The 56,445-nt window shown below is 74.0% G+C and carries 49 protein-coding genes and 7 tRNA genes (1 of these 56 running past the window's edge); 14 read left to right on the top strand and 42 right to left on the bottom strand.

The features are described from left to right. From ACH4B3_RS09545 to ACH4B3_RS09530, 4 genes are all read right to left on the bottom strand, one after another. Positions 1 to 1,069 carry the 5' portion of a replication-associated recombination protein A gene (locus tag ACH4B3_RS09545; RefSeq protein ID WP_398462171.1) on the bottom strand. It extends 302 nt beyond the left edge of the window, so the window shows 1,069 of its 1,371 coding nt (coding positions 1-1,069); it begins with the start codon at positions 1,067 to 1,069; its stop codon lies beyond the left edge, outside the window. Positions 1,070 to 1,119: 50 nt separating this feature from the next. Continuing rightward, a complete protein-coding gene (locus ACH4B3_RS09540) occupies positions 1,120 to 1,776 on the bottom strand; it encodes a vitamin K epoxide reductase family protein (RefSeq protein WP_398462170.1) in 657 nt (218 codons plus the stop codon). Positions 1,777 to 2,162: 386 nt separating this feature from the next. Further along, on the bottom strand, positions 2,163 to 3,425 hold the full coding sequence (hisS, locus tag ACH4B3_RS09535) for a histidine--tRNA ligase (protein WP_398462169.1): 1,263 nt from the start codon (positions 3,423 to 3,425) through the stop codon (positions 2,163 to 2,165). Between the two features lie 11 nt (positions 3,426 to 3,436). Beyond that, positions 3,437 to 4,153, bottom strand: a complete 717-nt coding sequence (locus ACH4B3_RS09530) for an MBL fold metallo-hydrolase (RefSeq protein WP_398462168.1) — start codon at positions 4,151 to 4,153, stop codon at positions 3,437 to 3,439. A 144-nt stretch (positions 4,154 to 4,297) separates the two neighbouring features. Here ACH4B3_RS09530 and ACH4B3_RS09525 point away from each other — a divergent pair, with 144 nt between their 5' ends. Both ACH4B3_RS09525 and ACH4B3_RS09520 read left to right on the top strand, forming a co-directional pair. Next, a complete protein-coding gene (locus ACH4B3_RS09525) occupies positions 4,298 to 5,068 on the top strand; it encodes a peptidylprolyl isomerase (protein ID WP_398462167.1) in 771 nt (256 codons plus the stop codon). Positions 5,069 to 5,295: 227 nt separating this feature from the next. Beyond that, complete coding sequence (locus ACH4B3_RS09520) at positions 5,296 to 6,525, top strand: DUF349 domain-containing protein (RefSeq protein WP_398462166.1); 1,230 nt, start codon at positions 5,296 to 5,298, stop codon at positions 6,523 to 6,525. Here ACH4B3_RS09520 and ACH4B3_RS09515 read toward each other — a convergent pair. The 18 genes from ACH4B3_RS09515 to pgsA all read right to left on the bottom strand — a co-directional run bounded on the left by ACH4B3_RS09515 (position 6,497) and on the right by pgsA (position 25,722). Then, positions 6,497 to 7,741, bottom strand: coding sequence for a caspase family protein (locus ACH4B3_RS09515; RefSeq protein WP_398462165.1), 1,245 nt, complete (start codon positions 7,739 to 7,741; stop codon positions 6,497 to 6,499). The two genes, ACH4B3_RS09520 and ACH4B3_RS09515, sit on opposite strands and share 29 nt — an antisense overlap. After that, positions 7,725 to 8,186 (bottom strand): hypothetical protein, encoded by a 462-nt coding sequence (locus ACH4B3_RS09510; protein ID WP_398462164.1) that lies wholly within the window; start codon positions 8,184 to 8,186, stop codon positions 7,725 to 7,727. Before ACH4B3_RS09510 ends, ACH4B3_RS09515 begins: the two co-directional genes overlap by 17 nt. Next, complete coding sequence (locus tag ACH4B3_RS09505; protein WP_398462163.1) at positions 8,179 to 9,486, bottom strand: serine/threonine-protein kinase; 1,308 nt, start codon at positions 9,484 to 9,486, stop codon at positions 8,179 to 8,181. The genes ACH4B3_RS09510 and ACH4B3_RS09505 overlap by 8 nt, the downstream gene beginning before the upstream one ends. 23 nt (positions 9,487 to 9,509) lie before the next feature. Then, positions 9,510 to 12,035, bottom strand: a complete 2,526-nt coding sequence (locus ACH4B3_RS09500) for a RelA/SpoT family protein (protein WP_398462162.1) — start codon at positions 12,033 to 12,035, stop codon at positions 9,510 to 9,512. 190 nt (positions 12,036 to 12,225) lie between these two features. Continuing rightward, positions 12,226 to 12,786: an adenine phosphoribosyltransferase gene (locus ACH4B3_RS09495; RefSeq protein ID WP_398462161.1), complete on the bottom strand. Its 561-nt coding sequence runs from the start codon at positions 12,784 to 12,786 to the stop codon at positions 12,226 to 12,228. Continuing rightward, positions 12,783 to 13,928: a protein translocase subunit SecF gene (gene secF, locus ACH4B3_RS09490; RefSeq protein WP_398462160.1), complete on the bottom strand. Its 1,146-nt coding sequence runs from the start codon at positions 13,926 to 13,928 to the stop codon at positions 12,783 to 12,785. The genes ACH4B3_RS09495 and secF overlap by 4 nt, the downstream gene beginning before the upstream one ends. A gap of 3 nt (positions 13,929 to 13,931) precedes the next feature. Continuing rightward, positions 13,932 to 15,746: a protein translocase subunit SecD gene (gene secD / locus ACH4B3_RS09485; RefSeq protein ID WP_398462159.1), complete on the bottom strand. Its 1,815-nt coding sequence runs from the start codon at positions 15,744 to 15,746 to the stop codon at positions 13,932 to 13,934. A 151-nt stretch (positions 15,747 to 15,897) separates the two neighbouring features. Beyond that, positions 15,898 to 16,344, bottom strand: a complete 447-nt coding sequence (gene yajC, locus ACH4B3_RS09480) for a preprotein translocase subunit YajC (RefSeq protein ID WP_398462158.1) — start codon at positions 16,342 to 16,344, stop codon at positions 15,898 to 15,900. A gap of 175 nt (positions 16,345 to 16,519) precedes the next feature. Next, entirely contained in the window at positions 16,520 to 17,581 is a 1,062-nt protein-coding gene (gene ruvB, locus ACH4B3_RS09475) for a Holliday junction branch migration DNA helicase RuvB (RefSeq protein ID WP_398462157.1), read from the bottom strand. An 82-nt stretch (positions 17,582 to 17,663) separates the two neighbouring features. Continuing rightward, positions 17,664 to 18,290 carry a Holliday junction branch migration protein RuvA gene (gene ruvA / locus ACH4B3_RS09470; RefSeq protein ID WP_398462156.1) on the bottom strand — a complete coding sequence of 209 codons (627 nt, stop codon included), beginning with the start codon at positions 18,288 to 18,290 and terminating at the stop codon, positions 17,664 to 17,666. Next, positions 18,287 to 18,859 carry a crossover junction endodeoxyribonuclease RuvC gene (gene ruvC, locus ACH4B3_RS09465; RefSeq protein ID WP_398462155.1) on the bottom strand — a complete coding sequence of 191 codons (573 nt, stop codon included), beginning with the start codon at positions 18,857 to 18,859 and terminating at the stop codon, positions 18,287 to 18,289. Before ruvC ends, ruvA begins: the two co-directional genes overlap by 4 nt. A gap of 105 nt (positions 18,860 to 18,964) precedes the next feature. Then, positions 18,965 to 19,714, bottom strand: coding sequence for a YebC/PmpR family DNA-binding transcriptional regulator (locus tag ACH4B3_RS09460; RefSeq protein WP_398462154.1), 750 nt, complete (start codon positions 19,712 to 19,714; stop codon positions 18,965 to 18,967). A 131-nt stretch (positions 19,715 to 19,845) separates the two neighbouring features. Beyond that, positions 19,846 to 20,457 (bottom strand): pyridoxal 5'-phosphate synthase glutaminase subunit PdxT, encoded by a 612-nt coding sequence (gene pdxT / locus ACH4B3_RS09455; protein WP_398462153.1) that lies wholly within the window; start codon positions 20,455 to 20,457, stop codon positions 19,846 to 19,848. Positions 20,458 to 20,645: 188 nt separating this feature from the next. Further along, positions 20,646 to 21,569: a pyridoxal 5'-phosphate synthase lyase subunit PdxS gene (gene pdxS / locus ACH4B3_RS09450; RefSeq protein ID WP_398462152.1), complete on the bottom strand. Its 924-nt coding sequence runs from the start codon at positions 21,567 to 21,569 to the stop codon at positions 20,646 to 20,648. A 619-nt stretch (positions 21,570 to 22,188) separates the two neighbouring features. Next, positions 22,189 to 22,728 (bottom strand): hypothetical protein, encoded by a 540-nt coding sequence (locus ACH4B3_RS09445; RefSeq protein WP_398462151.1) that lies wholly within the window; start codon positions 22,726 to 22,728, stop codon positions 22,189 to 22,191. Positions 22,729 to 22,916: 188 nt separating this feature from the next. Further along, positions 22,917 to 24,131: a glycosyltransferase family 4 protein gene (locus tag ACH4B3_RS09440; protein ID WP_398462150.1), complete on the bottom strand. Its 1,215-nt coding sequence runs from the start codon at positions 24,129 to 24,131 to the stop codon at positions 22,917 to 22,919. Then, complete coding sequence (locus ACH4B3_RS09435; protein ID WP_398462149.1) at positions 24,128 to 25,060, bottom strand: phosphatidylinositol mannoside acyltransferase; 933 nt, start codon at positions 25,058 to 25,060, stop codon at positions 24,128 to 24,130. Before ACH4B3_RS09435 ends, ACH4B3_RS09440 begins: the two co-directional genes overlap by 4 nt. Then, entirely contained in the window at positions 25,057 to 25,722 is a 666-nt protein-coding gene (gene pgsA, locus ACH4B3_RS09430) for a phosphatidylinositol phosphate synthase (RefSeq protein ID WP_398462148.1), read from the bottom strand. Before pgsA ends, ACH4B3_RS09435 begins: the two co-directional genes overlap by 4 nt. A 183-nt stretch (positions 25,723 to 25,905) precedes the next feature. On the opposite strand from pgsA, the gene ACH4B3_RS09425 reads away from it, so the two are divergent. Then, positions 25,906 to 28,113, top strand: a complete 2,208-nt coding sequence (locus ACH4B3_RS09425; RefSeq protein ID WP_398462147.1) for an elongation factor G-like protein EF-G2 — start codon at positions 25,906 to 25,908, stop codon at positions 28,111 to 28,113. Positions 28,114 to 28,228: 115 nt separating this feature from the next. Next, positions 28,229 to 29,881, top strand: a complete 1,653-nt coding sequence (locus ACH4B3_RS09420) for a hypothetical protein (RefSeq protein ID WP_398462146.1) — start codon at positions 28,229 to 28,231, stop codon at positions 29,879 to 29,881. An 88-nt stretch (positions 29,882 to 29,969) separates the two neighbouring features. Here the strand turns inward: ACH4B3_RS09420 and ACH4B3_RS09415 are convergent, their stop codons facing one another. The 4 genes from ACH4B3_RS09415 to ACH4B3_RS09400 all read right to left on the bottom strand — a co-directional run bounded on the left by ACH4B3_RS09415 (position 29,970) and on the right by ACH4B3_RS09400 (position 34,557). Beyond that, on the bottom strand, positions 29,970 to 30,530 hold the full coding sequence (locus ACH4B3_RS09415; RefSeq protein ID WP_398462145.1) for an HIT family protein: 561 nt from the start codon (positions 30,528 to 30,530) through the stop codon (positions 29,970 to 29,972). Positions 30,531 to 30,635: 105 nt separating this feature from the next. Continuing rightward, a complete protein-coding gene (thrS, locus tag ACH4B3_RS09410) occupies positions 30,636 to 32,615 on the bottom strand; it encodes a threonine--tRNA ligase (protein WP_398462144.1) in 1,980 nt (659 codons plus the stop codon). A gap of 119 nt (positions 32,616 to 32,734) precedes the next feature. Beyond that, the gene (locus ACH4B3_RS09405) at positions 32,735 to 33,988 is read right to left on the bottom strand and encodes a hypothetical protein (protein WP_398462143.1); all 1,254 of its coding nucleotides are present in this window, start codon (positions 33,986 to 33,988) and stop codon (positions 32,735 to 32,737) included. Further along, complete coding sequence (locus ACH4B3_RS09400) at positions 33,988 to 34,557, bottom strand: DUF4365 domain-containing protein (protein ID WP_398462142.1); 570 nt, start codon at positions 34,555 to 34,557, stop codon at positions 33,988 to 33,990. Before ACH4B3_RS09400 ends, ACH4B3_RS09405 begins: the two co-directional genes overlap by 1 nt. 206 nt (positions 34,558 to 34,763) lie before the next feature. Between ACH4B3_RS09400 and ACH4B3_RS09395 the strand changes: the two genes are divergently transcribed. Next, a complete protein-coding gene (locus ACH4B3_RS09395; RefSeq protein ID WP_398462141.1) occupies positions 34,764 to 35,489 on the top strand; it encodes a 3'-5' exonuclease in 726 nt (241 codons plus the stop codon). 99 nt (positions 35,490 to 35,588) lie between these two features. Here ACH4B3_RS09395 and ACH4B3_RS09390 read toward each other — a convergent pair. The 4 genes from ACH4B3_RS09390 to ACH4B3_RS09375 form a co-directional block, all read right to left on the bottom strand. Beyond that, a tRNA-Val gene (locus ACH4B3_RS09390) sits at positions 35,589 to 35,660 on the bottom strand. A 64-nt stretch (positions 35,661 to 35,724) separates the two neighbouring features. After that, positions 35,725 to 36,192: an SRPBCC family protein gene (locus ACH4B3_RS09385; protein WP_398462140.1), complete on the bottom strand. Its 468-nt coding sequence runs from the start codon at positions 36,190 to 36,192 to the stop codon at positions 35,725 to 35,727. A gap of 79 nt (positions 36,193 to 36,271) precedes the next feature. Further along, positions 36,272 to 36,343, bottom strand: a tRNA-Val gene (locus ACH4B3_RS09380). 63 nt (positions 36,344 to 36,406) lie between these two features. Beyond that, complete coding sequence (locus tag ACH4B3_RS09375) at positions 36,407 to 36,862, bottom strand: TIGR02611 family protein (RefSeq protein ID WP_398462139.1); 456 nt, start codon at positions 36,860 to 36,862, stop codon at positions 36,407 to 36,409. A gap of 189 nt (positions 36,863 to 37,051) precedes the next feature. On the opposite strand from ACH4B3_RS09375, the gene ACH4B3_RS09370 reads away from it, so the two are divergent. After that, positions 37,052 to 37,465, top strand: coding sequence for an SsgA family sporulation/cell division regulator (locus ACH4B3_RS09370; protein ID WP_003959770.1), 414 nt, complete (start codon positions 37,052 to 37,054; stop codon positions 37,463 to 37,465). A gap of 207 nt (positions 37,466 to 37,672) precedes the next feature. Further along, positions 37,673 to 38,230 carry a CGNR zinc finger domain-containing protein gene (locus tag ACH4B3_RS09365; RefSeq protein ID WP_398462138.1) on the top strand — a complete coding sequence of 186 codons (558 nt, stop codon included), beginning with the start codon at positions 37,673 to 37,675 and terminating at the stop codon, positions 38,228 to 38,230. Positions 38,231 to 38,324: 94 nt separating this feature from the next. On the opposite strand, the gene ACH4B3_RS09360 is transcribed toward ACH4B3_RS09365, so the two are convergent. Both ACH4B3_RS09360 and ACH4B3_RS09355 read right to left on the bottom strand, forming a co-directional pair. Continuing rightward, complete coding sequence (locus tag ACH4B3_RS09360; RefSeq protein WP_398462137.1) at positions 38,325 to 38,495, bottom strand: hypothetical protein; 171 nt, start codon at positions 38,493 to 38,495, stop codon at positions 38,325 to 38,327. A gap of 81 nt (positions 38,496 to 38,576) precedes the next feature. After that, positions 38,577 to 39,029, bottom strand: a complete 453-nt coding sequence (locus ACH4B3_RS09355; protein WP_398462136.1) for a hypothetical protein — start codon at positions 39,027 to 39,029, stop codon at positions 38,577 to 38,579. 221 nt (positions 39,030 to 39,250) lie between these two features. Here ACH4B3_RS09355 and ACH4B3_RS09350 point away from each other — a divergent pair, with 221 nt between their 5' ends. Continuing rightward, positions 39,251 to 39,778: a DsbA family protein gene (locus ACH4B3_RS09350; RefSeq protein WP_398462135.1), complete on the top strand. Its 528-nt coding sequence runs from the start codon at positions 39,251 to 39,253 to the stop codon at positions 39,776 to 39,778. 86 nt (positions 39,779 to 39,864) lie between these two features. Here ACH4B3_RS09350 and ACH4B3_RS09345 read toward each other — a convergent pair whose 3' ends face one another. The 3 genes from ACH4B3_RS09345 to ACH4B3_RS09335 all read right to left on the bottom strand — a co-directional run bounded on the left by ACH4B3_RS09345 (position 39,865) and on the right by ACH4B3_RS09335 (position 42,834). After that, entirely contained in the window at positions 39,865 to 40,701 is an 837-nt protein-coding gene (locus tag ACH4B3_RS09345) for a GNAT family N-acetyltransferase (protein ID WP_398462134.1), read from the bottom strand. A gap of 178 nt (positions 40,702 to 40,879) precedes the next feature. Then, a complete protein-coding gene (locus ACH4B3_RS09340; protein ID WP_398462133.1) occupies positions 40,880 to 41,704 on the bottom strand; it encodes an aminotransferase class IV in 825 nt (274 codons plus the stop codon). Then, positions 41,701 to 42,834, bottom strand: a complete 1,134-nt coding sequence (locus ACH4B3_RS09335; RefSeq protein WP_398462132.1) for a chorismate-binding protein — start codon at positions 42,832 to 42,834, stop codon at positions 41,701 to 41,703. The genes ACH4B3_RS09340 and ACH4B3_RS09335 overlap by 4 nt, the downstream gene beginning before the upstream one ends. Before the next feature lie 206 nt (positions 42,835 to 43,040). Between ACH4B3_RS09335 and ACH4B3_RS09330 the strand changes: the two genes are divergently transcribed. From ACH4B3_RS09330 to ACH4B3_RS09310, 5 genes are all read left to right on the top strand, one after another. Beyond that, positions 43,041 to 43,113: transfer RNA gene (locus tag ACH4B3_RS09330), tRNA-Gly, on the top strand. Positions 43,114 to 43,143: 30 nt separating this feature from the next. Next, positions 43,144 to 43,214, top strand: a tRNA-Cys gene (locus ACH4B3_RS09325). 5 nt (positions 43,215 to 43,219) lie between these two features. Next, positions 43,220 to 43,291, top strand: a tRNA-Val gene (locus tag ACH4B3_RS09320). Positions 43,292 to 43,335: 44 nt separating this feature from the next. After that, a tRNA-Val gene (locus ACH4B3_RS09315) sits at positions 43,336 to 43,407 on the top strand. A gap of 39 nt (positions 43,408 to 43,446) precedes the next feature. Further along, positions 43,447 to 43,518: transfer RNA gene (locus tag ACH4B3_RS09310), tRNA-Val, on the top strand. Between the two features lie 58 nt (positions 43,519 to 43,576). Here the strand turns inward: ACH4B3_RS09310 and ACH4B3_RS09305 are convergent. The 3 genes from ACH4B3_RS09305 to ACH4B3_RS09295 all read right to left on the bottom strand — a co-directional run bounded on the left by ACH4B3_RS09305 (position 43,577) and on the right by ACH4B3_RS09295 (position 46,031). Next, positions 43,577 to 43,870, bottom strand: coding sequence for a zf-TFIIB domain-containing protein (locus ACH4B3_RS09305; protein ID WP_398462131.1), 294 nt, complete (start codon positions 43,868 to 43,870; stop codon positions 43,577 to 43,579). Positions 43,871 to 43,938: 68 nt separating this feature from the next. Then, the gene (locus tag ACH4B3_RS09300; RefSeq protein WP_398462341.1) at positions 43,939 to 45,072 is read right to left on the bottom strand and encodes a phosphotransferase; all 1,134 of its coding nucleotides are present in this window, start codon (positions 45,070 to 45,072) and stop codon (positions 43,939 to 43,941) included. A gap of 725 nt (positions 45,073 to 45,797) precedes the next feature. Next, positions 45,798 to 46,031 (bottom strand): hypothetical protein, encoded by a 234-nt coding sequence (locus ACH4B3_RS09295; RefSeq protein WP_398462130.1) that lies wholly within the window; start codon positions 46,029 to 46,031, stop codon positions 45,798 to 45,800. Positions 46,032 to 46,658: 627 nt separating this feature from the next. On the opposite strand from ACH4B3_RS09295, the gene ACH4B3_RS09290 reads away from it, so the two are divergent. After that, positions 46,659 to 47,963 (top strand): protein kinase, encoded by a 1,305-nt coding sequence (locus ACH4B3_RS09290; protein ID WP_398462129.1) that lies wholly within the window; start codon positions 46,659 to 46,661, stop codon positions 47,961 to 47,963. A 74-nt stretch (positions 47,964 to 48,037) separates the two neighbouring features. On the opposite strand, the gene ACH4B3_RS09285 is transcribed toward ACH4B3_RS09290, so the two are convergent. The 4 genes from ACH4B3_RS09285 to cbiE all read right to left on the bottom strand — a co-directional run bounded on the left by ACH4B3_RS09285 (position 48,038) and on the right by cbiE (position 56,368). Then, positions 48,038 to 48,856 (bottom strand): TrmH family RNA methyltransferase, encoded by an 819-nt coding sequence (locus ACH4B3_RS09285; protein WP_398462128.1) that lies wholly within the window; start codon positions 48,854 to 48,856, stop codon positions 48,038 to 48,040. Positions 48,857 to 48,906: 50 nt separating this feature from the next. After that, entirely contained in the window at positions 48,907 to 50,130 is a 1,224-nt protein-coding gene (gene cobA, locus ACH4B3_RS09280) for a uroporphyrinogen-III C-methyltransferase (RefSeq protein ID WP_398462127.1), read from the bottom strand. Positions 50,131 to 50,487: 357 nt separating this feature from the next. After that, entirely contained in the window at positions 50,488 to 54,912 is a 4,425-nt protein-coding gene (gene cobT / locus ACH4B3_RS09275; protein ID WP_398462126.1) for a nicotinate-nucleotide--dimethylbenzimidazole phosphoribosyltransferase, read from the bottom strand. Between the two features lie 220 nt (positions 54,913 to 55,132). Next, on the bottom strand, positions 55,133 to 56,368 hold the full coding sequence (gene cbiE / locus ACH4B3_RS09270; RefSeq protein WP_398462125.1) for a precorrin-6y C5,15-methyltransferase (decarboxylating) subunit CbiE: 1,236 nt from the start codon (positions 56,366 to 56,368) through the stop codon (positions 55,133 to 55,135). Positions 56,369 to 56,445: the final 77 nt, after the last annotated feature.

Here is a 56,445-nt window from a genome sequence, read left to right as displayed (position 1 = left end):
CGGCGTTCGACTTGGGCGCCAGGGCCAGGGCGATGGTGGCGTGGCTGAGGGTCAGCGCCGCCTCCGGGAACCCGATGAGCGCGACCGCCTGGGCCGCCGCCACCGCGGTGGGCAGGGCGGTGGGGTCGGCCAGCCCGATGTCCTCGCTCGCCGAGATCATCAGCCGGCGGGCGATGAACCGGGGGTCCTCCCCCGCCTCGATCATGCGGGCCAGGTAGTGCAGCGCCGCGTCCACGTCCGAGCCGCGGATCGACTTGATGAGCGCGCTGGCCACGTCGTAGTGCTGGTCGCCGTCCCGGTCGTACTTCACCGCGGCCCGGTCGACGGCCTCCTCCAGCGTGGTCAGGGTGATCTCCGCCTCGCCCTTGGCCAGCGCCGACCCGGCCCCGGCCTCCAGTGCGGTCAGCGCCCGCCGGGCGTCCCCGCCGGCGATCCGCAGCAGGTGTTCCTCCGCGTCCCCGGGGAGGGTCACCGCACCGCCCAGCCCCCGCTCCTCGATGAGCGCACGGCGCAGCAGCCCGCGCAGGTCGTCGTCGGTGAGCGGCTCCAGGGTGAGCAGCAGCGAACGGGAGAGCAGCGGCGAGATCACCGAGAAGTAGGGGTTCTCCGTGGTGGCCGCTATGAGGGTGACCCAGCGGTTCTCCACGGCCGGCAGCAGCGAGTCCTGCTGCGCCTTGCTGAACCGGTGGATCTCGTCGAGGAAGAGCACGGTGTCCCGGCCGTAGGCCCCGGAGGACCGTCGGGCGCCGTCGATGACCGCGCGCACCTCCTTGACCCCCGCGGTGATCGCGGACAGCTCCACGAACCGCTTGTCGGTGGCCTGGCTGACCACGTACGCCAGGGTCGTCTTGCCGATGCCGGGCGGGCCCCAGAGGATCACCGAGGACGGCCCGGCCGGTCCCTCCGTCCCTCCGACGAGCCGGCGCAGCGGGGACCCGGGCCGCAGCAGGTGCTGCTGGCCCACGACCTCGTCGAGGGTGCGCGGCCGCATCCGGACGGCGAGCGGACTGCCCGCCGGGTCCTTCTCCTGGCGGGCCTCCGCGGCGGCGGTGAACAGATCTGGCTCCACGCGGGAAGCCTATGTCACGGCACCGACAGCGCCGCCGCGGACGGAACCGATCAGGCCTGGCCGCCGGTCCAGAAGTCCCACCACCTGGTGAGGATCAGCATGCCGATGGTGGCCATCCACAGGAACGGCACCACCCAGTGGAACTCCAGCAGCGCCCGCTTCGGGCCCTCCGGCAGCGGGATGTGGCCGTGCTTGATGTTGTACCCGGTGACGTAGCAGAAGAGCACGATGGTCGCGGCCCAGGCCAGGCAGCACCACAGGCACAGCGAGCCGATGACGTACAGCGACTGGTACTGCAGCCAGGCGCAGAACGCCACGCCGAACAGGCAGCCCGCGTTGAAGGTCAGCCAGTACCAGCGCGGGAACCGGGCCCCGGCCAGCAGCGACATGCCCACGCAGATCACGATGCCGTAGGCGACCAGCCCCATCATCGGGTTGGGGAAGCCGAACGCCTGCGCCTGATCGCTCTCCATGATGTTGCCGCAGGAGACGATCGGGTTGAGGCTGCAGCCGGGCGTGAAGATCTCGCCCTTGGCCTCGGCCTCCAGGATCTTGTTCTTGTCGATGGTGATGACCCAGGACGCGAGGAGCCCCAGCGCACCGGTGATCACGAGCAGCAGCGCCATGGCGCGACCGCTCCCGACCGCGCGCGGTGCGCCGTCCTGTGCCTGGTCCGTGTCCACGCCTTCCACCAGTGTCGTCGCCATATCCCGTTCCGTCGCTCCCGCAGCCAGGCGGCGGAGCCGCACGTCGTTTGCCGTAGCCCTGACGGGCACGGTCATTGTGCCCCACGTGCGGGGCGTGTGGACCGCCTCGGTGCGCGGCCTTCGCCATGGTGCCCCGCCGGGCGTTCGGTCGGCATAAGGGCGTGCCCCGGCCCTCCCGGGTGCGCGGGCGGAGAACCGGCCATGGTCCACCGGGCCGCGGCGCGGGCCGGTGGCCGGATGCGGACGGCGGGTGAACCGCCGCCCGCCGGGTTGACGGCGGGCCGGCGATCCACGCCTGATGCCGGCCGGCATGCGACGGGGCCCGGACCGCCGTGGCGGTCCGGGCCCCGTCACCGTGCACCGACGCCGGGCGGCGTCCGCGGGTGTCAGCCCAGCCTGCTGCGGAGCTCCTCGACCAGACCGGCGAGCGGCACCGGGCCCTGCTCGCCGGACTCCAGGTCCTTCAGCTGCACCACGCCCTCGGCCAGGTCGCGCTCGCCCGCGATCACCGCGAACCGCGCACCCGACCGGTTGGCGCCCTTCATGGCGCCCTTCAGGCCCCGGCCGCCGAATGCGAAGTCGGTCGCGATCCCGGCCCGGCGCAACGCGGTGACCTGGCCGAACAGCACCCGCCTGGCCTCCTCGCCGAGCGGCACCGCGTACACGCTGGTGGCGTCCGGCAGGTCCAGCTCGACCCCTTCGGCGCGCAGCGCCAGCACGGTGCGGTCCACGCCGAGGGCCCATCCCACCGACGGCAGCGCCGGGCCGCCGATCATCTCGGAGAGGCCGTCGTAGCGGCCCCCGCCGCCGACCGCCGACTGGGAGCCCAGCCCGTCGTGGACGAACTCGAAGGTGGTGCGGGTGTAGTAGTCCAGGCCGCGTACCAGCCTGGGGTCGTCCTCGAAGGCGACGCCGGCCTCGGTCAGCAGCCCGCGCACCTGCTCGTGGTACGCCGTGCAGTCCGCGCACAGGTGGTCGCGGAGCAGCGGGGCGCCGGTCAGCTGCTTCTGCACCGACTCCCGCTTGTCGTCCAGGACGCGCAGCGGGTTGATCTCGACCCGGCGCCGGGTGTCCTCGTCCAGGTCCAGCTCGCGCAGGAACTCCTGCAGGGCCGCCCGGTAGGCCGGCCGGCACTGCTGGTCGCCCAGCGAGTTCAGCAGCAGCCGGAAGTTCCGCAGCCCCAGCGAACGGTAGGCGTCCACCGCGAGGATGATCAGCTCGGCGTCCAGGGCCGGGTCCTCGGCGCCGATGGCCTCCGCGCCCACCTGCGAGAAGTGGCGGTAGCGGCCCTTCTGCGGCCGCTCGTAGCGGTAGTACGAGCCGGAGTACCAGAGCTTGACCGGCAGGTTCCCGGCCTTGTGGAGGTTGGCCTCCAGCGCCGCGCGCAGCACCGAGGCGGTGCCCTCGGGGCGCAGCGCCAGTTCGTCGCCGCCCCGCGTGGTGAAGGTGTACATCTCCTTGGTCACGATGTCGGTGGACTCGCCGACACCGCGGGCGAACAGCTCGACGTTCTCGAAGCCGGGCGTCTCGACGTAGCCGTAGCCGGAGCGCTTCAGCGGCGCCGCGATGGCCTCCCGGACCGCCAGGAAGGTGGCGGAATCCGGCGGCAGCAGGTCATAGGTGCCCTTGGGGGCCTGGAAGGTACTCACGAAAGGTCTTGTCACATTCCTCGTCGCGGGGCGGTCGCCGGGGCGCCGCCGCCGAGGCCGGCGGCCACTTCCCGCAGATACGGGTTGGTGGCGCGCTCGCGGCCGATGCTGGTCTGGGGGCCGTGGCCGGACAGCACCACGGTCGAGTCGTCGAGCGGCAGGCACACGCGCGCCAGCGATTCGAGCATCTCGGCCATGTCACCGCCGGGCAGGTCGGTGCGTCCGATGGAGCCGGCGAACAGCAGGTCGCCCGAGAAGAAGACGGACGGGATGTCCGCCCGCTCGGGCATCCGGAAGGTCACCGACCCCTTGGTATGGCCGGGCGCGTGCGCGACGGTCAGCTCCAGACCGGCGAGTTCCAGCCGGCTGCCGTCGGCCAGCTCGTGCACGTCGTCCGGCTCGCCGATGGTCAGCTCGCCCAGCAGCGGCATACCGATGGACCGGCCTATGGCCTTCTCCGGGTCGCTCATCATGTACCGGTCGGCCGGGTGGATGTAGGCCGGTACGTCGTGCGCACCGCACACCGGCACCACCGAGGCCACATGGTCGATGTGACCATGGGTGAGGACGACGGCGACGGGCTTGAGCCGATGCTTGGCGATCGTCTCCTCGACTCCCTGGGCCGCCTGGTGGCCCGGGTCGATGATCACGCACTCCTCACCCGCGGCGGGGGCGACCAGGTAGCAGTTGGTGCCCCAGGCTCCGGCGGGGAACCCGGCAATCAGCACGATCGTCCTCTCACAGTCACGTCATCTCACGACGGAAGACTTCCAGCAGTGTCCAGAGCCTACCGGCGCCGGTCCGCCCGCAGCGAACCCGTATACGGTACGGCCAGGTGAACGGCGTACGGCGCCAAGCGGAGGAGCGATCCGGTGGTCAGTAACGAGCAGCGACGGCGGCGGCTCGCGCGGGAGAAGTTCGAACGGCAGGAGCAGCGGCGGGAGGCGGCCCGCCGCAAGGTCCGCCGCCGCAACGTGGTGATCGCGTCCGCCCTCGCCGTGGCGCTGGCGGCCGGCGCGGCGGTGGCCGCGGCCGGGGCGCTGGGCGGCGACGACAGCACCGACGCCCGGAACACCCCGCAGAGCACCACCCCCAGCCCGAAGCCGGAGCCGTCGATGGCGGTGGACCGGAAGGCGAAGTACACGATGGCCGTGAAGACGGACCAGGGGGACATCACCGTCTCCATGGACGCCGCGAAGACGCCGCACACCGTCAACTCCTTCAAGCACCTCGCGGACCAGGGCTACTTCGACCGGACCACCTGCCACCGGCTCACCACCAAGAACATCCATGTCCTGCAGTGCGGGGACCCGGAGGGCACCGGCATGGGCAACCCGGGCTACACCCTCCCGGACGAGAACCTCGGCGGGCTGGGGAAGGCCGGCGAGGACGGCAAGGTCACCTTCCCCGCCGGGACCGTGGCCATGGCCAACACCAGCAGGCCGGACAGCGGCGGCAGCCAGTTCTTCCTGGTCTACAAGGACAGCCGGCTGACGCCCACCTTCACCCCCTTCGGCACCATGGACGCCGCCGGGCTGGAGGCCGTGCGGAAGGTCGGCGCCGCGGGCGTCAAGGGCGGTGGCGGCGACGGCGCCCCGAAGAAGGCCGTCGCCGTCCAGAAGGTCTCCGTCCAGAAGGACTGATTTGGGTCGCGCTGGATGCGGACAGCCGGGCCACCGGTCGCCTATGTTGGCGTTGTGCAGAGTGCCTGCTCACGACGGCTGCCGCCCTGCACGACACAGACCACACCCGCCACCGGCGGTGTGACAGCAGCTCGTCGGACCGGTCAGGGCCGCGGCCCGGCCGGAAGAAACTGTGGACGATGCCCGCGGGCCGAGCGCCCGCCCCGGCATCATGTGGAGGAGGCGCTGTGAGCAGCGACCCATGGGGCCGCGTCGACGAGACGGGGACCGTGTACGTGCGTACGGCGGACGGCGAGCAGGTCGTCGGGTCGTGGCAGGCGGGCACTCCCGAGGAAGCCCTCGCCTACTTCGAGCGCAAGTACGAGGGCCTGGTCGTCGAGATCGGCCTCCTGGAGCGCCGGGTCAAGACCACCGACCTGTCGACCAAGGACGCGATGACCGCCATCGAGCACCTGCGCGAGCAGGTGGTCGAGCACCACGCGGTCGGCGACCTGGCCGCGCTGGGCGAGCGGCTCGACAAGCTGGTGGCCGAGGTCGAGTCGCGCCGTGAGGAGCGCAAGGCCGCGAAGGCCCGGCAGTCGGAGGAGGCGCGCAAGGCCAAGGAGGCCCTGGTCGCCGAGGCCGAGGAGCTGGCGGCCAGCGACCAGTGGCGGGTGGCCGGGGAGCGGCTGCGGGCCCTGGTGGACACCTGGAAGGGCCTGCCGCGGCTGGACCGCAAGTCCGACGACGAACTGTGGCACCGCTTCTCGCACGCCCGGTCGGCGTTCTCCAAGCGGCGCAAGGCGCACTTCGCGTCGCTCGACGCGCAGCGCGAGGAGGCCCGGAAGACCAAGGAGCGGCTGGTCGCCGAGGCGGAGGCGCTGTCCGGCTCGACCGACTGGGGGCCGACCGCGGCCCGCTACCGGGAGCTGATGGCGGACTGGAAGGCCGCCGGCCGGGCGCAGCGGGAGGCCGAGGACGACCTGTGGAACCGGTTCCGCGGGGCCCAGGACGTGTTCTTCCAGGCGCGCAGCGGGGTGTTCGCCGAGCGCGACGCCGAGCAGCGGGAGAACCTGACGCGCAAGGAGGAGCTGGCCGCGGAGGCCGAGAAGCTGCTGCCGGTGTCGGACCTCAAGGCGGCCCGGGCGGCGTTCCGCTCCGTCAACGAGCGCTGGGAGGCCATCGGCCATGTGCCGCGGGACGCCCGGCCGAAGATCGAGGGCCGGATGCACGCCGTGGAGCGCGCCATCCAGGACGCCGAGGACGCCGAGTGGCGGCGCACCAACCCCGAGGCGCGGGCCCGTGCCCAGGGGCTGACCGGTCAGCTGCAGGACGCGGTGGACAAGCTGCGTGCGCAGGTCGACGCGGCGCGCGCCGCGGGCAACAACGCCAAGGCCGACAAGCTCACCAAGGAGCTGGAGGGCCGGCAGGCGCTGCTGGAGCAGGCGCTCAAGGGCCTGCAGGAGTTCGGGGGCTGATCACCGGCTCCCCGCCGCCGGCCGGCGGCCCGCTCCGGAGCGGCTTCGGTACCGCACGCACCTCGGGTGCGTCGCGTACCGGGGCCGCTCCGGCGTTCTCGGCGAGGTCCAGGGCGTGCTTGAGCACCTCGCAGGCCTGGATGTGGTTGCCGGACTCCTGGAGCAGTTCGGCCAGGCGCCGGCAGACCTGCAGCGCCTCCGGTCCGGAGCCGGAGCGGGTCTGCCGGAACGCCTGCTCCAGGACCTCGATCGCCTCCCGGCTCTGCCCGGTGTCGGCGAGCAGCTCGGACAGCTCCAGCTGCACCGCGAAGGTGCCGGTGTCGCTCGTCGGCGGCCGCTCGGCCAGTGCCAGCCGCAGCACCGGCAGCGCGTCCCGGTTGCGGCCCGCGGCGCGCAGCATCCGGGCCAGGCCGAGTCCGGTGGCGACCATGGCGGCGCGCACCTCGGACTCCAGCACCGGGCCCGCCGGGGCCCGGGTGCCGGCGCGGGCGCGGTTGCGCACCAGCGGGAGGCGGCCGACGTCGTTCTCCTGGCTGCGCTGGGGCCGCGGCCGGTTCTTCGCCCCCAGCCGCTCGCCGAGGACCCGGTAGAGGGTGTCCAGGTCGATCAGCTCCGGGCCGTCGGTGACGCCCCGCCGGAGGATGCCGAGCAGTTCGCCGGTGAAGGCGGTGTGCGGTTCGCCGTCCGGTGCCAGCGCCACCCGGTCGCGGGGGGAGGCGGTGAGCACATACGCGCCGTCGACCGCCAGCTGGGCCGCGAGGGTCTCCGCGGAGCCGCCCAGTGCCCGGGCGGCCCGGCCGCTGAAGCAGCAGTCGAGCACCACCACCCGCCGCCGGGCCCGGGCGGCGCGCACCGCGGAACGCAGGTGCTCGTAGGCCACCGCGGTGTAGCCGGCGTTCTCCCGGGACCCGCTGAGTCCCAGGTAGAGGTCGGCGGAGTCGGGGTCCCGCAGCCCGTGGCCGGCGAAGTAGACCAGCAGGGTGTCCGACGCCGCCTCGCCGGCCCGGTGGACGGGGTCGAGCATGGCCGCGGCGTCGGCCGGGTCGGGGACCAGTGCGCAGTGTTCCCGGGGCAGCCCCCACAGCATGGCGTCGCCCAGGGTGTCGGCGAGGTCGCGGATGTTCGCGGCGACCGCCGGGAGCTGGTCCAGGTGCTGGTATGCGGCGGTGCCGATGAGCACGGCCCGGGACGCTGCCGGGTCAGGCAGCCGGATCATCGCCGCCCTGTCCCCCGCCGGTCCCGCCGGTCTGCGGGCCGGCGCCGCCCGCCGGGCCCGGGTGGCCGCCGGCCGCGGTCGCCGGGGCCTCCTGAAGCAGGGCGACGACGCGCCGTACCGTCTCGGCGTCGGCCGACCCGTCGGCGGGCAGCCGCACCTCCAGCGCGCCGCGGCGCAGGGTGAGCACCGGCCGGGTGCGCCGGGCGTCCCGCCACTGGAGGATGGACACCGCGAGCGCGCCGGCGGACAGTCCGGAGCCGAGCACCAGCTGGAGGACGTCGAACCCGGTGCCCATCGCGCCCGGCACCGGCGCCCCCTCGCCGGCCACCCGGCCGTGCACCAGACGGTCCAGCGACTCGTCCTGGCGCAGCCAGCGCAGCAAGGACCTCAGTTCGTCCTCGGGCTCGGCTCCCGGGCCGCCCACCCGTACCGACAGCTCAGCCATCCTCGACGTTCCTCCCCGTGTCCAGATACATACCGACCTGCGCGAACAGCGCCAGTGCCTCGCCGCCGGCGCCCAGCCGGGCCAGGCAGACGGCCTGCCAGTACCGGCTCGCCAGGGTGGTCGGGTGGGCATCGCCGAGCGCCGAGGCGCAGACCCGCGACACCGCGCTGAGCACCCGTACCGCTTCCTGCAGCTCTCCGCGCTGGACGAGGTTGACCGCCTCCCGCAGCCGGGACGCCGCGCTGTCCACCGTCATGCTGCCCATGACCATCCGGCGGGTGGCGTCGCTGAGCGAGAGCGGCGCGGGGTGCCCGGCGGCAGCCGGGCGGGCCTCCGGCTCCAGGTACTCGGGGAGGTCCTCCTCGGCCGGCGGGCCGGCCGCGGCGATCCCGTCCAGCAGCCCCAGGGCCTGGTCCCGCACGCAGCCCTGGACCAGTTCGGCGACGCGCGCCGCCATGTCGGTGGAGGCGGCCAGGGTGGTCTGGAGCTCGGCCGCGTTCTCCGGGCGGGCCTGCGGATCCGCGGCGCACAACACGTCCACCAGGTAGGCCAGCCGGTCCGGGATGCGCCGGCTGCCGGCCAGCTGGTTGCCGTAGAGCTGCGGCACCTCGTGGTCGATGGCCCGCTCCACCAGCGCGCCGACGTCCTCCAGCCCGCCGCGCGGGGACTCCCCGGTGAGCATCAGGTACATGCACAGGCCCAGCCCGTAGAGGTCCGAGCGCGGGCCGGGGGGTTCGCCGCGGATCACCTCCGGGGCCATGTACCGGGGGGTGCCGACGAGGAAGCCGATGTGGGTGATCGCCGACTCCTCGACGAGCCGGGCGAGGCCGAAGTCCTGGAGGACCACCCGTCCGGAGCGGGTGATGCGCACGTTCGACGGCTTGACGTCGCGGTGCAGCACGCCGGCCGCGTGCGCCGCGGCCAGTGCCGAACTCATCCCGGAGGCGATCCAGGACACCACGTCCGGTTCCAGCGGGCCGTACTTCTCCACGAGCCGTTGCAGCTCGACCCCGTCCAGCAGCTCCATCACCAGGAACGGCGGCCCGGCCGGGTGCACTCCGGAGTCGTACACCGCGACCACGTTGGGGTGGCGGATGCGGGCCAGCGCCTGGGTCTCCCGGCGGAAGCGCTCCAGCCGCTGGCCGGCCTCGTCGGCCTCCGCCGCCATGGAGAGGATCTTGACGGCCACCCGCCGGTCCAGCGCCGAGTCGGCCGCCTCGTGGACCACGCCCATGCCGCCCAGGCCGATCCTGCGCAGTAATCGGTATCTGCCGCCCAGCAGCGCGTCCCGGTCCGACATCCCCGCCCCCGAGTCGTCCGCCGCTAGCGCTGCCGCGCCGAGGTCACCCGGTAGACGTCGTAGACGCCCTCCACCCCGCGCACCGCCTTGAGAACGTGCCCCAGGTGTTTGGGATCGCCCATCTCGAAGGTGAACCGTGAGGTGGCCACCCGGTCGCGGGAGGTCTGCACGGCGGCGGACAGGATGTTGACGTGCTGGTCGGACAGGACCCGGGTGACGTCCGACAGCAGCCGGGACCGGTCCAGCGCCTCGACCTGGATGGCGACCAGGAAGACCGAGGACTGGGTGGGCGCCCAGTCGACGTCCAGGATGCGTTCCGGCTGCTGGGAGAGCGAGTCGACGTTGACGCAGTCCGCCCGGTGCACCGACACGCCGCTGCCGCGGGTGACGAAGCCGATGATCGGATCGCCGGGCACCGGGGTGCAGCACCGGGCCAGCTTCACCCACACGTCCTCGACGCCCTTGACCACCACACCGGGGTCGGCGCTGGAGCGCCGCTTGGTGCGGCTGCGGATCGGCGGCGCGCTCTCCGCGATGTCCTCGTTGGCGGCCTCCTCACCGCCGAGCGCCTGGACGAGCTTCTGCACCACGCTCTGCGCGGAGACGTGTCCCTCGCCGATCGCCGCGTACAGCGAGGAGATGTCCGGGTAGCGCATCTCATGGGCGAGGGTGACCAGCGAGTCGCCGGTCAGGATGCGCTGGATCGGCAGGTTCTGCTTGCGCATGGCCCGCACGATCGCGTCCTTGCCCTGCTCGATCGCCTCGTCCCGGCGCTCCTTGGAGAACCAGGCGCGGATCTTGTTGCGGGCGCGCGGGGACTTGACGAAGCCCAGCCAGTCGCGGGAGGGGCCGGCGCCGACCGCCTTGGAGGTGAAGACCTCCACCAGGTCGCCGTTGTCCAGGGTCGACTCCAGCGGCACCAGCCGCCCGTTGACCCGCGCCCCTATGGTGCGGTGGCCGACCTCGGTGTGCACCGCGTACGCGAAGTCCACCGGGGTGGCGCCCGCGGGCAGCGCTATCACGTCGCCCTTGGGGGTGAAGACGAAGACCTCGTTGCGGGACAGGTCGAAGCGGAGCGACTCCAGGAACTCCCCGGGGTCCTCGGTCTCCTTCTGCCAGTCCAGCAGCTGCCGCAGCCACGCCATGTCGTTGACGGCGTCCTTCTCGCCGCCCTTGCCCTCCCGGCGGGGCACGTCGGTGCGCACCTTGGAGGCGCCGGCCACGGCCTCCTGCTTGTACTTCCAGTGCGCGGCGATGCCGTACTCGGCCCGCCGGTGCATGTCGAAGGTGCGGATCTGCAGCTCGACCGGCTTGCCGCTGGGCCCGATGACCGTGGTGTGCAGCGACTGGTACATGTTGAACTTGGGCATGGCGATGTAGTCCTTGAACCGCCCCGGCACCGGGTTCCACCGCGCGTGGATGGTGCCCAGCGCCGCGTAGCAGTCGCGGACGGTGTCGACCAGGACCCGGATGCCCACCAGGTCGTAGATCTCCGCGAAGTCGCGGCCCCGCACGATCATCTTCTGGTACACGGAGTAGTAGTGCTTGGGGCGGCCGGTGACGGTCGCCTTGATCCGCGCGGCGCGCAGATCGCCCTGCACCTGGTCGGTGACGACGGCCAGGTACTCGTCGCGCTTGGGCGCCCGCTCGGCGACCAGCCGGACGATCTCGTCGTACATCTTGGGGTAGAGGATCGCGAAGGCGAGGTCCTCCAGCTCCCACTTGATGGTGTTCATGCCCAGCCGGTGGGCGAGCGGGGCGTAGATCTCCAGCGTCTCGCGGGCCTTCTTCTCCTGCTTCTCCCGCTTGAGGTAGCGCATGGTGCGCATGTTGTGCAGCCGGTCGGCGAGCTTGATCACCAGGACCCGGGGGTCCTTGGCCATGGCGACGACCATCTTGCGGACGGTCTCGGCCTGCGCCGCCTCACCGAACTTGACCTTGTCCAGCTTGGTGACGCCGTCGACCAGCAGTGCCACCTGGTCCCCGAAGTCACCGCGCAGGGTGTCCAGCCCGTACTCGGTGTCCTCGACGGTGTCGTGCAGCAGGCCGGCCATCAGGGTGGCCGGATCCATGCCCAGCTCGGCGAGGATGGTGGTCACCGCCAGCGGATGGGTGATGTACGGGTCGCCGCTCTTGCGCTTCTGGCCGCGGTGCCAGCGCTCGGCGACCTGGTAGGCCCGCTCGATCTGCCGGAGCGTCGAGGCGTCCGCCTTGGGGTCGTTGCTCCGCACGATGCGCAGCAGCGGCTCCAGCACCGGGTTGTAGGGGCTGGACCGCTGCACGCCCAGCCGGGCCAGGCGGGCGCGCACCCGGTTGGAGGAGCCGGTGCGGGGCGCCGGGCCGGGCGCCGGACGGGACGGGGGCGGCGGCGCGGCACTGCGCGCGGCCGGCTTGGCGGCGGGCTTGGGGGCCGGCTCGGCCAGCGACTTCGACGCCGGCCGGGACTCCGCCTCGCGGCTCCCCGCGGGCGTGTCCGTGCGCGCCGTGGCGTCGGCGGCGGTCGGCTCGTCCCGGTGCGCGGCGGTCAGTGGCTGGGCCTCGTCTGGCAAGAGCACTCCTCACTGGGCCCCTCCCGGCCGGTGGCGGGCAGGAGGGATAAGGCCGGACCCGCAAAAGGGGTCGGGATGCCATGGTATCGATCCCGCCACGCAACCCGCTCTGCGGCCACCGTCCCCGGATACCGGACGGGGCGGGCACCCGGAAGTTCCCGAGTGCCCGCCCCGCGTCCGGCCATGCCGGTCAGATGGTGATCAGCGCCTCCAGCGGGGCGTTCTTCAGCTCCGCTTCCAGCCGGCCGCGGCCCTGGAGGAATCCCAGCTCCAGCAGCACCGCGAGGCCGGCGACCTCACCGCCGGCCCGGCGGATGAGCTGCAGGGACGCCTCGGCGGTGCCGCCGGTGGCCAGCACGTCGTCGATGACCAGGACCCGGTCGCCGGGCGTGAGCGCGTCGGCGTGTATCTCGATCTCCGCGGTGCCGTACTCCAGCTCGTAGCTCTGCCCGAGCGTGGCACCCGGCAGCTTGCCCGCCTTGCGGACCGGGACGAACCCGAGCCCGGCGCGGACCGCGACCGGGGCGGCCAGGATGAAGCCGCGGGCCTCCAGTCCGACGACCTTGTCGGCGCGGTGCCGCACGCACAGCTCGGCCAGCGCCCCGGTCAGCGCGGAGAACGCCTCGGCGTCCGCCAGCAGCGGGGTGATGTCCTTGAACATCACACCCGGCTTGGGGTAGTCCGGTACGTCCTTGATCCGGCTGATCAGCAGCTCCCGCAGCTCCGGCGCCCGGCCGGCCACGGTGCTCATCGGCGCTTGCCCGACGGGCGGCCGCGTCCGCGGTTGCGGGAGGCGGGCTGGCGGCGCTGTCCCACCACGCCGGCGGGTGCGTTCCGGTCGTCTTCCACGTCGTCGTCCTCCGGGTCCTCGGCGGATGGGTCGTCGTCCGGGACGTCGGCGCCGGCCGTGTCGGCCTTGGCGGCGAGCGAGGCGCGCTTGGCACGCACCCGCTTGGCCAGCGCCTTCATCTGCGGGTCGCGCTCCTTGAGGTCGGCGACCAGCGGGGTGGCGATGAAGATCGAGGAGTACGCGCCGGCCGCGAGGCCGACGAACAGCGCCAGCGAGATGTCGTTGAGCATGCCCGCGCCCAGCGCGCCGCCGCCGATGAACAGCAGGCCGGCGACCGGGAGCAGCGCCACCACGGTGGTGTTGATGGAGCGCACCAGGGTGGCGTTGAGGCTGCGGTTGGCGATCTCGCTGTAGGTGTAGCGGTTCTGCTTGGTGATGTCCTTGGACGCTTCCTTCAGACCGTCGAAGACCACGACGGTGTCGTAGAGGGAGTATCCGAGGATGGTCAGCAGACCGATCACGGTGCCCGGGGTGACCTCGAACCCGACGAGCGCGTAGACGCCGACGGTGATGGTGAGGTCGTGGACGAGGGCGATGAGGGCGGCCACCGCCATCCGCCATTCGAAGGCGATGGCGAGGTAGATCACCACCAGGACCATGAAGATCGCCAGGCCCTTCCAGGCCTTGTCGGCGATCTCCTCACCCCAGCTGGGACCGACCAGCTCGGTGTTGACCCGGTCGGTGTCCACCCCGAGCCGGTCGGCGATCTTCTCCTGGACCGGCACCGACTCCTTGGTGTCCAGGTCACTGATCTGGATGCGCAGGGTGTCGTTGCCGAGCCGCTGGACGATGGCGTGGTGACCGCCGGAGGCTTCCTCGGCGGTGTCCTGGACCGCCGAGGTGGAGACGTCGGTCTTGGGAGTGCTGAAGACCGCGCCGCCGGAGAACTCGATGCCCATGTTGAGACCGCGCACCGACAGGCCGACGATGGCCGTGATGGTGATCAGGATCGAGATGCCGTACCAGATCATCCGCTTGCCGACGAAGTCGTAGCCGACCTCGCCTCGGTACAGCCTGGCGCCGAGTGTGCCGAGCTTGGACATCTCTCACGCCTCCTTCGGGTCGACGGGGGCGGAGGGACGGCGGCCGCGGCGCAGCGGGGGCTTGGCACCCAGGCGCTTGGGGTCCAGGCCGGACCACGGGTGGCCGCTCGCGAAGAACTTCTTCCGGGCCAGGATCGTCATCAGCGGCTTGGTGAAGAAGAACACCACCACGACGTCGAGCAGCGTGGTCAGGCCGAGGGTGAAGGCGAAGCCCTGCACCTTGCCGACGGTGACCACGAAGAGCACCGCGGCGGCGAGGAAGGACACGAAGTCGGACACCAGGATGGTGCGCCGGGCCCGCGGCCAGCCGCGCTCCACCGCCGGGCGGAGCGTGCGGCCCTCGCGGATCTCGTCCCGGATGCGCTCGAAGTAGACGATGAACGAGTCCGCGGTGATGCCGATGGCGACGATGGCGCCGCAGACCGCCGGCAGGTTGAGCGCGAAGCCGATACCGGGGCCGAGCAGCGTCATGATCGTGTAGGTGAGCGCCGCGGAGACCGCGAGGCTCAGCAGGGCCACGAGGGACAGGCCGCGGTAGTAGATCAGCAGGTAGAGCACGACGAGCGCCAGGCCGATGGCACCGGCGATCAGGCCGGCCTCCAGCTGCTCGCTGCCGAGCGCGGCGGAGACGCTGGTCTCGTTGACGATGTCGAAGGTGAGCGGCAGGGCGCCGTAGGACAGCACGTTGGCCAGGTCCTCGGCCTCCTGCTGCTTGAAGTCACCGGAGATCTGGGACTTGCCGCCGGTGATCGGGTAGTCGACCTTCGGGTCGGAGACGACCTCGCCGTCCAGGGTGATCGCGAACTGGTTCTGCGGCGGCGACTGCTTGGACAGCTCGGTGGTCACCTCGGAGAACTGCTTGCGGCCCTTGCCGGAGAAGTCCAGCGACACGATCCAGCCGCCCGCCTCGGGCTGGTAGATCGACTCGGCGCCGTCCACCTCGGTACCCGCGACCTTGGACGGGCCCAGGATGAACTTCCGCGAGCCGTCGCGGTAGCAGGCCACGACCGACTTGTCCGGGCCGGCCGCGGCGGCCTTGTCACCCGCGGCTGCGCGGGAGGCCTCGGTGGAGCAGTCCAGGGCGGCGAGCTGCTTGTTCAGGTCGTCCTCGGACGGCTGCCGCTTGCCGGACTCCTTCGTCGCCGACTTGTCGGCGTCGCCGGCGGCCGGGTCGTCCTTGGCGGCACCGTCGGACTTGAGCGCCTCGGTGACCGGGCGGCCCTGGGTGGTGGCGCCGGGGCTCGGGGTGGAGGTGGCGTCCGCGCCGCCCTTGTCGCCCTGCTCGGCCTTGTCGCCGTCGGCGGCCTCGTCCTTGTCAGCGTCGGGCTTCTTGTCCTTGGCGCCCTTGCCCTGGTCGCCCTTGCCCTGGTCGGCGGTGGGCGGGGTTTCCGGCTCGGGGGTCCTGGCGCCGTCGGTGAAGGTGACCACCGGGCGGAAGTACAGCTTGGCGGTCGTTCCGACCTGTTCGCGGGACTGCTTCGCGTTCGTCCCCTTGGGGATGTTCACGATGATGTGCTTGTCGCCCTGCGTCTGGACCTCGGCCTCGGAGACACCCAGACCGTTGACCCGCCGCTCCATGATGTTGACGGCGGTGTTCATGTTGTCCGAGTTGATCGCGTTGGGCTTGCCCGGCTCGTTCTTGGCCTCCAGCGTGAAGCTGGTGCCGCCCGCGAGGTCGATGCCCAGCCGCGGCGTGGTGTGACCGGAGGCGAACATGCCCGCGGTGAGCGCCACGATGGCGATCAGGATCAGGACCAGGGGGCGCCAGGGCCTGCCCTGGGCCCCGGAGGGCCTGCGGCCCTTCTTCGGTGCTGCCACCTTCTCGTATCTCCCTGTCCAACCGCCCGCGACAGCAGTGCGCCGGGCGGCCACGAAGTGTTGTGGGGAACAGCCCCCGCCGGAGCCTGGACCGTTCTTTCAGCCGTGCCGCACCGAGCGGTGGCGCGGCACGGCTGAAATACGGGGGGAACTACTTCGCGTCGCTGTCGTCGCCCTTGCCGTCCTCGGGCTTCTCCGCCTCGCCGTCCGTCTTCTTCAGGTCGGTCTTCTTGACCTCGGAGTCGGTGGCGCTGTCGGTCAGCGAGGAGGCGTCGTCGGGAACGACCGGAGTGTCGGCGTCGGCGGCCTCCGGCTCGATGCCGTGCACGATGCGGTTGTACTCGTCGTCGTCGAGGACGGCACCCACCGAGTTCTTGGCGTACACCGCGTGCACACCGGGAGCGACCTCCAGGAGGACCGTGTCGTCGTGGACCTCCTTGACCGTGGCGTACATGCCGCCGATGGTCCGGACGCCGGAGCCGGGCTGCATCTGCTCCCGCATCTGCACGGCCTGGCGCTGCTTGTTCTTGGCCGACCGGGTCATCAGGAACATGGCCCCGATGAGCACGATGAACGGCAGGAGAGTCACGATATCCACGGGACGGAGATTCCTTCGCACGGCCGCCTGGGAGCAGCCTGGTCTACGGGGGTGGGTATGCCGGTCCGATACGGACGGCATCGGCGGAGTCTAAGCGAGCCCGCACCAATGGAACAACGCCCAGCATGGCACCCGGGTTCCTGCCCCGACCAGTCTCCGCGCCGCCACCGCCCGGTCACGCTTCGAACAGGCCCCCCTGGCCGCCGGAGGTCTGCTGCGGCGGGGTGAGCCCCAGGTGTGCCCAGGCGGCCGGGGTCGCGACCCGTCCCCGGGGGGTGCGGGCCAGCAGCCCCTCGCGGACCAGGAACGGTTCGGCGACCTCCTCGACGGTCTCCCGCTCCTCACCCACCGCGACCGCCAGCGTGGACAGTCCGACCGGGCCGCCGCCGAACAGCTTGAGCAGCGCGGTCAGCACCGCCCGGTCCAGCCGGTCCAGCCCGCGGCCGTCCACGTCGTACACGGCCAGGGCGCGCGCGGCGACCTCGGCGGTGATCAGTCCGTCCGCTTTGACCTGGGCGTAGTCGCGCACCCTGCGCAGCAGCCGGTTGGCGATCCGGGGGGTGCCCCGGGACCGGCCGGCGATCTCGGCGGCGCCCGGCGCCTCGATCCCCACGTCCAGCAGCCGGGCCGAGCGGTGGATGACCCGCTCCAGTTCGGTCGGGTTGTAGAACTCCATGTGCCCGGTGAACCCGAAGCGGTCGCGCAGCGGGGGCGGCAGCAGACCGGCCCGGGTGGTGGCTCCGACCAGGGTGAACGGCGGCAGTTCCAGGGGGATGGCGGTGGCGCCGGGGCCCTTGCCGACGATCACGTCGACCCGGAAGTCCTCCATCGCCATGTAGAGCATCTCCTCGGCGGGCCGGGACATCCGGTGGATCTCGTCGAGGAACAGCACCTCGCCCTCGGTGAGCGAGGAGAGGATGGCGGCGAGGTCGCCGGCGTGCTGGATGGCGGGTCCCGAGGTGATCCGGATGGGGGCGCCCATCTCGGCCGCGATGATCATGGAGAGGGTGGTCTTGCCCAGCCCCGGGGCGCCGGAGAGCAGCACGTGGTCCGCGGTGCCGCCGCGCTGCCGGGCGGCCTTGAGGACCAGGTCGAGCTGCTCGCGGACCCGTTCCTGACCGACGAACTCCCCGAGGTCCTTGGGGCGCAGCGCGGCCTCGATCGCCTGTTCCTCGCCGTCGGCGGATGAGTCGACCAGCCGCTGATCGGCGCCGGTGTCGGTCTCGTCCCAGTTCATGGCGTGTCTTTCGGTCCGGATCCGGTGGGTGGGTGCGGGGCGGGTCCGGCCGGGCGCGGGGCCGGCCGGTGGCGGGCGCCGGTCAGCGGGCCCGGTTGAGGGTCTGCAGGGCGGCCCGGAGCAGCTGGGACACCTGCGGTGCGGAGCCGGCCGCGGTCGCCGCCTCGGCCTGCGGGGCGACCGCCTCCACCGCCTCGTCGGCCTCCCGGCCGGCGTAGCCGAGGCCGACCAGCGCGGCGGTCAGCTGCTCGCGCCAGCCGGGTGCCCGGCCGGCGGGCCCGCCGGCCGGGGCGCGGCCGGTGCCGACCGGCTCGCCCAGCCGGTCCTTGAGTTCCAGCAGCAGCCGCTGGGCGCCCTTCTTGCCGATCCCCGGCACCGCGGTGAGCGCCTTCTCGTCGCCGGTGGACACCGCGAGCCGCAGCGCGTCGGGGGCGTGTACGGCCAGCATCGCCTGGGCCAGCCGGGGGCCGACCCCGCTCGCGGTCTGCAGCAGTTCGAAGACCTGCCGTTCGTCGTCGTCGGCGAAGCCGTAGAGGGTGAGGGAGTCCTCGCGGACCACCAGCGAGGTGGCGAGCCGGGCGGACTCGCCGACCCGCAGCGCGGAGAGCGTGTTCGGGGTGCACTGCACCGCCATACCGACGCCGCCGACCTCGATGACGGCGGTGTCGGGCGCGAGGGCGGCCACCGGGCCGCTGACGAACGCGATCATGTGGTGCCTCTCTGGGACCGGCCGTACCGGGGGCCGGGGGGAACTCGGACCGAGGACGCGCGCTGGGCGGCGGCCGCCTGCTGGAGGCGGTGGGCCGCCGGTGCCCGCCAGATGTGGCAGATGGCCAGCGCCAGGGCGTCGGCGGCGTCGGCCGGCTTCGGCGGGGCGTCCAGCCGCAGCAGCCGGGTGACCATGGCGCCGACCTGGTCCTTCCCGGCCCGGCCGGAGCCGGTGACCGCCGCCTTGACCTCGCTGGGGGTGTGCAGCGCCACGGGCAGTCCGCGGCGGGCGGCGCACAGCATGGCCACCGCGCTGGCCTGGGCGGTGCCCATCACGGTGCGCACGTTGTGCTGGCTGAACACCCGCTCCACGGCGACCAGTTCCGGCCGGTGCTCGTCCAGCCACTCCTCTATGCCGTGCTCGATCCGCACCAGCCGGTCCGGGGTCTCGGCGTCCGCCGGGGTCCGCACGACGCCGACGCCGAGCATCCGCAACGGGCGGCCCGCGGCGCCCTCGACCACGCCGATGCCGCACCGGGTCAACCCCGGGTCCACACCCAGCACCCGCACCCGCCCCTCCTTCGGTCGCTCCTCGTTCGAGCAGGCTATCGAGTGCCACCGACAACGCGAGGGGCCGGCGGGAGGTGTGTCCCGCCGGCCCCTCGCGGACCGCTGTCAGCCGACCTTCTCCATGACCTCGTCGGTCACGTCGAAGTTGGCGAAGACGTTCTGCACGTCGTCGCTGTCCTCCAGCGCGTCGATCAGCTTGAAGATCTTGCGCGCGCCTTCCTCGTCGAGCTGCACCTGCATGGTCGGCACGAAGTTGGCGTCGGCCGAGTCGTAGTCGATGCCGGCCTCCTGGAGCGAGGTGCGCACCGCGACCAGGTCGGTGGCCTCGCTGAGGACCTCGAAGCTCTCACCGAGGTCGTTGACCTCCTCGGCGCCCGCGTCCAGGACCGCGCCGAGCACGTCGTCCTCGGACAGCTCGCCCTTGGGGACGATCACCACGCCCTTGCGGTTGAACAGGTAGGACACCGAACCCGGGTCGGCCATGGAACCGCCGTTGCGGGTCATCGCCACGCGCACGTCGGAGGCGGCCCGGTTGCGGTTGTCGGTCAGGCACTCGATGAGCACCGCGACGCCGTTGGGGCCGTAGCCCTCGTACATGATGGTCTCGTACTCGGCGCCGCCGGCCTCCAGGCCCGCACCGCGCTTGACCGCGCTGTCGATGTTCTTGTTCGGCACCGACTGCTTCTTGGCCTTCTGGATGGCGTCGTAGAGCGTCGGGTTGCCGTCCGGGTCCGCGCCGCCCATGCGCGCCGCGACCTCGATGTTTTTGATGAGCTTCGCGAAGAGCTTGCCGCGCTTGGCATCGATCACGGCCTTCTTGTGCTTCGTCGTAGCCCATTTAGAGTGGCCGGACATCCGCCTGTCTCCTTCGCGTTACCCACTTCGAAACGAACGTCTGAGATCCTACCGGGATCGCGGATCCCAGCGGGATCGCGCCCGGGTGCCGCCGGCCACCGTCGCACATCCGGCGCCGCGGCGCCGCCCCGCTACCGGGCCGCGCGCACCATGTCCACGAAGAGGCCGTGCACCCGGTGGTCGCCGGTCAGTTCCGGGTGGAAGGACGTGGCCAGGACATTACCCTGCCGCACCGCGACGGTGTGCCCCTCGTACCGGGCGAGCACCTCGACACCGCCGCCGACCGACTCCACCCAGGGCGCGCGGATGAAGACGCCTTCCACCGGGCCGCCGTCGACGCCCGCGACGTCGATCGCGGCCTCGAAGGACTCGTTCTGACGCCCGAAGGCGTTACGGCGCACGATCATGTCGACGCCGCCGATGGTCTCCTGGTCGGCCCGGCCGTCCAGGATCTTCTCCGCGACCATGATCATCCCTGCGCAGGTGCCGTAGACCGGCAGCCCTGCGCGGACCCGCTCGCGCAGCGGCTCCAGCATGCCGAAGGCGGTGGCGAGCTTGGACATGGTGGTCGACTCGCCCCCGGGGATCACCAGTCCGTCGACCTCGACGAGTTCCTCGGGGCGGCGGACCGGGCGGGCGAGGGCGTCGGCCGCGGCGAGCGCGACCAGGTGCTCACGGACGTCGCCCTGGAGGGCGAGCACTCCGATGGTGGGGGTGCCGGGGGTGCCGGAGGTGGCAGACACGGGGAGGAACCTCTCGAAACGGGACGGTGGCTGCGGGGCCGGCGGGCGGTCGCCCAGGGCCCGGGATGCGGACGGACGGCCCTCGGGCCCGCCGCCCGGGCCCCGCGGGAGCGGACGGCCCGGACGGGGCGCCACCGGGGCCGTCCGTCAGCAGGTCACCGCGCGAACACGGGCGCGCGGCGGGGCGGCTACCAGCCGCGGTTGGCGTAGCGCTCGGCCTCGGGGAGGGTGTCGCAGTTGATGCCCACCATGGCCTCGCCCAGGTTGCGGGAGGCGTCGGCGATGATCTTCGGGTCGTCGTAGAAGGTGGTGGCCTTCACGATCGCGGCGGCGCGCTTGGCGGGGTCACCGGACTTGAAGATGCCGGAGCCGACGAAGACGCCCTCGGCGCCCAGCTGGCGCATCAGCGCGGCGTCGGCCGGGGTGGCGACACCACCGGCGGAGAACAGCACCACGGGGAGCTTGCCGAGCTCGGCGACCTCCTTGACCAGCTCGTACGGGGCGCGCAGCTCCTTGGCGGCGGCGTACAGCTCGTGGTTGTCGAAGCCGCGCAGCTTGGCGATCTCGTTCTTGATCTGGCGCAGGTGGCGGACCGCCTCGACGACGTTGCCGGTGCCGGCCTCGCCCTTGGAGCGGATCATCGCCGCACCCTCGGCTATCCGACGCAGGGCCTCGCCCAGGTTGGTGGCGCCGCAGACGAAGGGGGTGGTGAAGGACCACTTGTCGGAGTGGTTGACCTCGTCGGCCGGGGTCAGCACCTCGGACTCGTCGATGTAGTCGACGCCGAGCGACTGCAGCACCTGGGCCTCGACGAAGTGGCCGATGCGCGACTTGGCCATCACGGGGATGGAGACGGCGTTGATGATGCCCTCGATCATGTCCGGGTCGGACATCCGGGCCACGCCACCGTCCTTGCGGATGTCGGCCGGCACCCGCTCCAGGGCCATGACGGCCACGGCGCCCGCGTCCTCCGCGATCTTCGCCTGCTCCGGGGTGACGACGTCCATGATCACGCCGCCCTTGAGCTGCTCGGCCATGCCGCGCTTCACGCGCGCGGTGCCGGTGGCCGGAGCCTCGTCGGGGCTGGGCGTGGTGGAGAGCGTGCTGGACACGGTGAGACCTCGCTTGATGATGAAATGAGCGCTATGAGCGGTTTGTCGCCCGAGCGGATGAGCCCATCGTAGGGTCGTCCCCGGCCCCGCCTGTGATCGACAACAGGTCCAGATCGCGGAGACGACTGCTACGGGAGAGACAAAACCGTCCACCGACGTGTCACGACAAGGGCCAATTCGGGTCCGGTGGCTCGCCCACCGGCATCGCCGCAGGTCAGCGAGGATGCCAATCCCCTGCGGGGGCGGCCCGGCTCCGACGCGGCGGTCCGGCTCGGGCGGCACGTCGTCCGGCTCAGGCGACCCGGGGCCCCGGCGGTCCGGCTCGGGCACAGCGTCCGGCTCCGGCGGCCGGCCTCCGACGCGGCCCCCGGCTCAGGCACGGCGCCCGGCTCCGGCGGCCCTGCTCAGGCGACCCGGCTCCGGCGGTCCGGCTCGGGCGGCACGTCCCCGGCTGCCCGACTCGGGCGCGACGACCCGGCTCCGGCGGTCCGGCTCCGGCACGACGACCGGCGGTACGGCGTCCGGCTCCGGCGGTCCGGCTCCGGCGACGACCCGGCTCCGGCACAGCGCCCGGCTCCGGCCCGGCTCCGGCGCTCGGTCGGCCGCCGCGCCGGCCCGCTCAGGCGGCCCGTTCCACCAGCGCGGCGGGCGGTTCGTCGTCCATCTCGAAGGCGAGCGGGAAGGGCGCGTGCCCGGCCAGCCGGAACAGCCGTACCGTGCGGTGGGTGCGCAGCGCCCGGGCGGCACGCACCGCGTCGTTGTGGAACCGCCGGGCCATCGGCACCCGCCGCACGGACTCCGCCAGCTCCCCCAGCGTGCCCTCCCCGCCCGGCGCCTGCTGGACGGCCTCCACCTGTGCCTGCTCGCCGAAGACCACCCGCAACGTCTGGCTCAGTTCGCTCTCGGCGACCTCCCGGTGGTCCTCCTCCGCCTGCCGGGCCGAGTGCGCCGCCTGGTAGAGCACCATCGAGGCCGCCGGGTCCAGCACCCCGGCGGTCGCCAGTTCCTGGGCGACCGAGGCGCGGCGCAGCAGTTGGGCGTCGAGTGACGCCCGGGCCGCGTCCAGCCGGCTGTGCAGCCGGTCGAGGCGGCCCGCCGTCCAGCTCAGATAGACGGCCACGAGGACGAGGACGACCGCGATCCAGATCAGAGTGCTCACGGCGCGTTACGGTATCTCCTGCGCCGGAGGCGGTGTGCCGCGGCCTTCCTCGCCGGCGCCCGGGAGACTCCCCGGCGGCAGCGCCGTAAGCCCCGACCCGCGCCCGCCCGCACCCTGCCCGGGCCCCCGCACCCCCCGGTTCCGCGGGACCCGCCGGGCCGGGGGCGGCGCGCCCGGCGGCCGGGCCGCTACTCGCGGGCCGTCCCCCACCGGCCGCGGAACCGGGCCCGCTCGTCGGCGGCGACCGAGGCGGCGCCGGCCGTGACCGTCTCGTACACCGCGAGGATGTCCGCCCCGACCGTGGACCAGTCGAACCGGCGCACATGGCGGCGGCCGCGTTCGCTCAGCTCGGCCCGGCGGGCCGGGTCGCCGAGCAGCCGGAGCACCGCGCCCGCCAGCGCGTCGGCGTCCTCGTTGGGGAAGAGCTCGCCCGCCGCTCCCCCGTCCAGCACCTGCGCGAACGCGTCCAGATCGCTGGCGAGGACCGGCGCGCCGGCCGACATGGCCTCGACGAGGATGATGCCGAAGCTCTCCCCGCCGGTGTTGGGGGCGACGTAGAGGTCCACGCTGCGCAGCAGCCGCGCCTTGTCCTCGTCGCTGACCATGCCGAGGAACTCCACCCGGTCGCGCATCTGCGGCGGCAGTCCGGCCACCGCCTCCTGCTGGTCACCGCGGCCGGCCACCAGCAGCCGGGTGTCCGGGCGCTCGGCCAGGATCCGCGGCAGCGCGCGCATCAGCACCGGCAGCCCCTTGCGCGGTTCGTCGATGCGCCCCATGAACCCCAGCACGGGCCCGGTCCGCGGCCCGGTGGGGGAATCCACCGGGCCGTCCGGCGCCGCCGCCCGGGACCGCCATTCCGCCCGCGGCTCGGCCCGGGCGAAGAAGTCGACGTCCACCCCGTTGGGGATGACCACCGCGTCCCCGCCCAGATGCTCGACGAGCGTCCGCCGCGCGTACTCGCTCACCGCGATCCGGGCGCTGATCTTCTCCAGGGCGGGCTGCAGGATCGGATACGCGGCGATCATGGCGCGGGACCGCGGGTTGGAGGTGTGGAAGGTGGCCACGATCGGCCCCTGCGCCGCCCAGCAGGAGAGCAGGCCCAGCGACGGCGAGGCGGGCTCGTGGATGTGGATGACGTCGAACGCGCCGTCGTGCAGCCAGCGCCGGACCCGCGCGGCCGACAGGAAGCCGAAGTTCAGCCGGGCCACCGAACCGTTGTAGGGCACCGGCACCGCACGGCCGGCCGAGACCACGTACGGCGGCAGCGGGGTCTCGTCGTCCGCGGGCGCCAGCACCGACACCTCGTGGCCGCTGCGGACCAGGTGCTCGGCCAGGTCCCGGATGTGGAACTGCACACCGCCGGGCACGTCCCAGGAGTACGGACAGACGATCCCGATCCTCACCGCCGCTCCCCCTCCCGGCCGGCCGACCCGCGCGGCGCGGCGGGCGGGTCCAGGTCCGCCAGCCACAGCCGCTGGAGCATGTGCCAGTCCTGCGGGTGCGCGGCGATGCCGGAGGCGAAGGCGTCGGCCAGCTCCTGGGTCATGGCGGCCGCCTGCTCGGCGCGGGTGCCGCCGGAGGGCACCTCGACCGGCGGGTGGACCCGCCCGCGCATCACCGGGGTCCCGTCGTACCAGAGGGTGACCGGCAGCAGCAGCGCCCCGGTCTGGGCGGCGAGCCGGGCCGGGCCGGCGGGCATCTTGGCCGCCTCGCCGAAGAACTTCACCTCCACGCCGGAGGCCGACAGGTCCCGGTCGGCGACCAGGCAGACCAGGCCGCCCGCGCGCAGCCGCCGGGCCAGGGTGCCGAAGGCGCTGCCCCCGGTGTGCGGCAGCACCTCCATGCCCAGGCCCTCGCGGTAGGCGACGAAGCGGTCGTACAGCGATTCCGGCTTGAGCCGCTCGGCGACGGTGGTGAACGGCACGCCCAGCTTGGTGGTCACCCAGGCGCCGGCCAGGTCGTAGTTGCCCATGTGCGGCAGTGCCAGCACCACGCCCCGGCCCGCGGCCAGGCCGTCCACCAGGTGGTGCACGTCGGCCGGGTCGAACCCGTCCCGGATGCGCTGCTCGCTCCACGCGGGCAGCCGGAACGACTCCATCCAGTACCGCAGGTAGGAGCGCATGCCCTCGCGGGAGAGCCGGGCCAGCTGCTGCGCCGAGGCTTCCGGCACCACCCGGGCCAGATTGGCCTCCAGGCGCCGCACGCCCTGGCCGCGCCGCTGCCACGTACGGTCCGCGATCTGCCGCCCGAGGCGCACGGCGACCGGCTCCGGGAGCTTCTTCACCGCGCCCCAGCCCAGCCCGTACAGCGCGTCGGTCAGCCGTTCCTTCACCGCGTCTCGCCCCCCTGGACCGCCGGTTCGGCCGCGTCCGCCTCGGCGGCCTCCCGGCGCACGGTGACCATCCGCTGCACCAGGGTGACGAAGCTGCCCACCGCGACGATCCACAGGGCGATCGGGAGCAGGATGTCGATGTGCGGCACCCCGAACTTGTGCAGACCGGAGAATCCGCAGGCCACCAGGGAGATGACCAGCCGCTCCGCCCGTTCCACCAGCCCGTTGACGTTCACCGGCAGCCCGATGCTCTCGCCGCGCGCCTTGGTGTACGACACCACCTGCCCGCTGGCCAGGCAGAAGATGGCCACCGCGCAGAGCGCCTGGTCGTCGCCGCCGCCCGCGTACCACAGCGCCAGACCGCCGAAGATGGCTCCGTCCGCGACCCGGTCCAGGGTGGAGTCCAGGAAGGCGCCGAACCGGCTGGACCGGCCGAGCTGGCGCGCCATGTTCCCGTCGACCAGGTCGGAGAAGACGAAGAGCGTGATGGTGACCGTCCCCCAGAAGAACTCGCCCTGGGGGTAGAAGACCAGCGCACCCGCGACCACACCACCGGTTCCGGCGAGGGTCACCGCGTCCGGGCTGACACCGAGACGGATGAGCAGGGCGGCGAACGGTGTGAGAACACGCGTGAAGAAAGCACGCGCGTACTTGTTCAGCATGGCCTTCCCGAAGGGTCGAAACGGGCCGGGTGGTCAAGAGGCCACCGGCTGGCCCATCGTAGTCACGCGCATGGAGCGCCGAGTGAACGCATCACGATACGCCCGGGTGTGCGACATATGGACGGCTGATGACGTCGGTGGAAAGCTCGAAGTACCGCACGTGTCGACCGGGAGGCGAGGCACATGGGCGTCAGGACGAACACGCACCCCGGGGCCGCCGGAGGTGCACCGGTGGCCGACCAGCCCGGTTCCGTACGGAACGTGGTGCTGGTCGGCCACAGCGGTTCCGGGAAGACCACGCTGGTGGAAGCGCTTGCCCAGGCCACCGGCGCGGTGAACCGGGCGGGCCGGGTGGAGGACGGCACCACCCTGTCCGACCACGACGAGATCGAGCACCGGCAGCATCGCTCGGTCCAGCTGTCCCTGGTCCCGGTGGAGTGGGGCGGCATCAAGATCAACCTGTTGGACACCCCGGGCTACGCCGACTTCGTCGGGGAACTCCGGGCCGGTCTGCGGGCGGCGGACGCGGCCCTCTTCGTCGTCTCCGCGGTCCAGGAGGCGGACGGCATCGCCGGTCCGACCCGCATGGTGTGGGAGGAGTGCGCCGCCGTCGGGATGCCGCGGGCCCTGGTGGTGACCCATCTGGAAGCGGCCCGGGCGGGCTTCGAGGAGATGACCGAGATCTGCCGGGAGGCGTTCGGCGGCGACGATCCGGACGCCGTACTGCCGCTCTACCTGCCGCTGCGCGGCGCTCCGGGCGCGGACGGGCACGCCCCGGTGACCGGTCTGATCGGGCTGCTGACGCAGCGCGTCTTCGACTACGCGTCGGGGGAACGCGCCGAGTCCCCGCCGACCGCGGACCACGAGCCGCTGCTCGCCACCGCGCGCGGCCGGCTCATCGAGGGGATCATCGCCGAGAGCGAGGACGAGACGCTCATGGACCGCTATCTGGGCGGCGCCGAGATCGATCTGAAGACCCTGGTCGAGGACTTGGAGAAGGCCGTGGCCCGCGGCACCTTCCACCCGGTGCTCGCCGCGGCGCCCGCCACCGACGGGGCGAAGCAGGGCCTGGGCACCGTGGAGCTGCTGGAGCTGATCACCGGCGGCTTCCCCACCCCGCTGGAACGGCCGGCGCCCGAGGTCACCACCCCCGGGGGCGCCCCGTGCCCGCCGCTGTCCTGCGACCCGCGGGGGCCGCTGGCCGCCGAGGTGGTGAAGACCTCCTCGGACCCGTACGTCGGCCGGATGTCCCTGGTGCGGGTGTTCTCCGGCACGCTCCGCCCGGACGAGACCGTCCACGTCTCCGGCCACGGGCTGGAGGACCGCGGCCACGAGGACCACGACGTGGACGAACGGGTCGGCGCGATCACCGCCCCGTTCGGCAAGCAGCAGCGCACCGTGCCGCAGGCCGTCGCCGGAGACCTGGCCTGCGTGGCCAAGCTCGGCCGGGCCGAGACCGGCGACACCCTCTCCGCGAAGGACCGGCCGCTGCTGATGGAGCCGTGGGCGATGCCCGACCCGCTGCTGCCGGTCGCCATCCGGGCGCACGGCAAGCCGGACGAGGACAAGCTGTCGCAGGGGCTGGCGCGGTTGGTCGCCGAGGACCCCACGATGCGTCTGGAGCAGAACCCGGACACCGGCCAGGTGGTGCTCTGGTGCCTGGGCGAGGCGCACCGGGACGTGGCGCTGGAGCGGCTGCGCTCCCGGTACGGCGTCCAGGTCGACACCGTGCCGTACCGGGTGGCGCTCCGCGAGACGTTCGCGGACCGGGCCGGCGGGCGCGGCCGGCACGTGAAGCAGTCCGGCGGCCACGGCCAGTTCGCGATCTGCGAGATCGAGGTGGAACCCCTACCGAACGGTTCCGGCGTCGAGTTCGTGGACGAGGTCGTCGGCGGCGCGGTGCCCCGGCAGTTCATCCCCTCGGTGGAGAAGGGGATCCGCGCCCAGGCCGCCCGCGGCGTCGCCACCGGGCACCCGCTGGTGGACGTGCGGGTGACCCTGCTGGACGGCAAGGCGCACTCGGTGGACTCCTCCGACGCGGCCTTCCAGACCGCCGGCGCCCTCGCCCTGCGGGAGGCCGCCGCCGGGGCCCGCATCCATCTGCTGGAACCGGTCGCCGAGGTGCGGGTGTCGGTCTCCGACGACTACGTGGGCGCGGTGCTGAGCGACCTGTCGGGACGGCGCGGCCGGGTGGTGGGCACCGAGCAGTCCGGCGGCGGGATCACCCTGGTCCGCGCCGAGGTACCGGAGGTCGAGATCAGCAGGTACGCGATCGACCTGCGCTCGCTGTCGCACGGCACCGGGCGGTTCGACCGCCGCTACGCCCGTCATGAACCGATGCCGCAGGCGGTCGCCGACCGGGTGGCCGCACAGCCGGGGCACCCCGGCTGACCTCGTGGGCCGCCCGGGCCGGAGGTCCGGGCGGGCTCCGATGCCCCGGCGACAGCCGGGGCCCTGCACGGATACCCTGGAGCCCGCAGCTCAAGAGCGCGCGGTATTGGGGGCGTTGGTGACGGACGGATTCGACTTCAGTCCCGGGGCACAGGTCCCACTCTCCGGAGCGGCTGGGCAGACGGCGGCGACCCAGGCGCTGGCCTCGGCCGCCTACCGGGACAGCCCGGTGGCCAAACTGCTGGACGCCAACTCCGAATGGACGGTGTCGGAGGTCAAGGCACCCCGCTTCTCCCTGTTCGAGCCCAACCTCGGGGAGGCGTTCGCCCGGGCCGTGCAGGTGCGGATGCTGGGCGGCGCACGGGGCCAGCTGATCCAGTCCTTCGGCATAGAACCCCAGACGGTGGTCGAGCACTGCTTGGCGGCCAACCGGATCCGCAAGCAGCGCGACACCCGGCTCACCGGTCTGATGGTGGTCTTCGGGCTGCTGTTCCTGCCGGGAGTGCTGCTGTGGCTCGGCGCCTTCCAGCTGCGCCGGACGATGGCGGGCTCCCAGGACAAGCGGATCGGCGCGGCCGGCACCGCGGCGATGGTGGTCCTCGCCGGACTCGCCGTCCTCTTCATGCTCAAGCTGCCGTTCACCGGCTTCTGGGGCATCTACCTGCGGGCGATGCTGGTGGCCCCGGTGATCGGCTGGTGGCTGGCGAAGCGGATCTGCGAACGCACCGCGGAGGACCTGCGGGAGCGCTGGAGCGGTCTGCTGTCCGGCGGCGGGGTCGGCGCCAAGGTGCCCGAGGCGGTGCCCAGCGCGCCCGGCGGCGCCGCGGAGCAGCTCCGCAAGGGGCTGGAGAAGCTCACCGCGGAGCAGTACAGCAACGTCGTCTTCTACGCGGGCGGCAAGGGGATACTCGGCATGGGCACCCGGTGGGGCAGCTGGCACCTCGCCGAGGACCTGGTGCCGGCCGACTCCGGCACCGGCATCCACCCGTTCCGCAGCTGGGACGTCATAAAGGGGATCCACGACCAGCTGCGGCTGTTGGAGCGCGGCACCCTGCACACCGGGGGGTTCCCCACCCCGTCGGTGCGGCACTGGGTGGTCTCCCCGATCGGCGAGAACGCCTCCTCGGTGGCGCGCGGCGGCACCACGGAGGAGGAGGGGTTCCAGATAAAGGGCGTGGAGCTGCAGCGCATCTGCGACCAGCAGCAGTTCGGCGCCGGTGACCGGCACTACCTGGGTGTGCAGTTCGTGCTCTGGGACGGCCAGCTGGTGATCACCATGCTCACCACCGTGACGTACCTCCACAACACGCTGCGGATCGAGGTGACCGGGCACGCGCTCGGCCCGGTGCATCCGCTGTTCACCACCAAGCCGTCGGCGCCGTCCAAGACGGTCAGCAAGACGGTCAGGTTCTGGGAGACCAAGTCCGTGCCGCTGCCGCTGGTGGACGCCAAGGAGGTGGTGCGGCTGGCCGCGCGGGCCCCGTTCACCTGGTATCCGCCGCTGCTGGACTACCTCGGCGGCAAGCTGAGCCTGCCCGAGCCCTTCGGCCTGCGGCACGCCTGGGCGGACAAGCCGTGGCGGCACCGCTTCATGGCCGACGACGCGCTGCGCGCGGCGACCCCGGTGCTGCGGGTGGTCCACGAGGCGGCGATCCGGGTGCTCAAGGACAACGGGGTGGACACCCAGCGGTTCGGCAACCGCGCACTGGCGCTCAGCGGCCAGGTGCAGGACGCGACGCCGAAGAAGGCGGACGAGTACAGCGCGTAGCCGCCGTCGCGCGGGAGACGCCGGGAGAGACGCGGGAGGGGGGCCGGGAGACATCCCGGCCCCCCTCCCGCGTCGCGGTACGGCCGACCTAGACCTGCGGCCAGGCGCCGGCGAGCATCCGCCGGGTGTCGGCGAGCAGTTGCGGCAGCACCCTGGTGTGGCCGACGACCGGCAGGAAGTTGGTGTCGCCGCCCCAGCGGGGCACCACGTGCTGGTGCAGGTGTGCGGCGATCCCGGCGCCCGCCACGCTGCCCTGGTTCATGCCCAGGTTGAAACCGTGCGCGCCGGAGGCGGTACGCAGCGCGACCATGGCGGCCTTGGTGAACTCCGCCAGCTCCATCGTCTCGTGGGAGTCCAGCTCGGTGTAGTCGGCGACGTGCCGGAACGGCACGACCATGAGGTGGCCACCGTTGTACGGGTACAGGTTGAGCACCGCGTAGACGTGCGAGCCGCGGGCGATGATCAGCCCGTCCTCATCCGACTTCTCCGGGATGGTGCAGAACGGGCAGCCGTCCCCCGCGCCCGGGCCGGTGGGCTTGTTCTCGCCTTGGATGTACGCCATCCGATGCGGGGTCCACAGGCGCTGGAACGCGTCCGGCGTCCCTACTCCGATCTGCTGCTCCGGCTCACTCGTCATGCGGGCCAGCATATGGCGTACGGGCGGCGGAAAGGGCCCCGGGGCAGTGCCCGGGGCCCTGGTCCCGCGTGCGCGCGGACGACGGAAGCCGACCGTCCGCGCTCCCGCGGGCCTGTGTCACACCTGGATGCGACGCTCCACCGCGTCGACGATCTCGGCGAGCGCCTCGTCGCGGGGGATCCCGTTCTTCTGCGAGCCGTCGCGGTAGCGGAAGGACACCGCTCCGTTGGCCACGTCCTCGTCACCCACGATGATCATGAACGGCACCTTGGACTTCTGGGCGTTCCTGATCTTCTTCTGCATCCGGTCCGAGGAGGCGTCGACCTCCATCCGCAGCCCCTTGGCCTTGGCCTGGGCCGCGAACTCCTTCAGATACGGCACGTGCGCGTCGCCGATCGGGATGCCGACCGCCTGGACCGGGGCCAGCCACGCCGGGAAGGCGCCCGCGTAGTGCTCCAGCAGCACCGCGAAGAACCGCTCGATGGAGCCGAACAGCGCCCGGTGGATCATCACCGGCTGCTGCCGGGAGCCGTCCGCCGCGGTGTACTCCAGGTTGAACCGCTTGGGCTGCTGGAAGTCCACCTGGATCGTGGACATCTGCCAGGTACGGCCGATCGCGTCCTTCGCCTGCACGGAGATCTTCGGACCGTAGTAGGCGGCGCCGCCCGGGTCCATGACCAGCTCCAGGCCCTGCTTCTCGGCGGCCTTGCGCAGCTCCTCGGTGGCTTCCTCCCACTCCTCCGGCTCGCCCACGAACTTCGGGGAGTCGTCGCGGGTGGACAGCTCCAGGTAGAAGTCGCTCAGACCGTAGTCGCGCAGCAGGTTCAGGACGAAGGTGAGCAGGTTGTCCAGCTCGTCCGCCATCTGCTCCTTGGTGCAGTAGATGTGCGAGTCGTCCTGGGTGAACCCGCGGGCCCGGGTCATGCCGTGCACCACGCCGGACTTCTCGTAGCGGTAGACGGTGCCGAACTCGAAGAGCCGCAGCGGCAGTTCACGGTAGGACCGCCCGCGCGCCCTGAAGATCAGGTTGTGCATCGGGCAGTTCATGGCCTTGAGGTAGTAGTCCTGCCCCTCGAACTCCATGGGCGGGAACATCGACTCCGCGTAGTGCGGCAGGTGCCCCGAGGTCTCGAAGAGGTTGGCCTTGGAGATGTGCGGGGTGTTGACGAACTCGTAGTCCGACTCCTCGTGGCGCCTGCGCGAGTAGTCCTCCATGACCCGGCGGATCACCCCGCCCTTGGGGTGGAAGACCGCCAGGCCCGAGCCCAGCTCCTCCGGGATGGAGAACAGGTCCAGCTCGGCCCCGAGCTTGCGGTGGTCGCGCTTCTCCGCCTCGGCGAGGAACTCCAGGTGCGCCTTGAGCTCGTCCTTCGACGGCCAGGCGGTGCCGTAGATGCGCTGCAGCATCGGGTTCTTCTCGCTGCCGCGCCAGTACGCGCCGGCGCTGCGCATCAGCTTGAAGGCCGGGATCGCCCGGGTGCTGGGCAGGTGCGGGCCGCGGCACAGGTCCTTCCAGCACAGCTCGCCGGTCTTGGCGTCGAGGTTGTCGTAGATGGTGAGCTCACCGGCGCCGACCTCGGCGGACGCGCCCTCGGCGGCCTCCGCGGCGGAGCCCTTGAGCCCGATCAGCTCCAGCTTGTACGGCTCGTCGGCCAGTTCCTCGCGGGCGGCCTCGTCGGTCACCGCGCGGCGGGCGAACTTCTGGCCGCGCTTCTGGATCTCCTGCATCTTCTTCTCGATGCGCTTGAGATCGTCGGGCTGGAACGGGGTCTCGACGTCGAAGTCGTAGTAGAAGCCGTCCCGGATCGGCGGGCCGATGCCCAGCTTGGCCTCCGGGAACAGCTCCTGCACGGCCTGCGCCATCACGTGCGCGGTGGAGTGCCGCAGGATGTCGAGGCCGTCCGGGCTGGTGATGTCGACCGGCTCGATCTCGTCACCGTCGGCCGGCTGGTACGCCAGGTCCTTCAGCTGCCCGGCCACGCGCGCGGCGACGACCGAGCGCTCGCCCTGGAACAGATCCGCCGCCGTGGTGCCCGTGGTCACCACGCGCTCTTCCCGCTCGGAATCGCGTTGGATGATCACACGGACGTCTGACACCGGTCTCTCCTGACTCATGGATGCGTCGCAGCGGACACTGCGCACCGTGAATCGTACCGAGCCGCGGGGGCTGACGGCGAAACGCGTTCCGCGGGGCCGCGGTGGCCCCGGCACGGTGGTCAGTCTCCCCCGGCCCGGGCCGGCCCCCGCCCGGGGACGGCCCCGCCGGGGCCGGCGTCCGGGTCGTCGGGACACGCCTCGCGGAAGAGGTCCTGGTTCTCCCGGAGCGCCTTGACCAGCCGGTCCCGCTCCGCCTCGTCCACCTGGACCGGGGTGACCCCGCTCGCCCCGGTCAGGCGGCGGAACCCGCCCCGGCTCTCCAGCCGTCCGGACACCCGGACCGGCAGCCCGGCCAGGTGCGCGTGTCCGGCGACGCGGTAGTCCGCCTCGTCCAGGACGATCCGCACGGTGGCCACATCGGCGCCGGCCAGGACCCGCAGCCGGACCGTGCCGGGGCCGCCGGGCGCCGCGCGGCGCAGCCGGACCACGGCCCCGGTGACGCGTACCGGCACGGACGGCTCGTCGGTCGCGTAGCGGGCCCCGGCCTGGCGCAGCGCGGGCAGGTCACCGGGCGAGAACTCCACCGGCCCCGGGTGCGCGGTGAAGCCGTGCGGCGGCCCGGCCGCCGGGGACCAGGCGATCTCCACCCGGGCCCCCTCGGTGCCCCTGACCAGGGCCACCAGCGCCTCGGTGAGCTCCCGGCTCACCCCGGCCCGCACCGCGGTGTCGAAGGCCGCCATGTCCCCGGTGGCCCGCCGGAAGTCCACCGCGTCCCGGGCGGCGTACAGCGCGCGCAGCAGGGTGGTGGTGCCGTCCCGGCCGCGCTCGACGGGGACGAACACGGTCAGCGCGCGTCCGGCGGGAGCGGCGGCCCCGGCGGGTCCGATGAGGACCCCGTCCAGCACCGCCTCGGCGGCGTGGCGGTGCCGGGCGCCGTGGTACCCGGCCTGTTCCCGGGTGGCCAGGGCGCCCGCCAGCAGCATCGAGCGGGCGGCGGCGCGCAGCCGTTCCTGCTCGGCCCAGGAGGCCCCCGCGCCGTCCGCGGGCCCGGGGACATCGCGCCACCAGCGGATCTCGTCGCTGGGCACCGCGAGTCCGAGGAGCACCTCCCGGGCGGTGGGGGCGCTGCTGCGGGCCAGCGCGGTGAGTGCCTCGGCGAGCAGGTCGACGCTGTCCGGGAAGTCCCGGCTCTCCGGCACCAGCAGACTGGTGCCGCCGGCGGACGGGCCGGGCGGGGTCCAGCGGCCGTAGCGGCCGGGCGCTCCGCCGCGCCGCCGCCAGCCGTGCCGGCTCAGCAGCGCCCCGAGCACACCGGGGTCGACCGCCTCGGGCGGCGGGAGGGCCGGGGCCCCGTCGTCGGTCGGCAGGTCCATCAGGGTCTCCCTCCCGCCCCGACCCGGGTCATGATCTCGCAGAGCGCCCGGTCGTCGAAGACGCGCGAGGTGGGGATCCGCACGGTGGTCCGGCGGCGCCCGGTGACCGGGTGCCCCGCCAGGTTGGCCCAGTAGCAGCAGTGCCGCAGCGCGAGCCGGTCGTGGCCGGCCCGCAGCCAGTCCTCCCGGCTCCGGGGCACGATCATCACCACCAGGATCTTGTGCACCGAGACCGGGCTGCGGGCGAGCTTGACCAGGTGGTCGTTGTCGAGGCTGAAACCGAAGGTGGGGCCCGGCGGTTGCGGGGCCAGCTGGTAGGTCGCCTTCAGCTGCACCTTGATGGTCACCTCGTCGTCCACCAGGTGGCCGCGCGCGGCGTGGCTGAGGTGCCAGTCGATGCCGTTGTCCGGGAAGGGCTGGGCCAGTGAGCAGCCGGCCGCGGCCGCGACCGCGTGCAGATAGCCCACCTGCAGGGTCTCCATGCAGGCGGTGGTGGCGAGCCGGCCGCGTTGCGGGCCGGCCGGTGGGTCGGCGACGGGTCTGACCGGGTCGGGCTGCGCGAGCGCCATGTCCCCAGGGCCTTCCGGGTGTTGCGGGTCCGGTCGGTGACCGACCGGCCGAGTGCCGCTTCCGTACACCGGTGTTGTCTCCGCGGCGGATGGCGCGCAAACGATGCCGGACCGGGACGGTTCGATTCTGGCGCTCCTCGGGTATCACCTGCTCGGGCGGGGTTCGTCAGGTGCCATCCGGCAAGCGAGCACGAGGAGTTGGGGCCATGCCGTGCTGGTTCGAGGGGCCACTCGCCGCCTTCGACACGGAGACGACCGGGGTCGATGTGGAGAACGACCGGATCGTGTCCGCCGCCCTGGTCGTCCAGCGGATGCCCGGCGGGGTGCCGGAGGTGCTCCGCTGGCTGGTGAGCCCGGGGGTCCCGGTGCCCGAGGCGGCGACCGCGATACACGGGCTGACCGAGTCCCATCTGCAGCGCCACGGGCGGTGGCCGGCGCCGGTGATGGAGGAGGTGGCGCGGGGGCTGGCCGAGCAGTGGGGGCGCGGCACCCCGCTGGTGGTGATGAACGCCCCCTTCGATCTGACGTTGCTGGACCGGGAGTTGAAGCGGCATCGCAACTCCGGGCTGTACGCCTATCTGTCGGCCGGGTCGCTGTGCGTGCTGGACCCGCGGGTGCTGGACAAGCACCTGGACCGCTACCGCAAGGGCCGCCGGACCCTGACGGATCTGTGCGCGCACTACGGGGTGGAGCTCACCGGCGCGCACGACGCGGCCGCCGACGCGGTGGCGGCGCTGGAGGTGGTGCGGGCGATCGGCCGCCGGTTCGCGTCCCGGCTTGAGGGGCAGACGGCGGCGGAGCTGCACACCCGGCAGGCCGTCTGGTACGCGGCGCAGGCGCGCGGCCTGCAGGCGTGGTTCGCGCGGAACGGGTCGGAGGAGGTCTGCGATCCGGCGTGGCCGCTGCGCCCGGCGGTACGTGCGGCGGCCTGACGGACGAGCCGCCCGCTCGCCGGCGGCGAACCGGCGGTGAAACCGGGGCGGACACGGCGAAGGCCGGACCGCCTGTCCGGCGGCCCGGCCTTCTCGGGGTGGGCGATACTGGGTTCGAACCAGTGACCTCTTCGGTGTGAACGAAGCGCTCTCCCACTGAGCTAATCGCCCCGGTGTCCGGCCGGTTTCTCCCCGGCGGAACGTCCTGAACAATACAGGTCGCGGCGGCATTCGTTCAAACCGCGTTCCGGCGACCGCCACCGGCCGCCAGCCGGGCCCGCAGTCCGTGCCGTCCGCGGCGCATCATCAGGGCGTGGTTGGCGCGGAAGAAGGGGCGGCCGGGGACGGCGAGCCGGCGCAGCAGCGGCTTGCGCACCACCACCTGCTGTTCGAAGTAGGCGCGGGTGCCGGAGCCGCGCGGGGTCACGATCCACCGCGCCCAGCCCCGCAGATCGCCGCCGAGTTCGACCTGGAGCACCCGGGCCACCGGGTCCTGCCGCTCCTCGCGGGCGGTCACCGTCAGGTCGTACGGGATGAGGGAGCGGATGCGGGCGGTGCCGCCGTGGTCGTCGGTTCGGGTGGCCGCGCGCACCTGCGGCCACCACCGCGGGTACTCCTCCCCCACCGCGAGCACCGCGTAGACGGCGTCCGGCGGGGCGCCGATGTCCCAGTGGGTCCGGAAGCGGTAGTGGCACCAGTCCATGAGGGGGAGTCTGCGCCGCGGCGGGGGCGCGGAAACGCCGAGGGCCCGGAGGTGTGAACCTCCGGGCCCTCGGTCCGGGTGGGCGATACTGGGTTCGAACCAGTGACCTCTTCGGTGTGAACGAAGCGCTCTCCCACTGAGCTAATCGCCCGGGCGCAGGCCCAACATTAGCGCATGTCAGGCCGTGCCTTTGACCAGCCGGGTGCGGCCGGGATCACTCCTCGATCTTCCAGGGCATCACGATGCCGAACTTCCAGACGTACACCGCCACCGCGGCGGCGCAGATCACCAGCGCGATCGTGGTCAGGATCAGGTTCCGCTTGCGGACGCGCGGGTCGAGCGCCCGCTGGGCCGCCTCCGTCACCTTCCGCTTGGTCCAGCGCAGCACCAGCTGCGCCCAGACGAACTCGGTGGCCCAGATCGCCATGCCACCGAAGATCACGACCCAGCCCGGGCCGGGCAGCGGCAGCATGATGATGCCGACCACGACGACCACGAGACCCACGATGAAGACCCCGACCTGCCAGCTCCTGTGCAGGGCCCGGGACCTCTGGATGAACTGCGGCGCCTTGGAGCCGAGCACCGGCTCCGCTGTCGCGCCGTCCCCCGTCACGGCAGTGGCGCCCGTCGCCTTCGCGACCCCCTGCCGACCGTCACTCTCCGCATTCATGTATCCAAACTACCCGATGCGGCCGAGTCACCGGAACGGCGGTACGAGGCGGTCGGCGACTGGGCCGCCCGGGGTACCGGAAGACCCACAAAACGGGCAGAGGGGTTTACAACGGCACCGTAGGTGGCATGTCGATTTCGCCGACGTGCGAATCCCCGAGCGCACACTGAGCGAAAGGCCCTGGCGCTTATGAACACCACGGTCAGCTGCGAGCTGCACCTGCGCCTCGTTGTATCGAGCGAGTCCTCACTGCCTGTACCCGCGGGCCTGCGGTATGACACGGCCGATCCCTATGCCGTGCACGCCACCTTCCACACCGGAGCCGAGGAGACGGTCGAGTGGGTGTTCGCCCGCGACCTTCTCGCGGAGGGCCTGCACCGGCCCACGGGCACCGGCGACGTCCGTGTCTGGCCGTCTCGCAGCCACGGTCAGGGCGTCGTCTGCATCGCCCTCAGCTCCCCGGAAGGCGAGGCACTCCTCGAGGCCCCGGCGCGGGCCCTGGAATCGTTCCTCAAGCGAACCGACGCCGCCGTGCCACCCGGCACCGAGCACCGCCACTTCGACCTCGACACGGAGCTCTCCCACATCCTGGCGGAGAGCTGAGGGGGCCCGGGGTGAGCTGACAGCCGCCGTCCGACTCGGGGAGACGGCGGACCAGGAGCAGGAAACGCACAGCACGGACGACGGTGCCGTCGCCGCGGATACCCGCGGCGACGGCACCGTCACGTGCGGAGCCGCTAGAGTCGGCCAGATCGAAGGGCACTCGCTGAGCAGCCATCGCCGACCAGGCCCGGCCAGGGGGACCAACCCGTGCTGATCAACCACGACACCCGGTGCGCACTCGACGCCGTCGTCGATCTGGTGAACACCGCACCGCAGGGCGAGGACCGCGACGACCTCACCGACGTCGCCGACCTGCACCGCTTCGTCGAGCGCAACGACATCAGCGACGTGGGGACGCTCGGCGCGCGCGATCTGGCGGCCGTCCGGGCGGTGCGCGAGAAGTTCACCGCGGTGTTCTCCTCACCGGACACCAGAAGCACCGCCGAGCTGCTCAACGCGATGGTCGCCGCCGCCGGGACCACGCCCCGGCTGACCGACCACGACGGCTACGACTGGCACGTCCACTACTTCGCGCCGGGGGCCTCGGTCGCCGACCACCTCGCCGCGGACGGCGGGATGGCGCTGGCCTTCCTGGTCGTGGCGGGCGAACGGGAACGGCTGCGGCGGTGCGAGGCACCGGACTGCGGGCGGGCCTTCGTGGACCTGTCACGCAACCGCTCGCGGCGCTACTGCGACAGCCGGACCTGCGGGAACCGGCTGCACGTCGCCGCCTACCGGGCACGCCGCCGGGAGGCCGCGGAGTAACCCGCCGGCCCCGGCGCCACCGCCGGGGCCGCAGCCCGCACCGCCCGGTGGCGGTGGGGCACCGGGTCACCACCGGTGGCGGCCGGGCACCCGGTCACCACCGGTAGAGGTCGTGCACGGCGGCGAGCAGCAGCAGCGTGCCGATCACGGTCAGGAAGAGCATCAGCGGCGGCTGGGAGAGCGCGAAGAGACAGCCCCGCCGCTCCTGGCTCGGCGGGACGGGGGGTCGCTGGACAGGGGGCGGTTCCCCCGGGTTGTGCACCATCTCGCGGCAGATCATCGCCCAGGTGCCCGCCCACCCGCGACCAACGCACCTCTTTCGGGCGGTTGTTCGCGGTATCCGGGGTCAGATGCCGTGCTTCTTGAGAATCGCCTCGATGTCGGAGAACTCGTCGTCGCCGGAGCCCGTCCGGGACCCGGTCCGCTTCCGGCCTCCGGCGGCCCCCGTCCCCTCCCGGTCCTTGCCCCCGCCCGGGGAACGCGCCGGCCGGATCTGCGGCGCGGCCCGCCCGGATACCTGCCCGGCCGGGCCCTGCGGGCCGGCGCGCCGGCGCTCCACCGTCCGGCTGACCGTGAACAGCAGCCAGGACAGCCCCAGCACCACGAAGCCCAGCCAGACCCCGGGGTCGAACACCAGGTCGTTGATCCAGTCCAGGATTCCGGTCATCGCCAGGCCGACCGGGATCAGCGCGTAGGCGGCGATCCGCGTCGCGGCGAGGAAGCGCCTGCGGTACGCGGTCAGCAGGGCGATCGCCAGGCCGCCCGCGGAGAGCGCGACGCACACGGTGTCGGTCAGCATCGGGATCCTCCTGCCGGTGGGGGCTGTCGCCCTTCCATCCTGCACCTCCGCCGCGGCCCGGGGCCACGGTCCGGCAGCGCCTCAGGGACATCTCGGGGACGTTCTCCTCCTCAGGTGCCGGCCCGGGCCGCCGCGGACGCGGCCCGGACCGGCCCGCCGCGGCCCGCCGGGAAGCCCGGTCCGGGTGCCCGGGGCGCCGCCCGGGCTGGGAGACTGGCGCCATGAGCGACACCGATGACCCGCAGCCGCAGCCCGTCGTCCTGGACGTGTGGTGCGAGCTGCAGTGCCCCGACTGCCGCACCGCGCTGGACGACCTGCACGCGCTGCGCTCCCGCTTCGCCGACGCGCTGGAGATCCGGCTGCGGCACTTCCCGCTGGAGCGGCACCGGCACGCCCACGCCGCCGCCCAGGCCGCCGAGGAGGCGGTCGCGCAGGGCCGTGGCTGGCCGTACGTCGAGGCGGTGCTGGACCGGGTGGCGGAGCTCGCCGAGCGCGGCGAGGAGCTGCTGGTGGAGGTGGCCCGGGAACAGGGGCTGGACGCCGAGGAGATGGACACCGCGCTGATCGACGGCCGGCACATCCTGATCGTCGACGCCGACCAGGCGGAGGGCAAGGCGCTCGGGGTGACGGGCACCCCGACCTACGTCATCGGCGGGGAACGGCTGGACGGCGGCAAGAGCCAAGAGGGCCTGCGGGAGCGGATCGAGGAGATCGCCGGCCGGCTCATCGGGGAGCGGACCGGCGGCTGAGCCCTGCCGTCGCGCGCCCGGCCGGGCGGCGCCCCTCGCCGGACCCGGCACCCGGGAGCCCGGTCGCGTCCGCGGCCGGGCTCCGGTCAGACCAGGTACTTGAAGAGGTTGCGCTGGGTGATCCGGTAGCCGAGCGATTCGTACAGCCGCACCGCCGGGGTGTTGTCCGCGAAGACGTGCAGGCCCAGGGTGCGGGCGCCCGCCGCCAGGCTCTCGCGTTCGGCGACCAGCATCAGCGAGCGGCCGTGGCCGCGGCCCCGGTGCTCCTCGGCGACCTCGACGGCGAAGACGTAGGCGTCCCCGCCGCCGGACGGCACGTTCCGCTGCGAGATCCAGACGGTGCCCACGTCGGTGCCCTGGTGCGCCAGGATCCGCAGCCGCACGCCGGGGGTGCCGGGGCCGTCGGGCAGCAGCGACCGGTAGTCGCGGTCGACCCGGGCGGTGACCTGGTCCTCCGGGACGCCGGTCCGGGTCACGGTGGCGATGAACTGCGCCCGCTCCCGGGCGAACCAGGCCGGGTACTCCCCTTCGCTCATCGGACGGGCCCGGGCCCCCTCGGGCAGGTCCGGGGCGGCGCCCAGGTCCTTGATCATGTTGCGGCTGCGTTCCCGGTAGCCGAGGGTGCCGGCGAGCGCCCACGCGGCGGCGGCGTCCGCGGGGACCGCGATCTCGACCCGCTCGCAGCCCCAGCCGCGCAGCACCTCCTCGGCGGCCAGGGCGGCCACCGTGGCCCGCCCCCGGCGCCGGTCCCCCGGGTCGATGCCGAGCCCGCTGATCCGGCCGGCCCTGGGGCCGAAGCGGGGGTGGGTGCCCAGTTCGATGCGGCCGACCGGCCGGCTGTTGACGCAGACGTCGTACCAGCGGGAACGGGAGCCGTCCGGGGAGGTCCGCTCGGCCTCGACGGGCCGCAGGGTGGTGGTCATCCTCGTGTTGTACCGGCCCGGCGGCCGCCCCGTCACCCGGAATTCCGTTCGGCTCCGCGCGGTTCCGGCCACGCACCCCGCACCGGGCGGGCCCGGGTCCCGCGGTGGCCGCCGGGACGGGTCCGGACGGCCCACCGGGCGCGGCCGGAGCCGGGCCGGCGGGCCCGTGCCGTGGGTGTCAGACGGGGTCGGGCTCCGCGGCCGACCGCTCGGCGAAGATCCGCATGGCCTTGGCCGTCACCGGGCCGGGCGCGCCCGCCACGGTGCGTCCGTCGACCCGCGACACGGCCTGCACATCACGCAGTGTGGAGGTCAGGAAGATCTCCTCCGCCCGCTCCAGCACGTCGAACGGCAGATCCGTCTCCCGGGCCCCGGCCCAGTCGGCCACCAGGGCGCGGGTGACGCCGGCCAGGCAGCCGGAGGAGACCGGCGGGGTGTGCAGTTCCCCGTCGAGGACCACGAAGACGTTGGAGCCGGTGCCCTCGCACAGCCGCCCCGTGGTGTTGGCGAACAGCGCCTCGGAGGCGTCCTGCCGGTGTGCCCGGGACAGGGCCAGCACGTTCTCCGCGTAGGAGGTGGTCTTCAGCCCGGCCAGTGCCCCCCGCTCGTTCCGCGTCCAGGGCACGGTGATCACGGAGGTGGTGTCCGGCCGCACGCCGACCTCGCCGACCGCGACCACCAGGGTCGGGCCGGTGGTGCCGCGGTCCGAGCCGAGCGGGGAGAGGCCGCCGGTGTAGGTGATCCGCAGCCTCCCCCGGGGCATCGGGTTCGCCTCCAGCACCGCGGCACAGGCCCGCCGCACCTCGTCCAGGTCCGGCTCGGGCAGTCCCAGACCCCGGGCGGAGCGCGCCAGGCGCTCCAGGTGGCGGGTGAGCGCGAAGAGCCTGCCGTGCTCCGCCTTGAGCGTCTCGAAGACGCCGTCGCCGACCGTCAGCCCGTGGTCGAAGACGGACACGCGCGCGGCGTCCTCGTCGCGCAGCGCCCCGTCGAGCCAGATCGTCACCGTGCAGTTCCTCCCTCGAGCCGATGTTCCGTACCCGACGCTATCGCGAGCAGCCGGGCCGCCTTGAGTTCGGTTTCCTCCCACTCGCGCTCCGGGTCCGAACCCCAGGTGATCCCGGCGCCGGAGCCGAAGCGCAGCACCGCGCCGGCCGGGCTCCCGGCCTCGCCGGGCGCGCGGTCGATCCAGAAGGTGCGGATGCCGACGGCCAGCTCGCCGCTCCCGCGGTCCGCGTCCACCCAGCCGATCCCACCGCAGTACGGGCCGCGCGGCGCGGTCTCCAGCTCCTCGATGATCCGCAGCGCGCTGGACTTGGGGGCCCCGGTCACCGAGCCGGGCGGGAAGGTCGCCGCGAACAGCTCCGCCCAGCCGGCGCCCTCGGCCAGCTCGCCGCGCACGGTGGACACCAGGTGCACCAGTCCGGGGTGCGGCTCGACCGCGCAGAGCGCCGGAACGGTCACCGAACCGGGGGCGCAGACCCGGCCCAGGTCGTTGCGGACCAGGTCCACGATCATCACGTTCTCGGTGCGGTCCTTCTCCAGCAGGCCCTCCGGCGTGCGGGCGGTGCCCTTGATCGGGCCGGACTCCACCGAGCGGCCGGTGCGCCGCAGATAGAGCTCGGGTGAGGCGGTGGCGACCTCCACACCGTGCGCGGGCAGCCGCACGGTGCCGGCGTAGGGGGCGGGGTTGCCCCGGGCCAGCAGCGCGGTGAGCGCGTCGACGTCGGCGCGCGCCGGCTCCGGCAGCGGCGCGGACAGCACCCGGCAGAGATTGGCCTGGTAGACGTCGCCGGCCGCGATGTACTCGCGGATCCGCCGGACGCCCGCGACGTACCCGGCCCGGTCCAGCGAGGAGGTCCAGTCGGCGGCGGCCGGGCCGCGCCAGGCCCCGGGCACCGGATCGGGCACCGGCGCGTTGCGCACGTCGCCGAACCGGGCGCAGACGACGCCGCCCTCGAAGTCCGCGACCACCGCCCAGAAGCCGCTGGAATCCAGGGCCGCGGGGTCGCGGGTGACCTCGCGCAGATCGGTGGCGAGCAGCCCGCCGAAGCGGGCCATCGGGGCCTGCGCACCGCGTGACCACCGGGTCACGGAGGCCGGCGACGGGGGCGACTCAAGGGGCAGGTCGTACACGGCTGCGAGTCTATGGCGGCTTCCCCGAGGCTGCCCCCGACGGGTGAAGCGGAGGTGAGCGGCGGGCGAGCACCACAGCACGCTGGGCAAACGGAATTTGAGCTGGCCCAGGAATCCGCTAGAGTTCAACACGTCGCCGGGACGCGGAAGCGCCCCGGGGATACGGTCCCTCCCGGACGTCTGCCGATGATCCTGGAGAGACGACTGCGGACGTGGCTCAGTTGGTAGAGCATCACCTTGCCAAGGTGAGGGTCGCGAGTTCGAATCTCGTCGTCCGCTCGAAGTAGGGGATTCCCGTCCCCTGCGGTTGGTGGAGTGGCCGAGAGGCGAGGCAACGGCCTGCAAAGCCGTCTACACGGGTTCAAATCCCGTCTCCACCTCTCCTGGACGATTAGCTCAGCGGGAGAGCGCTTCCCTGACACGGAAGAGGTCACTGGTTCAATCCCAGTATCGTCCACTGGGTCCGCGAGGACCTGACGAAGGTCCTCTGTGGACCTGCCCGCGCGATTAGCTCAGCGGGAGAGCGCTTCCCTGACACGGAAGAGGTCACTGGTTCAATCCCAGTATCGCGCACGCAGTACCGGAGGTCGTCCTGGACGGCCGAGGTCCCGCGGACGATTAGCTCAGCGGGAGAGCGCTTCCCTGACACGGAAGAGGTCACTGGTTCAATCCCAGTATCGTCCACATGAAGGCCGAGGGCCGGAGCTTCCCGCTCCGGCCCTCGGTCGTTCTCCCGGTCCGCTCAGGAGGAGAAGAGCATGTGGCCGAAGCCGCGCCGGTGGCCGTGACCGTGGCCGTGACCGTGGTGGGACTGGTGCGGCGCGCCCCAGGCGGGGGCGGGCGCGGCGGGCGCGGCGGGGTAGGCCTGCGGGGCCGGCGGCGGCGGGGCGGCCTGCGTCCACTGCGCCTCCAGGCGGGTCAGCGCCTCCAGCTCACCGTAGTCCAGAAAGATCCCCCGGCAGCCGCTGCACTGCTCGATCTGGACGCCGCTGCGGTTGTAGGTGTGCATCGGCGCGTGGCACTTGGGACACTGCATGGTCCGCTCAACTCCTCATACATCGGACATTCGCGCCAGGAGGGAACTTCCTCGCGGGCGCGTCGAGTTCACCCTACGACGGTCGTGCCGAGGCGGGCGATGCGGGCGCAGGCATCGACCATCGCCTGCTCCGCCTCGTCGAGTGCCCGGCCGGCCGCCGCGGCCTTGGCCAGGGCCGTCGCGGCGGACTGCACGGTGAGCGCGCGGGCCGGGCCGTCCAGCTCCGGCCAGGGGTCGCCGGTGGCCGGTACGGCGGGGCCGCCACCGGCCCGGTAGGCGCCGAGGAACCGGTTCCACTCGTCGGCGGTGAGCAGCCCGGTGGCGTACCAGGCGGCCGGCCGGGCGAGGTCCCAGGCCGGCTCGCCGAGGCCGAGGTCGTCCACGTCGATGAGCAGCCAGCGGCCGTCCGGGGCGGGGTGCCGCACCAACTGCCCGAGATGGAAGTCGCCGTGGCAGACGACGTCGGCGCGCACCATCGCGGCCTGGTCCCGGGCCCAGCGGGGCAGGCCGGCCCAGGCGGCCAGCACCGCCTCGGCGGCCGGGCCGGGCCGGGCGGCGGCCCGCAGCCGGGCCACCGCGCGCGCGGCCTTGGCCGGCCCGCGCATCACCGGCAGCGGGCCGGGGAGGGCGGCGACCGGGAGGGTGTGCAGCCGGGCGAGGAGCCGGCCGGCCGCTTCCCAGGGGGCCGCCTCCGGGTGGTCCGGGGAGACGGGGCTGCCGTACGGCCACAGGGTGACCGCCCGGGGACCGGCCCGGCCGGCCGGGTACGCGTCGTCCGGCCCGCGGCCGGGCCCGCCGGTGCGCGGCGCGCCCGGCCACCCCGGCGGAATCGGCGGTGCGCCCGCCGGGCGGGCGGCGGGGTCGCCGGGCAGCGCGGTGGACTCCGTGGTGAGCGGCGGCAGCAGGATGCCCGCGGCCCGCGGGTGGGCGGCGACCCTGAGCCGGACGGCCAGCGCGGCCGGCTCGTCGTGCGGTTCGGCGGGGCCGGCCGGGTCCCGGTCCGTGGCGGGCGGAGCCCCGGCCGGGAGGACGGCGCGGGCGGTGCCGGGGGCGTGCGCCTTGGCCACCACCGGCCCGCAGCGGACCACGGTGCCGTCGGACCGGTCGGCGAGGACGGTGACCCCGGTGCCCGGCTCGCCGGTGGCGCCGCCCCGGCAGGCCGCGGCCGGCGCGGCGGACGGGGTGCCGGGGTGGTGCGGCACGGCGGGCGGAGTGCCCGCGTCGTGCGGCGCGGCGGGTACGGCGCCGGAGTGGTGCGGTTCGCCGGACGCAAGGTCGGGGTGGTGCGGTGCGCCGGGGGCGGCACCGGGCCGGCCGACCGGTGCCGAGACGGTCACGGCGGCACGGCGGGCGGCTTCCGCCAGCAGACGCAGGTGCGGCGCGGCCGGCACGGCACCGGGGTGGTGCGATGCGCCGGACGCAAGGTCGGGGTGGTGCGACTCGCCTGGTACGGCGCCGAGGTGGTGCGGTGCGCCGCACGCAACTCCGGGGTGGTGCGGTGCGCCGGGGGCGGCACCGGGCCGGCCGGCCGATGCCGGGACGGTCACGGCGGCACGGCGGGCGGCTTCCGCGGGCTGGCGCGAGTGCGGCGCCGGGGCCGCCGGGTGGGGCTCGCCGGTGCCTGCGCCCATCCGCGCCCCCTCGTCCGTCGTCCGTGCGGCGCCCGCGCGCCGCTCACCGGCCCGGATCCTACCGCCGGCGCCCCGGGGACGGGCCGGTGCCGGGCGCCGGTCAGGGGCCGCGCCCGGGGTCCGGTGGTCGCGACACGCCGGAGTGCGGAACGGGTCCGACTGCCGTGTCCGGACAGCGCGATGCCCGGGCAGCTCCCCAGCTACCCGGGCATTCGTGCCGTCCGCCGCACCCCCGTCCCCACGGGGTTTATGGCCGGAAGTCCCCGGTCCGGGCCGCTCTCCCGGACCCGGGGCGCTCAGCGCCCCAGCATTCCCGCCACGGACGACGCTTGTGTCACGACGGCTTCCCAGCCGCCGAACACGACAGCGAGGACGGCGGCCAGCGGCAGCACCATGGCCGCCGCGACCAGTGGATGGCGCGGATCGGTCCGCCGACCGTCTCCGGAGCTTCTCCCGGTGGTGGCCGGGAGAGCGTCGACGACTGCTCGTCCGCGCGTCCGGAGGATCGTGCGTACCGCAGTGCTCGCCATCGCCCCTCCTCCCTGTCAGCTCTGCAGCGGCGGGCGTCCGACCTCGGGGGACGAGTGCTGCGCCCGCCGCTTGACCTCAACACTAGGGGGTGGGGTGGGGCCTGACGTCATGCCCTCGTATCGATTCCCGGGCCTCCGGGAGGATGACGTACGGCCGCCCGGTGTACTCCCCTGGGTGGAGACGCGCCGCCCGCTTCCGGGGTCATCCCGGAGAGGGACGCCCGACACCGTCGGGGGCGCGCCGCAACCGCCCCCTTGGGGTGACTTCGCTCACTCCCCCGTTCCGCTCCGGCCGCTCGCGCCGCCGCCCCGGCCGGGCGCCGCGCGGTGCGGACCGGGGACCCGGACGGTCCGCCGCGGATGTCCCGCGAAGGGGGCCGGGGCCGCCGCCGCCCGGTCTTTCCGGCTCAACCACCGCGTCCGGGCGGGTGCTTGGGAGGACGTCGCGGGGCGGCCGGTGCGGCCGGACCGGCCCCGGCCCGGCACACCGCCTCTTCCCGCCCGCTACTGACAATCCGTCGACCGACGCATGCGCGGCCTCTCAGCAAGGCGGCGCGTCAATCCGTAAGCTGTGGCCCGTCAGACGCAAGTGGAGTGGGGCCTCCCCACCGGAGGCAGGGGACGGACATGGCGATGATGCGGCTCCGGCGCGAGGACCCGCGTGTCGTCGGCTCGTTCCGGCTCCACCGGCGGCTCGGCGCGGGCGGCATGGGCGTGGTGTACCTCGGCTCGGACCGGCGCGGCCAGCGGGTGGCACTGAAGGTGATCCGCCCCGACCTCGCCGAGGACCAGGAGTTCCGCTCCCGGTTCGCCCGCGAGGTCTCGGCGGCCCGGCGGATCCGCGGCGGCTGCACGGCCCGGCTGGTCGCCGCCGACCTGGACGCGGACCGCCCGTGGTTCGCCACCCAGTACGTGCCCGGCCCGTCGCTGCACGACAAGGTGAACGAGGACGGGCCGCTGCCCGCCGCCCAGGTCGCCTCGATCGGTTCGGCGCTGGCCGAGGGCCTGTTGGCGGTGCACGACGCCGGGGTGGTGCACCGCGACCTCAAGCCGTCGAACATCCTGCTGTCGCCCAAGGGGCCCCGGATCATCGACTTCGGCATCGCCTGGGCGACCGGTGCCAGCACGCTGACGCACGTCGGCACCGCGGTCGGCTCGCCGGGCTTCCTCGCCCCGGAGCAGGTGCGCGGCGCCGCGGTCACCCCGGCCACCGACGTGTTCGCGCTGGGCGCCACCCTCGCCTACGCCTCCACCGCCGACTCCCCCTTCGGGCAGGGCAGTTCGGAGGTGATGCTGTACCGCGTGGTGCACGAGGAGCCGCAGCTGCTCGGGGTGCCGGACGCCCTGGCGCCGCTGATCCACGCCTGCCTCGCCAAGGACCCCGAGGACCGGCCGAGCACCCTGCAGTTGTCGCTGCGGCTGAAGGAGATCGCGGCCCGCGAGGCGCACGGGCACGGCCCGTCGGACGGCCGGGGGGCCCTCCCCCGCCAGCCCGAGCGGCCCACCGGACAGCGTGCGGACGAGTACGCGCAGCAGCGCACCGAGCGCCGGCCGGGCGGGGCGCCCACGCCCCGGCCGCAGCGCCCGCGGTCCGGCACCGCGCGCCCGGGCGCCGGCACCCCCGGCGGCTCCGGGGCCCGGCCCGTCAAACGCCCTTCGGGGCCCCGTCCCACCAACGGGCGGACCCCCGCCCGCCGTCCCTCCGGTACCCGGCCCGGGGCCCGCACCACCTCGGGCGGCCGGCGGCCCGGGGGGCCGGACCGGCGGCTGCTCCGTCAGCGGCTGATCGTCTTCGTGGTGGTGACACTGCTGGCCGCGCTGGGTATCGCCGCGGCCCAGGGCTGTCAGGGGCCGGCCCGGGGCCTGGGCGGCACTCCGGACCACACGCCGCCGGCGGTCTCCGCCCCGTTCGAGGAACCCGGCCGGGACTGACCGCGGCGCGCGGCCCGGCCGCCGGCGTACCGGACCGGCCGCGCGGCCGGCCGACCGCGCCGGACCTGCGGAGGTCAGTGGCGCGGGCGGCCGGTCACCACCGCGTAGAACGCGACCGCCGCGGCGGCACCGACGTTGAGCGAGTCGACCCCGTGCGCCATCGGGATGCGCACCCACTCGTCGGCCGCCATCAGCGCCTGCCGGGACAGCCCCGCGCCCTCCGCGCCGAGCATCAGCGCGACCCGCTCCAGGCGGTGCGGGGCGGCGTCGTCCATCGCGGTGGCCTTGTCGTCCGGGGTGAGCGCCAGCAGCGTGAACCCCGCCTCCCGTACCGCGTCCAGCCCCCGCGGCCAGTTCTCCGCCCGGGCGTACGGCACCGAGAACACCGCGCCCATCGACACCTTCACCGACCGCCGGTAGAGCGGGTCGGCGCAGTCCGGGGAGAGCAGCACCGCGTCCATGCCGAGGGCCGCGGCGCTCCGGAAGATCGCCCCGATGTTGGTGTGGTCGTTGACCGACTCCAGCACCGCGACCCGGTGGGCACGGGCCAGCAGCGCGCCCGCGTCCGGCAGCGGCTTGCGCTGCATGGAGGCGAGCGCGCCCCGGTGCACGTGGTAGCCGGTCACCCGCTCGGCCAGCTCGGGGCTGACCGCGTACACCGGCGCGGGCACCTCGTCGATGACGTCCCGCATCACATCGACCCACTTGGCCGACAGCAGCATCGACCGCATCCGGTATCCGGCCTGCCGGGCCCGCCGGATCACCTTCTCGCCTTCGGCGATGAACAGGCCCTCGGCCGGCTCGCGCCGGCGGCGCAGGTCGACGTCGGTCAGACCGGTGTAGTCGTGCAGCCGGGGATCGGCGGGGTCGTCGATGGTGATGAGTTCAGCCACGGGGTGATACTGCCTTGTCGAAGCGGGTGGGGCGGCGCCGGGTCGGACGGCTACCGGGCGGCGGGCACGCCGACGGCGACGACGTCTCCGATGACGATGACCGCCGGCGGCCGGACACCTTCCTCGGTCACCCGCCGCGCCACCGTGGCCAGTGTCGCGTCGACCCGGCGCTGGGCGGCGGTGGTGCCCTCCTGGACGACGGCGACCGGGGTGTCCCCCGCCCGGCCGTGCTCCATCAGTGCGGCGGCGATCCGGCCGATCTTCTCGACCGCCATCAGCAGCACCAGGGTGCCGCGCAGCCGCGCCAGCGCGGCCCAGTCGACGAGCGAGCTGGGGTCGTCCGGGGCGACGTGCCCGCTGACCACGGTGAACTCGTGGGCCACCCCGCGATGGGTGACGGGGATCCCGGCCGCGCCGGGCACGCTGATGGAGCTGGAGATGCCGGGCACCACGGTGCACGCGACACCGGCCGCGGCCAGCGCCTCGGCCTCCTCCATGCCCCGGCCGAAGACGAACGGGTCGCCGCCCTTGAGGCGGACCACCGACTTGCCCGCCTTGGCGTGCTCGATCAGCGCGTTGTTGATGGCCTCCTGCGCCATGAACCGGCCGTAGGGGATCTTCGCCGCGTCGATCACCTCGACGTGCGGCGGCAGTTCGTCGAGCAGGTCGCGCGGGCCGAGCCGGTCCGCGATGACCACGTCGGCCTCGGCGAGCAGCCGCCGGCCGCGCACCGTGATCAGGTCCGGGTCGCCCGGGCCGCCGCCGACCAGCGCGACCCGGCCACCGGGCCGGTCCCGCCGGTGCGGCGCGGCGAGCGTCCCGTCCCGCAGCCCTTCCACGACCGCGTCCCGGACCGCGGCCGAGCGGCGCGGGTCGTTGCCGGTGAGCACCGCCACGGTCACTCCCTCGCTGCGGCCGGTGGCCGGGGTCCAGGCGGACGCGGCGTCGGCGTCGTCACTGCGCACGCACCACACCCGGCGCGCCTCGGCCTCGGCGGAGGCCGCGGCGTTCGCCTCCGGGTCGTCGGTGGTGATCAGCGCGTACCAGGCGCCCTCGAAGTCGCCGTCCCGGTACCGGCGGCGTTCCCAGCGGAGTTCACCGGCGTCCACCATGGCCTCCACCGAGGGGGTGGCGGAGGGGGACACCAGCAGGACGTCGGCGCCGGCGGCGATCAGGGCCGGCAGCCGGCGCTGGGCGACCTGGCCGCCTCCGAGGACGACCACACGCCGCCCGGACAGGCGCAGTCCGACGGGGTAAGCGAAGTTCTCGGGCATGACGATGGGGCTCTCCTCGTTCGCTGGCCACTGCGGCGCGGGTGGGGTCACCTCCCAGCGTCTCTGGGGGGAGGCAGGTCAGGTGCGGGACGCCGGCCCCGGCCCCCCGCGCATACCCTACGGCCTGCACCGGTGCCCGCCCCACCGGTGCGGATGCGGTACCGATCACTTCTGGCGGCGCCGGGGACGGGGCTGGACCGGCCCGCCCGCCGTGGTGGGCGGCCGGTGCCGGGCCGGGCGCGTGGCGTCCGGTCCCGCCCGTGCGGACACCACGGGGCGCGGGTGGCGGCGGTGCCCCACCGCCGGGCCCGGGGCGCACCGGCGGTCCCGCCGCCGGTGCGCCCCGGGCCGGACCGGTCAGCTCTTCTCGGTGACCCCGGCGGCGTCGAAGGTCGCCACCTCGTGCATGGCCCGGGCGGCGCTCTGCACCACGGGCAGGGCGAGCAGCGCGCCCGTCCCCTCCCCCAGCCTGAGGTCCAGGTCGACCAGCGGCCGCAGCCCCAGCTTGTTGAGCGCGGCCACGTGCCCGGGCTCCGCGCTGCGGTGCCCGGCGATGCACGCCGCCAGTGCCTCGGGCGCGATGGCCCGGGCCACCAGCGCGGCCGCCCCGGCGCTGACCCCGTCCAGGATCACCGGTGTACGCAGCGACGCTCCGCCCAGCACCAGGCCGACGATGGCCGCGTGCTCCAGGCCGCCGATGGCGGCGAGGACCCCGATCGGGTCCGCCGGGTCGGGCTGGTGCAGTTCCAGCGCGCGCCGGACGACGTCGACCTTCCGGGCGTGCATCTCGTCGTTGATGCCGGTGCCGCGCCCGGTGATCTCGGCCGGGTCGGCGTCGGTGTAGACCGAGATCAGGGCGGCCGACACGGTGGTGTTGGCGATGCCCATCTCACCGGTGAGCAGCGCCTTGTTCCCCGCCGCGACCAGGTCGCGGGCGGTCTCGATGCCGACCTCGATGGCGCGGAGGACCTCCTCGCGGCTCATCGCGGGGCCCGCGGTGAAGTCGTCGGTACCCGCCCGCACCTTGCGCGGCAGCAGGCCCGGGGTGGCCGGCAGGTCGCCCACCACACCGACGTCGATGACGCACACCTCGGCGCCGACCTGGTTGGCGAACGCGTTGCACACCGCGCCACCGCCCAGGAAGTTCGCCACCATCTGGCTGGTGACCTCCTGCGGCCAGGCGGTCACGCCCTGGGCGTGCACCCCGTGGTCGCCGGCGAAGATCGCCACCGCGGCGGGCTCCGGGATCGGCGGCGGGCACTGCCGCGACAGGCCGCTGAGCTGCGCGGAGATGATCTCCAGCATGCCCAGCGCACCGGACGGCTTGGTCATCCGCTTCTGCCGCTCCCACGCCTCGCCGAGCGCCTTGGCGTCCAGCGGGCGGATCCGCCGCAGGGTCTCCTGGAGCAGGTCGTGCGGCTCCTCGCCGGGCAGCGCGCGCCGCCCGTACGTCTCCTCGTGGACGACCCACGACAGCGGGCGGCGCTTGGCCCAGCCGGCCTGCATCAGCTCCGGCTCGTCCGGGAACTCGTCGACGTAGCCCACGCAGAGGTAGGCGACGACCTCCAGGTGCTCGGGCAGGCCGAGCGCGCGCACCATCTCCCGCTCGTCGAAGAAGCTCACCCAGCCCACGCCCAGGCCCTCGGCGCGCGCGGCGAGCCAGAGGTTCTCCACGGCGAGCGCCGAGGAGTACGGCGCCATCTGCGGCTGGGTGTGCCGGCCGAGGGTGTGCCGGCCGCCCCGGGTGGGATCGGCGGTGACGACGATGTTGACCGGGGTGTCGAGGATGGCCTCGATCTTCAGCTGCTTGAACTGCTTGGCGCGGCCCTTGGGCAGGGACTTGGCGTACGCCTCGCGTTGCCGGTCGGCCAGCTCGTGCATCGCACGGCGGGTCTCCTCGGAACGGATGACGACGAAGTCCCACGGCTGGGAGTGGCCGACGCTCGGCGCGGTGTGCGCCGCCTCCAGGACCCTCAGCAGCACCTCGTGCGGGATGGGGTCGGGGCGGAAGCCGTTGCGGATGTCCCGGCGCTCCCGCATCACCCGGTGCACGGCGGCCCGTTCGGCCTCGCCGTAGCCCTCGGCGGGCGGGGTGGCGGGCACCGCCGGGGCGGCCGCGGGCTCCTCGGCCGGAACCTCGCCGGCCGCGGTCGGGGCGCCGCCGTCCGCGGCCTCCTCGGCGGCGGGGTCGGTGCCCGCCGGGTCCGCGGCGGGCGCTTCGGCTTCGGCCGGTGCGGCGGGGGCTTCGGCCGGCGCGGCGGCCACGGGCTCCGGCTCGGGCTCCGGCCCGGGCTCCGGCGCGGCGGCGTCCGGTCCGTCGGGGGCCGGGGCGGATGCCGGCCGCTCCGCGGGGGCGGCCTGGTCCGCGGTCTCCTGCGGGTCCTGCGCGGCCGGGGCCGGGTTCTCGGCACCGGCGGTCCGGTCGGCGGTATCCACCGGGACGGCTCCGTTCTCCGGGGTCGCGACCGGCTCGGCGGCCGCCGGGGCCGGCTCGGCGCCGTCGGCGGCGGGCGGTGGCTGCGGTCCTTCGGCGGTGGCGGGTGCGGGGGCGGCCGGGGGTGCGCCGTTCTCGGCCGCCGTCACCGGCTGCCGGTCCTCCTCGGCGGGGGCGGCCGGGGCGGTTGCCGCCGGAGGCTGCCCGGCCGCTTCGGAACCGGCCGCGCCGGGGTCCGCCGGGGCGTGGCCGGTGTCCGGGGCGGCGCCGGCCGCCGCGTCGGCGGCCGGGGCTCCGTCCCGCAGCTCGGTCCCGGAGGCGGCGTCGGTCCCGGCACCGGTGCCGGGGGCGCTGCCGGTGGTCTCGGCGTCGGTGCCGGCGGCGTCGGTCCCGGTGCCGACGTCGCCGCCGGGGCCGGTGGCGCCGGCCGCCTCGGTCGCTGCCGGTGCCGCGCCGGATCCGGCCGGCGAGACACCGGCGGAGTCCCCGGCCGACGGGCCGGCGGCGGTCTCCGGGGCGGTCTCCCCCACGGCCGCCGACTCGGCCGGCTCGGCGGCGGTCTCCGGCTCGGCGGTTTCGGCGCCGGCGGGTCCGGCGTCGAGGGAAGGCTCGTCGTCCGGCTGTCCGGTGACGGCGGGTTCGCTCCCGGCGGGTGCGGGCACGGCGGTCTCGGCCGCGACCGGTTCGGCCGCGACCGGTTCGGTCCCGGCCGGTTCGTTGGCTCCCGGGGCGGCCGGAGCCGGCTGCCCGGACGCGGCGGGCGCGTCCGCCGCACCCGCTGCCGCCTCCGCCGGGTCCGCCACCGGCGGCTCACCGGCGGCCCCGGTGGCGGGGCGGGGTTCGGCACCGCCACCGGACGCGACGGTCCGCGGCCCGGTGGTCTCCTCGGCCGGCACCGGGGCGGCGGGCGCCACCGCTTCCGGTGCGGCCGGCGCCTCGGCGCTCTCCGCCGTGGCCGGCTCCGACGGCGCGGCCGCCGCGGCTCGGTCGGTGGAAAGGGTGTCTATTGAACCGCCCGCGTCCGCCCGCGGACCGTTCGTGCCGACCGGCGGCACCGGCTCCGCGGCGACCGGGCCGGCCGGCTGCTCCACGGCCGCGTCACCGGGCACGGCGTCACCGGTCACCGGGCCACCGTCCGCCGGGGCCTCGGCCGACGGCGCGTCAGCTCCGCTCGGCCCGGCGGGCCGCGGCTCGGGCGCACCGCCCTGGGCCGGCACCTGGACCGGCCGCGGTTCCGCGGCGCCGGACACCGGCTGGGCGGCACCGGGCTGCACGGGGGCCGGTTCCCCGGCGGTCCCGGCCGGCTCGGCGGTGGCCTGCGCGGGGACGTACGCCACCGGCCCCTGCGGGGCTTCGAGGACCGGACCGGGCTCGTACGGGCCGTCCGTCACCGCACCCGGGTGCGGCCGCTCGTCCGGGAGGGCGCCCGCGCCCGCCCCGGCCGGCGCGCCCCACTCCATGCCCCCGGCGGGTACCGCTTCGGCGGGCGGCAGCGCGCCCGGCACGCCCTCCGCCGGCGCCTGTCCGGCGGCGAACGGCTGGTCGGGCACGGCGGCGTGCGGCAAGCCGTCCGCCGGGCCGGACTCCGGTGCGCCGGGGGCGGTCCGCGGCTCGGCCGTCCACGCCTCGGCCGGCGGCGGGAGTTCGCCGAGCTGCGGGCCGGGCAGCGGCTCGGCGGACTCCACGGCGCCCATGTCCAGGTACTCGATCCGGCCGCCGGCCGGGCTCTGCTCGGGCTGCGGCGCGGCGGCCGGTCCGCGGTCGGCCAGCGAGCGGACCACCCCGCCGGTGGGGGCGTCCGGAACCGGCGGTCCCATGTGCAGCGGGCGCCGGGCCGGCGCGGGCGCCTGCTCCGGAGCCGCGGCCTGCCCGGTCACGGCGGCGTACTCGGCCGCCGCGTCGTGCTCCTGGCCGGCCGTGAGGTGCTCGCCGTGAGCCGCGGGCGGTACGTCGTGCTGGTGGTACTGCGGGTGGAGGGGCTGCTGCAACGGCTGGGACGGCTGGTCCATCCAGGCGCCCTGGGCACCGGGCATCAGCAGCTGGTCGTCCTCGAACCCCCCGGTGTCCGGGAGCGGGTGGCCCGGTACCGGATCCTGCCCCAGGTGGAGGTCCTGGCCGAGCCCGGCGTCCGGGCCGCCGTAGTATTCCTGCGCACCGTGCGGAACCGGGACGCCGTGGACGTCCTGGCCCCCCGGGTACTGGGCGGCTGCGTGCGGGGCGTGGACGCCGTGGACGTCGTGGGCCGACTGCTGCTCGGGATAGGCGTACGCGGAGTGCGGCGGAAGTCCGGGTTGTCCGCCTGCGTTCTCCGGCAGTCCCTCGCCCGGGACCTGGCCGGTGTCGGTCATGCGTTCCCCTCGCCCATCGCTAGTGCTCCTTCCAACCGCCTACAGCATGAACGAGCGTGCGCGGTGCGCGGCACGTTGCACGTCTCCGGCCTGCCGTACCCCGGCCCCCGTCAAGAGGGGGGTGCGTTCCGGCCATTGGCGCACAAAGCACCGAACCCCGGGCAGCGGTACAGGCGGTACAACGATCCGCCAGCCTACCTCGGGCCCGTCTCCGGCGAGGTCACGGGTGGGGGCGGTGACCGCACAGCAGGAACCTGACGGCACGTTCGCGTTCGGTCCATCCCCGGGTGTCCAGCTCCACCGACTGGAGCAGCACGCATTCCACCCCGTAACCGGCGTCGGAGAGCACCGCGCCGATCGCCTCGGCCTCGTCGCGCGTGGCGGCCTGCGTCACGATCCGCTCCGGCCGGCGGTCCACGCAGGCCGCGACCACGGCCCGGCCGCCGCTTCCGACCCGGACCACGTCCGGCTCCGGGAGGTCCTCCAGGGCCTGCGGCGCATGACCGTTCACCACCTGGACCTGCACCCCGAAGCGGCGGGCCAGGGCGGCGATCCGCCCGCAGGCGTCGGGGTCCCGGTCGACCGCGATGACGGCCGCCCCGAAACCGGCGGCCTCGACGGCCGCGGCGCCGCTGCCCGCGCCGATGTCCCACACCAGGTCGCCCACCCGCGGCCCCAGCCGGGCCAGTTGCGCGGCGCGCAGCTGCGGCGACTCGTCCTCGCCGAGCACGGTGGCGTAGGCGGGGGCGGGCAGCGCCCAGCCCCGTACGGCGGGCGGGAAGCCGACGCCGTGGCCGGCGATCCAGCCGCCGGACTCGGCCCGTGCGCCGGCCCGGTTCGGTGGCTGGACACCGGCGCCGCCGATGACGATGACCACGTTGGGGTCGCGCCAGGAGTGGTCGGCCACCTTGTCGGAGGTGAGCACCGTCACCTGCTCCCGGGAGGTGCCCAGCGCCTCGCAGATGACGAAGGTGCGGTGCACCCCGTCGAGGAGCAGTGCCAGTTCGGCGGGGCCGGCGCCGGGCGAGGTCAGCACGGCCACCTTGGGGTGGGCCCGGCAGACGTTGACGGCGCGGCGCAGGTCACGGCCGTGGGCGACGACGACCTGGGCGTCGTCCCAGGGCATCCCGGCCCGGGCGAAGGCGGCCGCGACGGAGGAGACGGCGGGCACCACCTCGACCTCGAGGCCGTGTTCGGGGGCGCGCAGGGTCCGGACCACGCCGAAGAATCCGGGGTCCCCGTCGGCGAGGACGACGGCGGAGCCGCGGTGCTGGGCGATGCGCCGCGCGGCGAGGTCCACGCTGCCGAGCCGGATGCGCTCGGCGCCGGGCGGGACTTCGGGCAGCGCCAGATGGTGTGCGGCACCGGCAACCAGGGTGGCTGCGGCGACGGCGGAGCGGGCCGCGTCCGTCAGCGGGGAGCCGTCCCAACCGATCACCGTGACGCGGTCGGCCATCGTCGTGTGTCTCCCGGTATCCGTCGCAGGTCGGCCGCGGCGTGAGCGCTCGCGGGGGGTGGCTAGCCGAGAGTACC

Source organism: Streptomyces sp. NPDC018031, from assembly GCF_044327625.1.
Classification (GTDB): Bacteria; Actinomycetota; Actinomycetes; order Streptomycetales; family Streptomycetaceae; genus Streptomyces.
This window is presented reverse-complemented; position numbering and strand designations above follow the sequence as displayed.

Bases quoted from the DNA above. Each gene is read 5' to 3' on its own strand.
- ACH4B3_RS09540 (WP_398462170.1), bottom strand. From the start codon at position 1,776: ATGGCGACGACACTGGTGGAAGGCGTGGACACGGACCAGGCACAGGAC.
- ACH4B3_RS09515 (WP_398462165.1), bottom strand. From the start codon at position 7,741: ATGATCCGGCTGCCTGACCCGGCAGCGTCCCGGGCCGTGCTCATCGGC.
- ACH4B3_RS09510 (WP_398462164.1), bottom strand. From the start codon at position 8,186: ATGGCTGAGCTGTCGGTACGGGTGGGCGGCCCGGGAGCCGAGCCCGAG.
- ACH4B3_RS09505 (WP_398462163.1), bottom strand. From the start codon at position 9,486: ATGTCGGACCGGGACGCGCTGCTGGGCGGCAGATACCGATTACTGCGC.
- ACH4B3_RS09495 (WP_398462161.1), bottom strand. From the start codon at position 12,786: ATGAGCACCGTGGCCGGCCGGGCGCCGGAGCTGCGGGAGCTGCTGATC.
- secF (WP_398462160.1), bottom strand. From the start codon at position 13,928: ATGTCCAAGCTCGGCACACTCGGCGCCAGGCTGTACCGAGGCGAGGTC.
- ruvB (WP_398462157.1), bottom strand. From the start codon at position 17,581: ATGAACTGGGACGAGACCGACACCGGCGCCGATCAGCGGCTGGTCGAC.
- ruvA (WP_398462156.1), bottom strand. From the start codon at position 18,290: ATGATCGCGTTCGTCAGCGGCCCGGTGGCCGCCCTCGCGCCCGACACC.
- ACH4B3_RS09460 (WP_398462154.1), bottom strand. From the start codon at position 19,714: ATGTCCGGCCACTCTAAATGGGCTACGACGAAGCACAAGAAGGCCGTG.
- pgsA (WP_398462148.1), bottom strand. From the start codon at position 25,722: ATGCTGAACAAGTACGCGCGTGCTTTCTTCACGCGTGTTCTCACACCG.
- ACH4B3_RS09425 (WP_398462147.1), top strand. From the start codon at position 25,906: ATGGGCGTCAGGACGAACACGCACCCCGGGGCCGCCGGAGGTGCACCG.
- ACH4B3_RS09415 (WP_398462145.1), bottom strand. From the start codon at position 30,530: ATGCTGGCCCGCATGACGAGTGAGCCGGAGCAGCAGATCGGAGTAGGG.
- ACH4B3_RS09405 (WP_398462143.1), bottom strand. From the start codon at position 33,988: ATGGACCTGCCGACCGACGACGGGGCCCCGGCCCTCCCGCCGCCCGAG.
- ACH4B3_RS09400 (WP_398462142.1), bottom strand. From the start codon at position 34,557: ATGGCGCTCGCGCAGCCCGACCCGGTCAGACCCGTCGCCGACCCACCG.
- ACH4B3_RS09395 (WP_398462141.1), top strand. From the start codon at position 34,764: ATGCCGTGCTGGTTCGAGGGGCCACTCGCCGCCTTCGACACGGAGACG.
- ACH4B3_RS09385 (WP_398462140.1), bottom strand. From the start codon at position 36,192: ATGGACTGGTGCCACTACCGCTTCCGGACCCACTGGGACATCGGCGCC.
- ACH4B3_RS09375 (WP_398462139.1), bottom strand. From the start codon at position 36,862: ATGAATGCGGAGAGTGACGGTCGGCAGGGGGTCGCGAAGGCGACGGGC.
- ACH4B3_RS09370 (WP_003959770.1), top strand. From the start codon at position 37,052: ATGAACACCACGGTCAGCTGCGAGCTGCACCTGCGCCTCGTTGTATCG.
- ACH4B3_RS09360 (WP_398462137.1), bottom strand. From the start codon at position 38,495: ATGGTGCACAACCCGGGGGAACCGCCCCCTGTCCAGCGACCCCCCGTC.
- ACH4B3_RS09355 (WP_398462136.1), bottom strand. From the start codon at position 39,029: ATGCTGACCGACACCGTGTGCGTCGCGCTCTCCGCGGGCGGCCTGGCG.
- ACH4B3_RS09350 (WP_398462135.1), top strand. From the start codon at position 39,251: ATGAGCGACACCGATGACCCGCAGCCGCAGCCCGTCGTCCTGGACGTG.
- ACH4B3_RS09345 (WP_398462134.1), bottom strand. From the start codon at position 40,701: ATGACCACCACCCTGCGGCCCGTCGAGGCCGAGCGGACCTCCCCGGAC.
- ACH4B3_RS09305 (WP_398462131.1), bottom strand. From the start codon at position 43,870: ATGCAGTGTCCCAAGTGCCACGCGCCGATGCACACCTACAACCGCAGC.
- ACH4B3_RS09295 (WP_398462130.1), bottom strand. From the start codon at position 46,031: ATGGCGAGCACTGCGGTACGCACGATCCTCCGGACGCGCGGACGAGCA.
- ACH4B3_RS09290 (WP_398462129.1), top strand. From the start codon at position 46,659: ATGGCGATGATGCGGCTCCGGCGCGAGGACCCGCGTGTCGTCGGCTCG.
- cobA (WP_398462127.1), bottom strand. From the start codon at position 50,130: ATGCCCGAGAACTTCGCTTACCCCGTCGGACTGCGCCTGTCCGGGCGG.
- cobT (WP_398462126.1), bottom strand. From the start codon at position 54,912: ATGACCGACACCGGCCAGGTCCCGGGCGAGGGACTGCCGGAGAACGCA.
- cbiE (WP_398462125.1), bottom strand. From the start codon at position 56,368: ATGGCCGACCGCGTCACGGTGATCGGTTGGGACGGCTCCCCGCTGACG.